Below are 57,671 nucleotides of genomic sequence, written 5' to 3' on the forward strand. Positions count from 1 at the left end.
CGTTCACCATTCGGCCCGCCAACTCATCAGCCGGAACGATCTTTTCTCTGCGGATTCCGGGTTCGCCATGAATGCCGACACCGTATTCCATTTCATTGTCCTCAAGAGTAAACGTTGGGGTTCCCTTGGCAGGAACTGTGCAAGAAGTAAACGCAAAGCCAATACTTTTCGTATGGTCTATCGCTTTTTGGGCGGCTTCCTTCACTTGATCCAAAGCCATACCCGCCTCAGCCGCTGCGCCTGCTATTTTGTGGACTAGGACCGTTCCCGCTACGCCCCTTCTTCCAACGGTATAGAGACTGTCCTCTACCGCAATATCATCATCCACTTTCACAAAATCGACTACAATGCCGTCTTCACCTGCAAGGTGAGCCGCATTTTTGAAATTCATAATATCGCCGCTGTAGTTCTTGATGATTAATAGCGTTCCTTTATTGGATGCTGAGGACCGGATCGCTTGGTACACTTGAATTTGGGAAGGTGAAGCAAACACATCGCCAGCGACAGCCACATCCAGCATACCTTTGCCGACAAATCCGGCATGCGCCGGTTCATGTCCGCTGCCACCGCCGCTGATCAGCGTTACTTTTTCCTGGTTAAGTTCTTTTTTCTTAATGATCTTAAATTTGCTGTTAAACTCCAGGTTCGGATGTGCCAAAACTAAGCCGTTACACATCTCTCTTACTAATGTTTCGGGTTTATTAATAATTTTTTTCATCTTATGCCCCCTTGCTTGCTTTATATTTCCGACCAAGCTGATCGGCTACCATAATGGCTGCTGCCACCGCTTCCTCTGTGATTGGGAATGGCATCGAATGAATGGATTCTTCCGGGATACAAGCTTTTTTCGCTACAGTCAGCAATTCTTCATACGTTACGCTGTCGACTCCAAGATCAGGAAGGCATATTGGAAGACCTACCGCTGAACTGAACGCCAATACTTCATCCAACTCTTCTTTATCCGCATTTTCGAGGACCAGCTGAGCAATGGTTGTAAAAGCTACTTTTTCACCATGGTAATAATGATGAGTTCCTTCAAGTGAAGTCAATCCATTGTGAATGGCGTGAGCCGCAGCTAAGCCTCCACTTTCAAAACCGAGTCCTGATAAAAGGATGTTTGCCTCGATAATATTCTCAAGCGCAGGTGTAACCATATTGCTATCACAAGCTACTTTAGCCTGTAAACCATCCTTCAATAAGGTTTCATAGCAAAACTTGGCCAGTGCCAGCGCGGTATTGGTTCCTTTCGCCTCACCACATACTCCTTCTCGAACACCACACGGTAATCCGGCATTAACGTTCGAGTACGATCTTGCAGTAGCTCTGGCTTCAAAATAGGTCGAGAGCGCATCTCCCATACCAGCCACCAGAAATCTTGTAGGAGCATTGGCAATAACGGTTGTATCAATCATTACCACACTAGGACTTTGTTTAAAATATGCATAGTCATCAAATTCCCCATCCGGTGTATAAAGAACTGCGGAATGACTCGTTGGTGCATCGGTTGCTGCGATCGTTGGAACGATGATTAAGGCTTCGCCTTCGGCTACACATTTCGCTGTATCAATCGCTTTTCCTCCGCCTAATCCAATCGTACAGGAACAGGCCTTTTCTTTCGCCAGCTCTTGCAGTCTCTTCACTTCTTCGCGGGAGCACTCCCCTTGGAAGTTGCCTTCAACCAATGTGATATTGAATTTATCTATAGTAGATTTCAGTTTATCTTTGACCCGGTTCACATCATCTGGATGAGCAATGAGCAAAGCTGAATCCCCGAATGTCTTAACGAAATACCCCAAATTTAACAGTTCATCTTCTCCTTGCACATACTTCGTTGGGCTAATAAACGCTTTTCTCATCATAAATTCCTCCCTTGCTATCATTGCTTTCATTATAGTCTTTCCACAAATTTTAATCATTGAACTATACCCCTGTATTTAAGCGCTTTCAGATTGTGTTTTTTTGTCATATAGCTGACAAATCGTATAATCTTGTCCTCTAGACAGGTTGTCATAGTATAATTGAATAGATTTGTTCAGTACTATTGCACAAGCGCAGCAATATATAGGGAGTGAGCCATAATGAAAAATTCATTGTTTCAGTTAGATAAACTTATTGATTTGGAGAAGTGGCATACGTTACAGGACTCCCTTGCGCTGGTCACCAAAATGGCCATTATTACCGTCGACTATAAAGGGGTTCCTGTTACGAAACATAGCTACTGTCAATCCTTTTGCCAGTCCGTCAGAAAAGATCCCTCACTGTCTCCATACTGTCAGAAATGTGATGCCAGAGGTGGTTTGGAAGCTGTACGGCTCAATAAACCGTATATTTATATGTGCCATTTCAATATTATCGATATTGCCATTCCGATCATTGTCGATAATCAATACATTGGCGCGATCATGGCAGGGCAAATCAAGCTGCGTGATACCGATCAGCCTCAGCCACTTGAACAAATCGTAACTCGTCCGTCCAATTCGGAAACGAATAAAAAGTTCAAAACGTTGAAGCAGGACTATCTTTCTCTGCCTACCTTGTCATACGAAGAAGTGACAACCATCGCCGATATGTTATTTCATCTGTGCAACTATATTGTGGAAGAAGCGATAACCAAGAGCTCAACCATCGATATGTACAAGAAGGCTTTAACCCTGGACATCGATAACCCGTCTCAAGATTCCATCAGTCCTTCGGATCGTACGTACCGGAACATACAAGCGATTCAACACGAGCTTTCCAGTACATTAATTGAGAATAAAATAAAAAAGACGACCTCGAATGAATTCCGTTCTTCCAATAAGCTGCTACAGCCGGCATTTGACTATATTTATCATCATAAAAATAAAAATATAACATTAGGTGAGATGGCCAAGCTGTGTCACATTAGTCCAAGCTATTTCAGCCGAATCTTTGTAAAAGAAACCGGTGAAAATTTCTCCGTCTTCATTTCACGTCTAAAAATTGAATGGGCTAAACAGCTTCTGGAAACAACAGATCTATCCATTAATCAGATTGGTGATGAATTGGGATTTTGTGATGCCGGATATTTTATTAAAACCTTTAAGAAATTCGAAGCTTTAACACCTGCCGTTTACCGAACGGTTTATCAAGGAAATCATGTGGAGTAAAAATCCGCACCAAAAAAGACGCTCTCGATGGGAGCGTCTTTTTAATTTAGAACAAATGTTCGTTTTTTGGAGCACTTAAATTAAATCGGGGTATTTTCGACTTTCATATTATTAGTATAAATCAACGATCATTATAAGTCTATATTTTCCCAGGAAAATATTCTATAGTTTGGAATACCCGGCCGGAGAAATGATTAAAAGAGGGGTTCTTATGCAAATTCGTTTATGGGATAACAATTTAAAAGTTCGGTTAATCGGTGAAGCGCTGTTCAATATGCTGTTTTGGATGTACTTTCCCTTTATAGCGGTATATTTTGGTGCTGCATTAGGTAACCACATTGCCGGAATCTTGATGATGGTTCCCCCGATATTCAGCATCATTGGTAACCTGCTTGGGGGAGCTTTAGCGGACCGATTAGGACGGCGTCCTGTCATGCTGCTTGGAGCTTCGCTTCAGACAGTGATGTTTGTACTGTTTGCGATGTCTCCTTCTCATTGGATTGATTATGCTGCATTTATCGGCATTGGACTAGGGGGGACAATCTATAAACCCGCTAGCTCGGCTATGGTTGCTGACCTGGTTCCTGCACAAGATCGCAGGCAGGTCTTCGCAACGTTTACAACAGCCAATAACATTGGTGCTGTTCTCGGGCCTGCGCTGGGGGCTATTTTCTTCTTCCAGTACCGGCATGAACTCTTGTGGACCTGTGCTTTCGTCTTGTTGATGTACTTCATCGCCATTTATATCATGGTTCATGAAACATTACCACAGTCAGCCAAAAGAATGGAACATTCGAAATCAATGTCCCATGTATTCAAGGAACAATGGAAAGGATATGGCATCATTTTTCGAGATAAAGTGTTTCTCGTGTATATTTTGGCAGGTATTTTTTCGCTCGTGACCATTATGCAATTGGATCTCTATTTGGCGGTGTACGTGATCAATTATGTCCCGTCTCAGGCCCTATTCACTTGGAATGGTGATTCATTTATGCTTACAAGCAAAGAAATATTTGGGTGGTTGCTGGGGTTAAATGGGCTCTTATTTGTTCTATTTATCCTTCCTGTTACGAAATGGTTTCGAAATTGGAGGGAGCGCAACGTATTCATCCTTTCGTCGCTGTTGTCCGGGGTAGGCACATTCGCACTAGGACTAAACACGAATATTTGGTTCTTATTTTTCGTTACGATTATTTTTACATTTGGCGAAATTGTACGTTCCCCGGTGACAGAGAGCTTTATTAGTCGTTATGCCCCAGAGCATGCTAGAGGGCAGTACATGGGAGCAAACAGTTTACAGTTTACGATCGGAAGGTTTTTAGCGCCTATGACCGTTTTTCTGTCTACTTGGGTTCCACCTATGGGGATTTTTAGCATCATACTCGTTTTTGCATTAATTAGTGTTGTTCTATACATTCAGTTATTTAAGATTTATGTGGAGCGCCCAACCGTTCATTCAAATCCATGATGTGCGTTACCTGATTTATCCCATTTTCTCAAGACATATACAGGGCTTGGTCGGCTTTTTTCAATATGGTTGTATGTATCCAGCGGAGTAAAAGTATCGATGCCAATACACACCGTAATGTTAACGGCTGTCCAAGCCAAAGTGGGCTACAACATCATCACCCGTTATATCGAAATCGCTTCATAATTTATGTGATTGTTTTGGAGTGACCATTCTGAATCGTAGCTGCCACGGCAAATCATGAAAAACCCTTCACCTGTAATCATGTGGAACTTGATAATTTCATCTAATTTGATGGGTAAGTACGGGGTGCTGTTCTCACATAGGGTTAAGCTCCATTTTGATCCATTGCTAATCAAAGTATGCCCTAACAAAGATTGATCGAAGGCTTCCACACCTGTTGATATATCCGCTCTGAACTCAATTATTTCATAATTCAAGTATTTTCCCACATCATTCATTTGATCTTCCACGTAACCCCAAGCCCATACAGAACCGTCCGCTTTCATAGCTTGGCTTTGCATATTCCCTGTAAACACTTCGGAGAATACATCACCCGCATTCGTCATCGGCTTGGCAAAGTTCCAGATCATTTCATCCTTATAGTATTCAGTCATATAATCCATCAACGTGTAAAAATGATCCGTGCGTACCACTTCACCCAAGTTGAAACTTACTTCATTCCCCCACGACAGCAGAATCTCCTCTACTATGCTCTCCAAATGAATGGTCTCGTCAAATCCCAAAGCGCCATTCCAATTCGCTCCCCAGCCCCAGATCCGTCCGTCTTTATCCAGAGCAAGGCTATGATACTGACCAGCTGATATCGATTGAATATCGTTTAACACTCCGTCTGCTGTCGTTACTTGTATCGGATTATGCTGTGATTCCCCATTGTTGTGGTATCCGATACCCAGTTGGCCTTCCTCATTATCTCCCCAAGCCCAGACATGACCCTGATCATCCAATGCCAGGCTAAAAGCAGCTCCTGCCGAGATGCCTACAATATTTACATCCTGAGGAAATGCAACACGTGTTGCTGTCTTCATATGATCTGTATCATTCATACATCCAATGCCTAACTGACCTGCTCTGTGATCTCCCCAAGCCCAAACCTGACCTCGATCATCCAAAGCAAGATTATGAAAGTCCCCTGCGGCAATGGCCTTAATGTTGGATAAGAATCTTCCTTCTTCACTTGTTACCACAAGGTGGGCAGCCTGCTCTGTAACCATCGTTGTATTCCCTAGTTGATTGTCTTGGTTGCAGCCCATAGCCATTACCGTTCCATCACTCATAAGAGCAAGGAAGTGGTCATCTGAAGAACTGACTTCTATCATATTCAGCTCTGTAGCTGAACCTGCTTTAGAGGTAGCCATTACCGGAAACAAACCGATCACAGATGTCTTGTTAAGAACCATTTTCCATCTATTCTGGATTGGGTGCATTTTTCATATCACTCCTTTTAAATTAAATTGTTGCTATTAATATAGTTCAATGCTCAAAAGCGATATAGTGAGTGTTGTCATTAGTGTTGTCATATGACAACATGATATGAGCAGAATTCATCTGTAATCTTATGTCGTTAGATTATGGTGGCAGAGTAGCTTTTATACCACGCTGGACCGTTTTATTACTAAAGAGATAACATTCTGGAAATAAAAAAATATCGGTCATAAGACCGATATTTTCATATATATAACACTCTGGACTATGTTTGAGTTAATAGGACTTTATATCTTTTTTACGAACTCTGATTTTAGTTTCATAGCCCCAAACCCATCGATCTTACAATCAATATCATGATCCCCATCAACCAGACGTATATTTTTAACCTTCGTACCGATCTTCAAGACAGATGAACTTCCTTTTACTTTAAGGTCTTTGATGACTGTTACAGAATCACCATCGTTCAAAACGTTTCCATTAGCATCTTTGACGACTTTGGTATCTTCACTGTTTTCGGCTTCCAGGCCCCATTCATGAGCACATTCCGGGCAAACAAAAAGATTTCCATCTTCATAAGTGTATTCTGAATTACATTTTGGACAATTTGGCAAATTAGACATTGTTTTAGGTTCTCCATTTCTTTGTTGTTCGTATTTCATACTATTCTGCCATAGACCTGCCTACATTTACAAATAAATATATCCCAACTGTAAGCCATACCTTGTCCATGACCAGTTTGTGATGGATCTGGATTCTTCCGATTTTGTCGCTTACGGTGAACAGCACAGAGCGAATTGCAATCATCACTATCAGGCTAGGAAGATTTTCCTGCTTCATTTGATCCTCACTCCCCCCTATATTTGAGAACATCCTGACCTGATGCCGTTACCCGGCTGTTTGAACATTAGCCGGGTGCGGCATTTTATTGTTCATATAGGTTGACAACGATAATCATTATCAATAATGTGAAAATAGACGAGAGTCCTCATGCCCACCTTTCCACATTCCAGCGGCAGATTTTTGAGAGGGACCCGAGTCATGAAGAGTTTTTGAATTACCGAACAAACTACTATTGAAATGAGGTATGCAATGTGAAAATCGACGTTAATCAGTTAGCAGAGCATTTTGCACACACTCCTTTTCAAGTAGAAGGAGTATATCGATATGCTAGAAATCCAGGTGTGCCTTACGCTGACTATACAGATTCTTTTCCTGGATTTGTGTTTCCACTTACAGGGAAGATACAATTTAAATTTAATGGCACGCCTTATATCTTTTCGCCAGGAAAAGTTATGCATGGGGGTGCAAAAATGAAACTAGATCAAAAAATGTTTGGCAAAACTAACTGGGAATATATTCTCGTTTTATATCGGATATGTAACTCAGAACTAGAAGAGTCAAGCTTTTCTCATCAGCATTTTGAATTATCAACAGGACAATCTCCTCGTCTTATCGAATTAATTATGCGTCTTTGGCAGGTGTATAATCAGCGTGGAGGCATTTCGATGTTTCAGACCGAAATGCTGTTTCGCGAAGTACTGAATGAAGCCTTATTATGTGTTGTTAATAGGCAAAATAGCTATGAATCACATACTTTATTCGAGCGGGTATCTAATTATATTCATGAATACTATTATCAAAGCCTTACAATAGCATCGCTTGCAGAACAAAATAACGTTAATCGAAATCGACTTTCTTACGTATTTAAAAGACATGCAGGTATGGGACCAGCAGAATATTTATTAAAATATCGTATAAACATGGCGCAAGAAATGCTATTTACAAGTGAAGCGCCTGTACAACAAATTGCGCAAACTGTTGGAATTGCTGACCCCTTTTATTTTAGTAGAGTGTTCAAGAAACAATTTGGTATTTCTCCTACTGAATATCGAGAGAAGTTCATCAATAATCCATGCTAATTTCAACATGCATCCATTCTAATCTAAAAATTACTTTACTATACTAATGGTTAACCAAAGAAACCATTATGTTGGAGGAATTTCATGTGCAAAAGATTAAAGGACTGCTAATCTCAATGCTATTATTAGCAGGCATACTAGCAGGTTGTAATGAAACACCTGCTGAAAATAAAGGATCAACTACAGAAGGCGCATCTACATCAGCAGTTAATGTAGATGCTACTGATTGGCCAAGAACATTTAAGGATGCCTTAGGTAAAGAAATTGTTATCGAGAAAAAACCAAAAAAAATGGCCTCGCTATGGTATTTTTATCCTGAAATATTAGTTGCATTAGGTGAGGTGCCTACTGCTTCTACTGAAAAAGAGTATCTATCTTCTTTATCTTATTTAAAAGGAAAGCTGGATTCAGCTGAAGAATTAGGAGATAAAGTGTCTCCCAATATTGAAAAAATTCTATCTATTACGCCTGATTATATTTTAGCAACAGAACATCATGAAGCATTGTATGATTCACTAGAAAAAGTTGCGCCAGTCATTACGTTAAATTCCAAGGACATCTATGAAAATTGGCAATATGGACTCCGTACAGTAGCCGAGATTATTGGAAAAGAAGACGAAGCGGAAAAAGTAATTGATAAAATGATGAAAGAAATCACAACTGGGCGTGAAGCATTAAAGTCGATTCAAGGAGAGTCAGTAGCACTTATATTGTCTTGGGATGGAAAAACTTTTAATGTTCTAGGTGAAGGAAATCCTGTCTATACACTTGCGTTTGATAAAGAAAATGGACTGGGGCTTACACCGGATAATACATATATAGGTACTAATAATGAGTTTACTACGTTTGAAGGAATTTCAACTGTTCAAGCAGACCATATTTTCCTTATAGGTGACATTACAAAAAAGGAGGAATTAATGAATGGCTTAAAACAAAGTAAAGTATGGAATGCGATGAATGCCGTAAAGAAAGGAAATGTCCATTTAATGGATACTTCCGCTATTACTGGTGGACCATTAGCTATCGAATACGCTTTGCAAAATATAACAATTGCCTTACGTAAGCTCTAAAAAGTCAAGAAAAACTCCATCGAAATCACTCTTGTGCAACATCCGAATGACAATTAGATACTGGTTAGCTCTTGCCTGTTCTCTGTGACGGTATAATGAAGGTCAAAAAAATAAGGAGGGATTAATATCCATTATCAAGCGATTAATCTAAATGAGAAGCTATCTGAACTTAACGATCTTTGGTCTCTGAAAGTCATTGGTGAAATGAATGACTATCAATTTAAACTCATTAAGATTGCCGGGGAGTTTGAATGGCATAGTCATGAAGAGACCGATAAGGTATTTATGGTGATCGAAGGGGAGATGATCATTGATTTTCGTGATGGTCAGGTTAAAATCTCCAAGGGTGAGATGATTGTTCTCCCGAAGGGAATCGAGATGAAGCCTTCCGCCGAAAAGGAATGCCATATCATGTTGGTGGAGCCTAGAAGCGCAGTAAACACTGAACGGTACTGAGTCCGAATTAACAGCAGCCAATGATACTTGGATCTAGTGATTGTGACTAGTACTCTCTCAACTTTAAATGTATAAATGGGTTCCTACATGAACCAAAAGGTGTTATAATCATTTATAACACCTTTTGGTGTTACATCAACCAAGGAGGCACACAATGGACAATCGAGAAATACCGGAAATACGAAAAACCATTACACTCAACGCACCTATCGAAAAAGTATGGAAGGCTGTTGCAACGTCAGAAGGTATTGCCTCATGGTGGATGGGGAATACGTTTGAACCTATTGTAGGATATGAATTCATACTTCATGCGGGCCAATTCGGAGATTCACCTTGTAAAGTGACCGAAATTAACCCTCCGAATCGTGTCGGGTTTGACTGGGATAAAGATTGGCATCTTGCTTTTGAATTAAAGGCGTTAGAAGACGAAAAGACAGAGTTCACTCTGATTCATTCAGGTTGGGATTCAGAAAAAGTCACAGCGTTTGGACAACCACACTCAGTCATTCGTGAAGTTATGAACGGCGGATGGGAAAGCATTGTCAACGAAAGCCTTGTTAAATACGTAGAGGCTTAAGATTATTGGAAGCATCCGCGTCAAAACATGATGTATTCCAAGCAATAGCAGACCCTACCCGCCGTAGGTTGTTGAAATTGCTTGCTGATGAAGAAATGCCGATTACCGCATTGACCGCTTGTTTTCCAATCACCCGTACCGCTGTCAATAAACATCTGAAAGTGCTGAATGAAGCAGGCCTTGTCAGTAGTCAGAAGGTAGGACGGGAAACACGGTATAGGCTTCAGCCAGAACCTCTGGCTGAAATAAAGCAATGGCTCGCCTTTTTTGATGAGTATTGGGATGATAAGCTGTCTGCTCTGAAAGAATTCGTAGAGAGCGATCTTGAATAGTGAAGGCCCGTATTAGCCGTGTATCGAGCTAATCGGGCCTCTTTAGATGTCTCTGCACCCTTCCAGACGTCCATTGGCGGCACATACCTGATCACCTATTGAAGGGGTTTTCCTTTACGTTACGCTGTTATGTGTCACTATTATCAGTTTGGCTTGGGCTTGTATGCCACGCCATCAATTTGAACCTTAAGTCCATTTGGGCCGCCACAATGTGCAAACTCGGTAGAAATGGTTTTTCTAGCCGGAAAGTTACCTTTAAATCTACGTTTGAAAACCTCTTCCATTACAGGTATATCCCAGACATCCCGAAGCAAAATATCCACCTTAACTATAGAGTCCAATGTCAGGTTCGCCCTCTGTAGTCTGTCACTCATATGATCAAGGGCTCCTTCAACCTGCTGCTCAATCGATTGACCAACATTACCAACGCAAAAGCTGAGAAAAATGAAATCACCCGCTTCAACATAACCAGAGTATGCATTTTCTTCATTCACATCATATCTTTTGATTTCACCCAATTACGTCATCTCCTTCATATTCCATTTTCATAGATTAAGCTCAGTATAAAGGAGGATATCAGACAACATTATGTCGTCATTCAACAATATTTTTGTAAAATGTCCTTAGCATATGTAATCAATGTGTGTTTTAATTTCTCAGGTTCCAAAACGGTTACCTTATTGCCATATCCGAGCAAGGTTCCAAACCATCCTCTCTCATTTTCCGGAACACTGAATTCAACCATTAACTCGTTATTACCGGTTTCTGTTATACGTGAATTAGGAAAACTTTCTTCGATCGAAATCCTGATGTCAGACTGGCATGCCAGTTTAATATTCATATACGGCCGGGTATCTTGCTTTTCGGCTAAAAGTTCTTCTGCATTATCATGTACATTGGAAAAGTCCTGACATGTTAATTTCAAATCTCGAATTCTTGAAAGACGGAACATACGGTATTCCTGCTTCTCACAGCAAAACCCTAACAAGTACCATGAATACCACTTATACGTGACCGCTACGGGTTCAACAAGTCTTCGTGATTTTAAATGTTCAGCGTTTGTGTATTGAAATTCAATTACAACTCTTTTACGAATTGCTGTTTCTATATTGGTCAAATAATCTCTTACATCAAACCCCTCACGCAGCACACTAAAATCAAGATGAATACTTTGTTGAACAAGCTCATCCTTCGGTGAAAGTGACAGCAGCTTTTCAAATGTAGCTTCGATCTGTCTACTTTCATATGCTGAACATAATCCTTTTAAGGCTGTTATGATGAGAACATAATCATCTGTACTAAAGACCTGCCTGTTCATTTTATAGCTGTTAATAATGCTATACCCGCCATGTGCACCCTGTGTTGAAGTCACTGGAATACCAGCCATGCTCAGTGTTTCGATATCCCGTTGAATTGTACGAGAGGATACCTCAAATTTTTCCGCCAGTGACCGTCCACTAACCGTTTCACGATTTAAAAGGTAGATCAAGATTCCAAGCAACCTATCTATTTTCAAAAATAACCACCCTCTTCGTTATGAGGCTCTGTTACCCTAGTCTGTGCTTTAGTTTCAATAAAAATTATAACATTTTGTTGTACCACTGCTTATGATACGGTTCACCCAATCATGTTGATCGGCCTCTGCTTTGAAAAAGGATTTTGTTTCATTCACTCAACTTTTTATACCCTAACTTAATCTTTAGGAGAAGGGAAAAGCTGTTTCTCTAGACTCACACGATGTTTATACGCTAATATTAAGCCCTACTATTCATATCATTGGAATCGAAGGAACTTGTCTTGCTTATGGTCAAGATGTGAATGATTAAAAGTATGGTTCATAAGGGGTTATAAAGACATGGTCAGTGAAAACAAACAGTCCGCTTTTGCTATTTGGATCAGCTTAATCAGCAACATTATACTAACAACCGTCAAGTTGGCTGTCGGACTCATATTCAACAGTCCTGTATTAATTGCAGATGGTGTACATAATGCAGGTGATATCGTGGCTACAGGAGCTGCACTAAGTTCTATGCGTGTTTCAAAACTGCCTCCCGATGAGGATCATCCTTATGGACATGGTAAAGCAGAGGTTATAAGTGCAGGTATTGTTGCTATTATTTTAGTGATGGCTGGGATTTATATGGGTTACCATTCCGTGACGGTTCTATTTGAACCCCCTCAAAAAGCAAGCGTCATCGCGCTAATCGCCGCGGGGTTTTCATTGGTGTTGAAACAAATCCTGTACGTTTATACCATGTCAGTTGGTAAGAAGAACAACAGTAATGGTTTGATCGCTACGGCCTATGACCATCTTGCCGATGTATATGCATCGATCGCAGCAGTCATCGGAATTGGCTTGGCTTTAATCGGTGATTATTATCAAATGACACTGTTGTCTTACGGAGATCCGATTGCGGGTATTATCGTTGCTTATTTTGTGTTGAGATTGGCTATTCATATGGGGAAGTCATCCGTGGGTGTTTTGATGGAGAAAAATGTTGACTCTGAAAAAATGAATGCATTGATCAACCTGGTTCGTGAGGTACCAGATGTTAAACGGATTGACCGAATCCGTGCTAGAGATCATGGACATTACATTATTGTTGATGTGAGAGTAAGCATTCCTGCTCAGTTAAGTGTCCAAGAAGGACATGATATTTCAAGACAAATCAAACACTCGATTATTGAACACCACCCTGAAGTCGAAGAAGTATTGGTTCATTTGAACCCTTGGTACGAGGACAATACAAATCCGCTTTGAAAAAGAATGCAAAAAAGCCACTCTTAGGAGTGGCTTTTTCCAACCAATTTACATTTCTTTTTGGTATCTATTCGTAAAGTACTCGGTCAATACATTGTACAAAAGAAACACACCTAAAGTTACCATGATCACCCATAAACTCGCGTCGATCACAATCAATAAGCAAGCAATCCCCAATACAAGCCACCGGATCATATCCCCCGCTTTAGCTTTTGCCTTGTAGCGCATGGATGAGCTCCGCTTATCTTTGTATTCCGTTCGGCTTTGCTTCGTCACCGCAGGATTACGCTGCTCAAAATATTTTGTAAACAAGTTGACTGTACTTATTACAAATAGTGAAGCACCAGCGCCAATGAGTATATCCGATATTGCTTTGAGGTCACTTCCCATAAACATAAAGGTTAATAAGAATAGAGCGACTCCAAGTATTAAAGTCCCTATATAAAACGATGTTTTCTTGAACATTATTGTTCCTCCTCATAATTAAATATATCTAAGGAACCTAAGGTTACTTTAAACATCCAATATACAACATTTCCCTTAATTTATAAAGAATCTCCACAAAAGCAATACAAAAAGGACACCCTCGGGGGTGCCCTTCAAGCCTGAATCTGCGTTCTTCCGCCTTTATTTTAATCAAACTGCCAGCAGCTCAAGCTCAAATTGCCGTACTGATAGCTGCGGTGAAGTAGTTGGGCTTTCCGGTCCTTATCACCAGCTCCCATTGCAATTAAAAACGGGATAAAGTGTTCATTGGACGGCACGGCTTCTCTGGCATAAGGTGCTAGCTCACTATAGTTAAACAGGGAAGCAGTATCCCACGTTTCCAGCTTGCTCTGCAGCCAGCTATCGAACGCTTCTGCCCAAGCGTCTATGCCATCCGACCGCCAATTCAATCCCATTAGATTGTGTACGGTCCCTCCACTGCCAATAATCAAAACATCCTGTTCTCTAAGTGATGACAAAGCCTTACCGATTTCATACTGCTGTTCATTGGTTAGATAACGGTTAACGGAGAGGGCTACTACCGGAATATCCGCATTGGGATAGATCAGCTTGAGAACGGCCCAAGCGCCGTGATCGAGCCCTCTTTTCTCATCCAACGTGCTCTCAATCCCATGTTTGGTGAACAATGCTTGAATCTGGTCGCTTAGGGATCGATCGCCTTTGGCCGGATACGTTATCCGGTAAAGCTCATCCTGAAATCCGCCAAAATCATATATGGTGCTGTACTCGTCTACCGTGCTCACGGTTTGGACGGACTCTTCCCAATGAGCGGAAAATAGTACAATCGCTTTTGGTTTCGTTATTTGGTCCGCAAAATTTTTCAATAAATCAGTGTAGGCATGTTCCTCAAGAACAAGAGAAGGCGCACCATGCGCGATAAAATAAGATGGCATCATAAAACCGTTCACTCCTTATCGTTATAAACTCTTTAAACTCCGGCATCCCGTTCAATCCATCTTACAAAGTCACGTTGATTCTCCTCCGAGACGCCATGAGCGGCTGGATAGGTATTGAAAGTCAGATGCGGTGTCCGTGGTTGAAAATAAGCCGCTGTCTCATGCCCAATAGAAATAGGAAATATCGGATCTAACTCCCCATGAGAGAGAAATACCGATACGTCTCTAACCGATTGCAGTAGATACTCTTTCTTTACAAAGTCAGGTACATATCCGTTTAACGCGACAATTCCTTTCAGCTGATCCCCCATCGTAAGCGCAAGTGTCATCGATAAGATCGCGCCTTGGCTAAAGCCGAGCACATAACGCCTGCTCACATCGACTGGGTATTTATCCGACGCATAATGGATGAATTTTTCCAGCTGCTGAACCGCTTGATCAAACATCTCCCGAACCGGATTTCCTAAACCTTTTAACTCATAAAATTGGTACCCTGGACCAAACGCATGATTCCCTCGAATATGGATCAAAATAAAATCGGCGGCCAATGGAGCAACTAAGCCAGACATATCTTCCTCATTAGATCCCTTCCCATGCAGTGTAAAGATGGTTGGGTATGTTTTGTCCGGATCCATATGACGTGGCAGTTGAATGTCATATTGGTAAGCTGGTGTCATCACTTTATCTCCTTATTTTTGGATTGCGGCACTGCGCTTGTTACGAATAAAATGATCAACCGAAAGAGGTGTAGGATTCGCTACTAACAAATGCAAGGAGATCAGCATCAAAGCAATTTCAAGCTCGTACCCAGGCGACTGATCGTTTCCAAGCAGTCCTGCAGACAGCTTAACCGTAACGATCGCGCCAATCATGATGAGGATAAGCAGAGCTGAGACAGAGCGGGTAAACAATCCGACAATAAGCATAATACCCCCGACCAGTTCAATAATTGCGGCAACATACGCCATAAATCCAGGAATGCCCATCGAGCTAAACCACGCGTCCACATTGCCTAACCCCATTTGAAACTTACTTACTCCGTGGACAAGAAATATAATTCCCAGCACCACGCGCATAATAGTAGATACCCCTGTCATTTTCATCATTCTTTATCTCTCCAATCTAAAATATTAGTAATAATAAAATATATTTCATATGAGTAATTTATATCATAGGACTATGGTGTGTCAACAATAAATTTGTTAATATAAATATATATTCTGTATTACAAATATTTTGAGGGCGAGTGAAGACAATGGACATCGGCTCCAACATACGAGCAATCCGAAAACGCAAAAACATTACTATCGCTCAAATTTGCGAAGAAACAGGCTTATCCCAAGGCTTCTTAAGCCAGGTCGAAACGAATAAAACCTCACCATCTATCGCGACGTTAGAAAATATTGCACAAGCATTGAAGGTACCTCTGGCCTACTTATTGCTGAAAAAAGAAGAACGTATGGGCATTGTTCGAAAAGAGGAACGAAGAATCACGACAAGCGGAATCGAGAATCTAAAGGTAGAGCATCTGAGCTCTACTAAAAATGTTAGGATGATGCTCGTTGAATTTCCTCCCGGAGCTTCAACTGGTGAAGTTCCGCATGCTCATGAGGGTGAAGAAGTACATGTGGTCATTAAAGGGAAGATCTACGCCGAGCAAGGGGAAGATCACGCTGAGTTTGGGGAGGGAGATTCATTCTCCTGGAACGCCTGCACACCCCACTTGGTGAAAAATATCGGTGATGAACAAGCGATTGTATTAATTTCCGTCTACACGGAAACAGATCATCAAGGGGATTTGCTGTAAATAAGCATTACCTTTTCTTGATTCAATTAAAAAGGAGAGGCACACGGCCTCTCTTTCTTTATTGATATTCACTTGACTTTAGCTAGTTTGTGATTACAGGTTGATTCTATCCTGCTTAGTTCCAAATGACTTGTTCCCCAATTGAAAAGGATATCAATTACAGGACGAATGGATTCACCATAGGTAGTTAAAGAATATTCAACTTTGGGTGGAACAATCGGATACACATGTCTAACAATAATTCCATCCTCCTCAAGATCACGAAGTTGCTGAGTTAGTACTTTCGGAGAGACACTGGGAATATATCGCTGCAGCTCCGAAAATCGCTTAGTGCCATTGAGCAGATAATACAAAATAAACGGTTTCCATTTCCCCCCAAGCACTTCAATCGACACTTCAATCGGGCATTTATCCGATACCATTACGCTTCCTCCTTACCTCAAAGTAACTCTATAACCATATTGTAACTTATTGCCATACATAACCATTACAACTATAATTTTCAATAAGCTGCAGCTTTATTATACCAATTATAGAGCACTCATGTACAAGGAAAACGACGAGGGAATCGGCCAATCCCTTCTGATTTTTCCAATCGACTAATACAAATAAGGAGTGTTATTTTAATGCGTAAAATGATGGTTCTCTTACTCACTACTTGTATTACCTTCACTTCAGCATCCGTGGCACTGGGTTCTGCGGAGTCCAAACCGAAAGACGATTTAATCCAACTAAGTGATGAGTTCACCAATAAAGATTCTCTATCGAATTGGAAGCTGCATCATGAAGTCGAAGGATGGCCAAGCCAAGTTGAAGTACTGGATATTAATAAGAGCAAACCTGGTGCACTTCATTTAATTCCAAAGACCGGTACATGGTACGGAGACTTCCGAGGCGTGTATGCATTCAAAGAAATTAATGGTGACTTTATCGTTACAACACGCTTGAAAGTGTCCGGCAAACAATCAGAACGCCCTACGGGAATTTTTGAACTCGCTGGTCTCCTTGTAAGACAGCCCAAAAACACAACAGCTTCTAATTGGAAACCAGAACAGGAAAATTGGATTTATCTCAATTACGGTACCCCAGATACAGCTAATGAATTGGTGTTAGATAGCAAAATTAACCTAAAAAGCCAGTTTACTTATACAATAACTCCTGTAGCAACCGATTGGATTCAGCTCAAGATCGCAAAAGTTGGACCGTGGTTCTTCCAGTTCTATAAATTTGACCATGATGACAACTGGACCCTTCATCGACGCGTGAACCTCCCAGAACTACCAAAGACTCTTCAGGTAGGGATTAACGCTCATGGCAACACTGTCAAATCATTTAGTACTGATGCTAAAACATTTAACGAAACCGTATATAATAGTAAAGAAGACCATGCTGATCTGGATGTGGAATTTGACTTCGTACGCTTTCAGCGGCCCGTCGTGACAGATGAGTTAAAGGCTAAGATCCTAAAGGGAGAAGCACTGGATCGAGAAATCATAGATGTCCTCACCCATTAAAAATAATCGTTCAATCTCTCATCCTTGTTTTCAAGGATGATTTTTTTTGCATTTTCCACAAACTCCGCTTAAATTTAATAGCGCTAAATTTTGCAATCCATTATTATGATCGCCATCAGTCAGAGCAAAGCACCCGCCGCTGGTTCTTTTAGTTCTGCAACGTTTTTACGGCTTTGTATTCCATGATATGATAGATAAACATTCCTTTACATACATTCAGGCGGTGAAAGATATGATCATAAGAGAAATTCAAGAGCAGGACAATAAAGCTATCGAGGACGTCATTAGAACTTGTTTAAAAGAATATGGCGGAGATCGAGCGGGCTTGGCGTGGGAAGATCCACTGCTGGGCTCTTTATCAGAAGTCTATAGAGGAAACAAATCCAGGTACTGGGTTGCCGAACATCATGGTAGGATTGTAGGCGGCTGCGGCATCGGCCCAATGGACAAGCTTGAAGATGTCTGTGAGCTGCAGAAGATGTACTGCCTGCAAGAGGCAAGGGGAACCGGAATCGCACACAAGCTCATGAATACGGCACTAGAGTTTGCACAAACATGTTATGAACAGTGTTACCTCGAAACCTTAAGCAATATGGAAGCTGCAAACCGCTTTTACCAGAAATACAACTTCGTAAAGCTTAGCAAGCCCCTTGGTGACACCGGGCATTTTTCATGCGATATATGGTACCTTAAAGATCTTCAACGAAGCTAGGTAACAGTAAAAACCCCTCAAGTCCTTAAGTGACTTGAGGGGTTTAATCGTGTATCCACATTTTCTACTATGCCTTTACTTCTCTGTAATCTTCATCATGCAACCCAAGCTGTTTGTTTCGTTCTTTAAACCGGATATTATGTGAAGAAACATATGCCGCTTTCGGTGCATCTGGGTCGATATGTAACTTAGCACTATTTAATGCGAGAACTCCATCTGTGAAGGCCCCAGCAATATATCTCACCTTGCTCTCATGATCAATGAAGTCTCCTGCGCCATAAATACCAGGGATATTCGTTTCCCTTTTGGCATTCACAACCGCTACATCATCTTCCATCTCCAATCCCCATTCGGTTAATGCGCCGTAATCACACTTCAACCCATGATTGACAATAACGGCATCCACAGAGATTCTCTCCACTTCGCCTGTTTCCGAATGAGAAATGGTTACTTGATCGATCATATCTTCATTACCATGCAGCTGTACAACTTCATAAGGTGTACGTACATCCACAGAAGATTCTTTCATCTTAATGACATTCTTTTCAAGTCCGCCAAAGTCGTTGCGTCGATGCACGACGGTTACACTTGCAGCGATGGGTTCTAATTCATTTGCCCAATCAACCGCTGAGTTTCCTCCGCCAGAAATCAGCACATGCTTGTCACGAAATACGTCAAGCTCTTGTACCGTGTAGTGTGAATTTGTGACCTCATAACGGTCTGCTCCTTCGATTTCCAGCTTCTGCATGGTTAGAACACCATACCCGATTGCTAAGATAACCGTTTTTGTATGATGCTTCTCACCTGTTGCCGTCGTTAACATAAAGGTTCCATCCTGCAATTTCTCTAGCCCTTCGACCTTCTGGTTCAATACGATAGTTGGATCAAAAGTTCTTGCTTGCTCTTCTAATCGAGCGATTAATTGTTCACATAGAATTGGCGTAACTCCACCTACATCCCATATCATCTTCTCTGGATAAATGAGCATTCTTCCCCCAAGCTCGGGTCCATACTCAATAATTTTGGTTTTTAAATCACGCATTCCACTATAAAAAGCGGTATACAACCCGGCAGGTCCCCCACCAACAATCGTTACATCAAATAACTCTAATTCCTCCGTCATTTCTGTCCCCCTGTTAACAGTGCTGCCATTTCTTCTGCTTGTAACAGTGCTGATAATGGATCACTCGTAAAATATTTTTTCATATCTAGTTCATATACACGCTTATTCTTCACAGCATCGAGCGAATTCCAAACGCTTGGCAATTCGAGTTCGCTCCCCTCACCATTTCTAACCATAAAGACATAATCACCAGCGTAGTCGCCTACCTTTTCCCACGATACATCAAGTCTGATTTCTCCCTTATCAATGATGTCGCTCTTTACTCGAGGTTGCGGAGTAACACCCAAAATCTGATACAGGGCATCTCCACCACGCTCTCCCGACTCACCGACAACAATGGTAGATTTCGTAGTAGCCACATCAATAATGGAGAAGGTAGCGTCTTCTGGAATCACTCCTTTTATTTTTTCCTTAGCGGCTTCGACTCGTTTATCAAAAGAACTAAGCCATTCTTCAGCTTCTTTTTGTCGATTCAGTATTTCACCCATTGCCGTAATTTCCTCATGAATATTGTCATATTTTGCAGTATCATACACGACGGTCGGGGCTACTTTACTATATTGTTCAACCATTTTAGGATCCCAAGTAATAATTAAATCAGGATTTAATGCAAGCATTTTTTCTACAGACACTTGTCCATCACCCCCGATATCTTGGGTCTGATCTGTTACGTACGGCTCAAGAAACCGTCCATACTCCAAAATCGTCTTTGAAGCACCAACTGGTTCTACTCCTAGTGCTAGCACATGGCCCAGATCCCAGTCGACAATAACACGCTCAGGATGGGTAGGAACCTCAACATCACCTGTTACCGTGGAAATGATTCGTGTCTTATTCGCTTCTTTTTCTGTTTGCTGATCATCAGTTTTCTGCTCAGCTGTTTTCTGTTCAGCTGGCTGCTCTGATGTTTGTTCTTCTTTCACTTCATTTGTACTTGTACTGTTGGCGCCTTCGCTTGAGCAAGCGGCAAGAAAGAGCAACATGCACAACATGAGCAGCCAAGATCCTGATCTTTTTATATTCCGTTTAAACATGTATGCTCAATCCTTTATTTAGTTTTCTATTGGGCCGACCAGTTTAATAAGCTGCTGCTAATGCTTTTATGTTTGTTTGTTTCTTTTCCGATCCATCTGCTAATTCGTATGGCAAGCAAAGCGGGCCGCCTGTGCGTGGGTCTGTGATAATATCTGCTTCGATCGCAAATACCTCGCGCAGCACTTCAGGGGTAACCACCTTTACTGGTGCTCCAGAACTCACTACAGCTCCTGATTTGATCGCCACCATATGATGGGCAAATCTAGCCGCATGATTCAAATCGTGAACGACCATTATAATCGTCCTCTGTTCTTCTCTATTCAGCTTTTGCAGCAATTTCAGTACTTCAAGCTGATGGGCCATATCCAAAAAAGTCGTCGGTTCATCAAGAAACAAAATGCTTGTCTGCTGGGCGAGTGCCATGGCTATCCATGCCCGCTGACGCTGTCCTCCTGATAACTGGTCAACCGCCCGATCATAAAATTCCATCATTCCAGTTACTTTTATCGCCCAGTGAATGATTTTCCGATCTTCCTTGGTCATGGTGCCTAGTCCCTTTTGATGCGGATAGCGACCATAGCCGACTAGCTCGTATACGGTTAAACCATCTGGTGCGGTCGGATTTTGCGGCAGAATAGCTAATTCCTTGGCCACTTCTTTAGTTGATTTTGTATGAATCATCTGCCCGTCAAGCATCACTCCCCCATCCATAGGTTTCATGATGCGTGCCATCGTCTTCAAAATAGTTGACTTGCCAGAACCATTCGCTCCTACCAAGGCAGTGATTTTCCCATTCGGTATAGACAAATTCAGCTTATCGACGATTGTTTGATCCCCATATCCGATGGTTAAGTCTTGGGTTGATAAACGATCAGCCATTATCTATTTCCTCCTATCATCTAATCTTCTTCTACATGTGGAATTGGGCATGGTGTAGTCTGCTGTATGTGCCTCCTGCTTCAAGCAGTTCCTTATGTGATCCCTGCTCTTGAATACCTTCTTCTGTTATGACTAGAATGCGATCTGCATTTTTTATCGTAGCGAGGCGATGCGCAATCACGAGCGTAGTCCGTCCCTGAGACAGTTCATTTAACGCTTTCTGAATCGCTGCCTCCGTTTCCGTATCCAGCGCAGATGTCGCTTCATCCAGAATAAGAATTGGCGGGTTTTTCAGGAACATCCGAGCAATCGAAAGCCGCTGCTTCTGTCCTCCGGATAACTTGACGCCACGTTCACCAATTAATGTATTCAACCCGTCTGGAAGTCCGAGGATCAAATCTTCCATCTGTGCCCGTCTCGCAGCATCCCATATTTCCTCTTCTGTCGCATCAAGCTTTCCATAGGCAATGTTTTCTCGAATCGATCCATCAAATAGAAATACATCCTGCTGTACGATCCCTATTTGCTGGCGCAAAGATTGAATAGCCATATTTTTAATATCAATGCCGTCAATCCTAATGCTGCCTGAGTCAATATCGTAAAACCTTGGCAGCAAACTGCAGATCGTTGTCTTTCCAGCTCCCGATGGACCGACAAGTGCTACTGTTTCTCCTTTTTTGACCGTAAAATTAATATGGTTAAGCACTTTTCCTTTGCCTTCATAACCGAACGTGACATCGTTATACTCAATATCACCCTCTAGATGTTGAACCTTGATTGCATCTGGCACATCTTCTTCATCCGGTGCGGTGTTAAGCAGATCCAAATAACGGCGGAAACCAGCGATTCCTTTCGGATAAGTTTCAATGACCGAATTAATCTGTTGAATCGGATTAAGAAAGATATTGGATAAGAGTACAAAAGCCATAAATTCACCAAACGTCATTTGTCCCTCGATGACAAACCACGTACCACATCCTAGTACAAAAAGCGATATAACCTTCATCAGCAAATGGCTGATTGATGAGTTCCAGGCCATCACCTTATAAGTAATAAGCTTCGTTGTGCGGAAACGCCCGTTGTTTACAGCAAATTGATCAATTTCATGATCTTCGTTAGCAAATGCTTTTACAACACGAATTCCGCTCACATTATTTTCAACTCTGGCATTAAAATCAGCGATGTCGGCAAACATTTGGCTGAATGCCCGCGACATTTTCCTGCTGAAATAAATGGAAAGACAAATCAAGAACGGAATAATAATGAATGTCAGAACGGCAAGCTTCCAATTAATCGACAGCATTAAGCCAAAGGTTCCAGCCAGGGTCATCACCGCAATAAACAAATCTTCCGGGCCATGGTGGGCAATTTCCCCAATATCCATTAAATCATTGGTCATCCGTGAAACGAGATGGCCTGTTTTGTTATTATCAAAAAATCGAAAAGACAGCTTCTGGACATGGTTGAACAATTTTTTCCGCATATCTGTCTCAATATTAATCCCCAGCATATGTCCCCAATAGGTAACAACATAATGCAGGACAGAACTAAGCACATATATCCCAAGTAAGCCGACACACGCCCATATAATGAAATTCCAGTTGCCGCTTGGCAATAAGTCATCAATCACTCTATTTATTGCTAGAGGAAAAACAAGCTCCAATAAAGCAGCTAAAATAGCGCAAGTAAAATCTGCAATAAACAACCATTTATATGGCTGATAATAAGAAAAAAATCGCCTTAGCATATGGAGTAAGATCTCCCTTCTTATGGATCGTCACGCTTTTGAACGGGCAAGTAGATATAAGAAATACGGCGCTCCTATCACAGCAACAACAATACCTGCTGGAATTTCTGATGGTTGTATAATCCAGCGCCCAATGGTATCCGCAACCAGAACGAGCAGCGCCCCTGCCAGAGCAGATCCTGGAAGCAGGAATTGATGCTGCGGACCGATCAGACGGCGAACAAGATGGGGGGCAATCAATCCGACAAACCCGATGCCACCGCTGACAGATACAGAAGAGCCTGCTAATCCAACCGCTGCTGCGAGAAGAATCAAGCGTTCTTTTTCCACAGAAGCTCCTAGTCCGATCGTCATCTGATCGCCCAGGCTTAATACATTCAACACGCGAGCTTTATAACATACAAATGGCAATAGAATAATAACAAACGGAAGCAGGGAACCAACGAATTTCCAGTTTGAACCCCAAATGCTTCCCGCCATCCATGTTGCAACAAATTGATATTGCTCTGGAGTGAAACGTATAGTCAGCACAATCGTAGCGGCACTAATACCTGCAGCCACAGCAATACCCGTTAATAAGAGTCTGGTAGGTGACAAGCCCTCTCCTTTTTTGAGCGATAGGACATAAATTAACGCAGCGACAAAGCCAGCTCCCAACCAGGCCAATATCGGCAGGAGCATCACAGAACCAACCGTTTCTGTTGGGAAAAAAGCAACGTAAAGCATGACAGCGAGCCCTGCTCCCGCATTAATTCCGAGAATTCCGGGGTCTGCCAGTGCATTTCGGGAAAGCCCCTGCATGACGCAGCCAGAAACCGCAAGTGAAGCTCCGACAAGAACAGAAATGATAATACGCGGAAGCCTGAACTCAAACAAAATCAGCTCTTGCTTATCCGTACCCCCACCAAATAACGTTTTGATTAATTCTATAGGTGTTAATCGGATATGACCTGTATTCACACTGATAATAAAGGCAACAGCAATTAAAACCATAAAGACAGTCAATGTCGTTATGCTCCGTTTTCTTTTCCTGGATTCGGCAGGTGATAAATCAGATAATTCCACTTATAATCCTCTCCTTTCTTTACGAGCAAGGTAGAGGAAGAACGGTACCCCAATTAAAGCAATTAATGCACCGACCGGTGTTTCATAAGGCGGATTAATCATCCTGGCGATTAAATCGGCCCACAGAAGTAGTAGACCTCCAAGGACTGCAGAGCATGGAATAATGTAGCGGTAATCGACCCCAACTAAATATCGGGTTACATGTGGAACGATAAGCCCGACAAATCCGACTGCACCAACAACAGAAACGGCCGATCCAGCTAATATCAGCACCAGAATCGTTGCCATAAGCTTAACCAGTTTTGTTTTTTGTCCTAACCCGGAGGCAATCTCCTCACCAAGACTAAGCAGCGTAATCGATCGGGAAAGCATGATGGCACCAAGAATCGCGGCTCCAACCCACGGAATCATAATCTTCAACTGCTCCCATTTCGTCCCGGCTACTCCGCCCGCATACCAAAAGGCAAGATCCTGCCCGATCCGAAAATATAAAGCAATCCCTTCACTTAAGGCACTGAACAACGCACTGACTGCTGCACCAGCAAGTATGAGACGCAGCGGTGTCAAACCACCCTTAGCCATGGAACCAACGCCAAACACAAGTCCCGCTCCGACTGCGGCTCCGATAAATGAAAATAGAATTAAATACGTATACGGGAGCCCTGGAAAAAAGGCGAAGCACAGCGCCATCACCAATACGGCACCTGAATTCAAACCGAGCAGCCCCGAATCAGCGAGCGGATTTCTTGTCATGCCCTGCATAATGGCACCTGCAACCGCAAAGCTTGCACCTATCATCGCTGCCCCTAGTACTCTTGGCATCCGCAATTCCCTGATAATCTGATGATCATTGAGATCCGGATTAAAATGAAAAACAGAATCCCATACGACAGACAATTTAATATCAGCTGCTCCAAAAGAGATAGAAAGAGCAATACTAAATAGGAGTACGACAATTCCACCTATCATAATGATCGTTGCGGCTATCGGACGTGAACGGAGCTTAGGTTCCACTGCTTCAATCCCCGTTCCATCTACCTTCACTGCAGTCATTCCCATCATCCATTCACCTTTACTTTAATTTATCTATTTTTAATTGAAATTGATTATCATTTTCAATTAAAAAAAGAGCATAGAAATCCCCTTAAACTAGATACGAGTAAACTACTTCTTTTTAAGCCCTTCCAGCATATCGGCAAATTCCTCCGCTTGATTGGCCACAGAAATGGGATCATACGGCCAAAAGCGTTCTGGTTTTGGGAATAACACCTGCTTATTTTTGACTGCCTTAAGGTTGTTCCAAATGGGGCTCTTGGTATTTAAACTTCCCCCTTTTGACTCATCTACAAAAATATAATCCCCTGCATATTCCTCAAGCACTTCATAGGAGATTACAAGGTATTCATCCGGATTGTTAATGACCTCTTTAGCAATTGCATCCGTCGGTGTTAGTTGCAAATATTGAAATAATGCTTCTCCACCCCGGTACAAACTATCTCCATATACATAAATATCTTTCTCAAACGCACCGATCAGTGATACGGTCTGATCCCCGACGACTGCCTGAGCTCTTTCTCTAGCCGCTGCCATCCTGGTGTCAAACTGAGTTTCCCATTCCTTCGCTTGCTCTTCTTTTCCAATGAGCTTTCCGACTTCTTGTACTTCCTCTTTGACATTCTTAAACGTTAAGTATGGATATACAACGGTTGGTGCAATTTTTGATAACTTCTCATAATTGCCCGCATCATGATTTTGCGTAATGATTAAGTCTGGTTGAAGCTCAAGAATCTTCTCATAATCTGTTCCTTCACCAATATTCTCTACTCCTTCAACTAAATCTTGAATGTGAGGATTATCAATATCCCTTGCCCCTGCCCCAATCGGCTTCACATCCAAGGCCAGAAGTGTAGCTAATAATCCAGCTTGAGTCACGATCCGTTGCGGATTTGCAGGGATGGTCACCTCACCATTAACTGTTTGTACTACCCGCGTTTCTTCAGCAGCAACAGCCTTAGTGTCGACTGATTTATTCTCTGAACTCTGACTAACCTCTTTGCTGCTACCGCAAGCTGTCAGTACAACAAGACAAATAACAGACAGTAGTACCAAACTCTTCTTGTATATATTTATAATTATCCTCACTCTCCTGATAATCCAAATGATAATGATAACCATTTTCAATTGTAGCAAGAGCTTTTATCAAAGGACATAGACAATGATAACTAATTCAATATGGACAAATGTCAGATCTAGGATCTATTCAAGATACATTTCACTTGAATATCCAGTTGTTTCTCTAAAGCTACACCTTCACTGGCCCAAAAATCTTCAAGGCGTAAGAGATAGATTTGCCCGTTTTTTGCTGCGGGCAGCTGACGCCAATGTTCAGTTTCAACAATTCTTGACGCTTGCATGGCGGTATGGATGACAACAAACATATGGTCCGCTGCATACGTAGAAATTTCATCTTCAGAAATGATAAGATGCTTATTGGGCCCGAGCACTTCCTTTTGAATCCGCTTGGCAGGAGTCAGCTTCAACATGGTATACAGATTGTAAGCTCCTCTTGCTGTCGATCTCCATATTCCTACCTTCCCATTATCCCTTAACTCATATAGCCCGACCGTCTCTTCCTCTTGTAATGCTCCTTTCAGCATTTTCCGGGCACTTTCCGCTTTCTCCTCAAATGCCTGAATCCACTCATTACTTTGCGCTTCTCTTCCTACGATCCGTCCGATAATCTTTACTTCTTCCAACCGGTCATGTGTATCCCAATCCAGCATCATGACGGGTGCTATGGACTCCATCTCCTCGATGATCTTTTGATTCGGATATAAATAAGTAGGGGCAATAATTAAATCCGGCTTGAGATCACGCCATTGCTCAATCGTAGGCAGTCTATCCGGAGCTAGTTGGATCGATGAGCTTACTTCCTCTCTTAACAGCTCAGGGACATTCGAATATGATGAGAGAACTGCGGTCGGCTTTATTCCTGTCGCCAGCAATGCACCTGTAAACTGAAAGGTAAAGATTCGCTCAAATTCTCTTCCTTTCCTGAATTCACTTGGCGACATTCCATTCTGCTTACGGAATTTCCTGCTCAAATAAAGGCCATCCTGATAACCTACTTTACGCGCAACCTCCCCAATCGTCAGCGTATGTTCAAGCAAAAAAAACTTAGCCTTATCCATACGAATTTGGGACAAATAATCAGAAAAGCTCCAACCTGTTTCCTTTTTAAACCGTTCAGAAAAATAATTTGGGTGATAACCAAAGTATTTGGCTACTGCGTCCCTAGACAAGGCTTGATGAGAATGTAAAGAAATATATTGCAGGATGGAATGAAACGACGAGCCAAATGTACGCCGCCCCAATGAAAGGTATTCATCCTCAATTTTTGCAATCAAATCATTTAGCAAATAGATAGCTTTTGAATTTTCAGCTTCTTCCGCAGCTGTTTTGATTAGCTGAGCAGCTATATTTTTCACCTCTGCTGAAACCTGACTGTAGAACAAACCACTGTGCGGAAATAAATCCGATACATGTTGATAGCGCAGTTCTTTTTCTGACACTCCAATCAGCTCATATATTAAAAAAAAGAACACATTATAAATAAGTTCTGTTCCTCCTATATTTCGGATCTTCACCTTTTCCTGAGGGTTCATGACCAACACCGAGCTGCTCTCAAGGTTAAACATTTGGTCTCCACTCTGAATCTCAGCCGCTCCAGATAAAATAATAAAAAGAACTGTCAGTTCTGTTTCGTACTCCGCTTCCTCCTTGACATCGGTACATATATGACTGCCCTTTTTTAAGCTATACACTCTGTTCTGTCGTAACATCTTATCCTCCTTCAAAGGCAAGATTCCCCCGTTTTCCCTAATTGATTATCATTCTCAATGAATTCTATATTTTTCTTGGTATTTTCGCAATCATCTTCATCAATAGAACGTTTGTGTGCTGAAAAAAGCAAAGACAAAAAACACCAGAAATAACCTACTTATTTAAAATAGATTATTTCTGGCGCTCATTGCAGTTTAACGAATGATTTACTTACTATCTACCTTCTGCTATATAAGTCCGGGTCTGCCGGGATATGCGTCGTAGACGGACCGGACACGTCATCGCATGCTGATGCACATGTTTTGGCCATGGAGCAGCCGGCGCATTTTCCTTTCTTCGTCTTTTTCACATAAGAGAGCAGTGTCCATCCGGCATAACCGAAGATCAGCACACCGATCAAGATGCTTGCCAGCATGGTTGTCACTTCCTTTCTCTACAAGCTTTTAATGAAAGCCCAGAGCCCTTCCGACCGTAACAATCACCAGAGAAATGCCGTAGGCAATCACCAGCGAATAAAGGATGGAAAACCAGGTCCAGCGCGCAGACATCGTTTCCTTCCGAATGACCCCAACCGTAGCGAGACAAGGTACGTACAGCAGGATAAACGCCATAAAGGAATAGGCCTGAAGCGCCGTGAAATGTCCGGCCAGCAGCCCCTGCAGAGTTGCTGTATCCGGAGCGGAATAAATGATGTTCATCGTCGACACAACCACTTCCTTCGCCAAAAACCCCGTGATCAGTGCTGCGCCGGCTTGCCAGGTACCAAAGCCAAGCGGTGTCAGCAAATAGCCTATCGCTCCGCCGATCTTCGCCAAAAAGCTTTCGTTCATCGGTACATCGAACCCGCCCGGACCCGCATAACTTAGCAGCCAGATGATTACCGATCCACCGAAAATGAATGTTCCCGCTTTCCGTACAAAGCCTTTTCCCTTCTCCCAGGTGCTGCGAGACAGCGTCTTCCACTGTGGAATCCGGTAAGGCGGCAGCTCCACGACAAACATGGACTCCTGCTGCTTCAAAATAGTTGAAGAGAACAGCTTCGCGAGCAGCAGCGCTATTACAATACCCATCACATACAGGGACAGGACAATCAACGCCTGATTGGACTTGAAAAAGATACCGACAAAGAGGCTATACACCGACAATCTGGCCGAGCAAGACATAAGCGGTGACAGAATAATCGTCAGCAGTCTTTCCTTCGGCTGTTCAATGGTCCGGGCCGCCATAATACCCGGTACGTTACAGCCAAAACCGATGATCAAAGGAATGAATGCTTTGCCATTCAAGCCGACCGCTTCCATCAGCCGGTCCATGACCGAAGCAATCCGTGCCATATAACCGGAATCCTCGATAAAGGAAATAATCAAGAACAAGATAAAGATTTGAGGCACAAATACGAGGACTCCACCGACACCGGCAAAAATCCCATCAAATATGATCGCTTTAATAAAAGATGTAGCTCCAACACCATTCAGCAGCCACTCCGTTCCATTCCTCAGTGGACCGTTAATGAATCCGTCGACTAGGTCGGATAGCGGGCTGCCTATCCATTCGAACGTCAGCTTGAACGTCAGGTACATAAACACCAGAAAAATCGGGATGCCTAAATACTTGTTCGTAACGACCCGATCAATCCGCTCCGACAGATTACTGCGTCTTTCTGTCCGCGTCAGACACTGTGCGAGAATCTCTTTTATATGATCGCTTCGCTTATTGCGGATGTACTGGGACAGCTTCTTTCCACCGTACGCTTCCATAACGGACTGCTCCGTGGACTGATAGAACTGATCCAGCCATTGGGAGTCGATTACCTTCTCCAGCGCGGCGCGTACAACCGAGTTCCCCTCCAGAAACTGTACAGCCATCCAGCGCGGGGAGACGATATGATCCGGCATCCTGGCAGTCAGCTCAGCACACGCCTTTTCTAGTAGCTCTCCATAGGAAAGCATGTACGGTTTTTCACAAGCATTTCTAGACGACTCTCCCGTAAGCATGTGAAGCAGTACATCACAGCCCTTCCCGCTTCGGGCAACTACTGGAACGACGGGTGTCTTCAGCAGCTCGGATAATCGTTCAATGTCTATCTCAAACCCCTGCTGCTTCGCCACATCCACCATGTTCAAAGCGATGACAACGGGCTTGCCGTATTCCAGTAGCTGCAATGTCAGGTTTAGGTTTCGCTCAATTTGAGAGGCATCCACCACGTTTAGAATGGAATCAAACGATTCGTTTAGCAAGAAACGGGAGGCGACCTCCTCGTCATGTGATAAAGGATTAAGAGAATAGAGACCCGGCAGATCGATAAGCTGACCTTTTCCTGCCTTCAGTTGTCCAACCTTCTTCTCGACTGTAACTCCGGCCCAGTTGCCCACATATTCATAGGAGCCGGTCAAAATGTTAAACAGCGAGCTTTTTCCGGTATTCGGGTTGCCTGCCAGAACAATCTCGCTCATACGGCTTCCACAACAATCTGAAGAGCTTCCTTGCGGCGAATGGCAATCCACTGCCCATCAGCCTCTAGCGTAATAGGACCTCCAAATGGCAGCCTCTGTTTAATGCAAACCTGACACCCCTCGACGATCCCCAGATCATTAAGCCTTCTACAGACCAGCTGATTGCTGCAGCCCAACTCCACAATCGTAACCGGTGCATTGATGTTTATATCCGCTAGTTTCACTTCAAACACCTCGATGAGAATTATTATCAATTACTTTGGATTATAGGGCAACAACTCTCATATGGCAATGGTTTTATATTGTAATTATTACATATAAATAATGAATGCTGAAAAGGGTTTCGGGGACTCCAGCATTGTCATTGATAGCGGCCGTACTTTGGCTGAAATTTTCGCCGGTAATTAAGAGTAAACAAGATAAAATCGCCAATATCCGAGGATGTTGGCGATTTTTTAATATTGTATTCAATTTAAAAAAGGCTGATATATGGTTATCGCTTACGCGTATCGTTCGTGGACTCCTGCGCTCCTATTTACAATCTCCACCCCGTGCTCTCTATAAAAGTCCAATACGTCAGCTTCACTCATCCCGGTGGTAAGTGCGTTCTCTGGAAAATAGACCCCTGAATTCCATCCACGGTCCGCTTGGGCACGCAACAGATTCTCTGCCTGGATAACCGCCCCTAACGCCGTTAAATGAGTCTGCCCCGATGGATCGGTTATACTTATGCTCCGTTCTTCGAGTATCCCCGATTCATTATAGCCTTTAATTTGGATGACCAAGTGATGTGCACTCCCGCTGCCGGGATTATAAAGGATGCCCTTCCTCAAGCCGCGAAACCTATCTTCGCTGATCCTTTTCCAAATGCCTGTTTTTACGAGCGAGACGAGCCCATAGGTTGATACCTTGCTATCGAAGGCGATACGGAAGCTGGCTGAAGTCACATGCGTGGAGCTTGGCAGCGTCATATGATCAGGTGTATCCAGTCGATAGCATTTCGTTTCATACTCGTTCGCGAATCGAACTCTGACTGGATCTGTCATCGGGTAGACAATTTGTTTAGCCTGATTATTGATGATCTCAAACGGAATGGACAGACGGTCCATGTACGCTGTAGAATCGGGGCCTGCCTTATCCTTAAGCGAGTAGAGCGCATGAATATTTACCGTAACCTCCCTAAGAGAATTGGAGAATACCGTTGCAAGCAAAGACGCTGTTCCACCCATCCAACCTGACGCCAATACAACAGGAGACTGAAGCTCCAATGCTTGCAATCGTTGAATAGACTGCTGAAAACGCTCCGTCCAACGCGTAATATCAACCAACGGAATCTTTCTTTTCATAGCAGATAAGAGGAGCCGATCATCGGGATCATTGACCGAATTGATGATCAATGTAGGGTTATGATCCAGTTCTGCCAATGGATCAGCAGCGGTATTATTCACGCTCACGATTCGAACTCTATTAGACTCAAAGGGCAAAGGATGATTTTGATTTCTCCCTCCAAGCCAAATCTCCAGATCGGGATGCCGATCGTGCAGGATTTGAGCTGCTTGGCTGCCCACCACACCGTAACCCCCAACGATCAGAACTATATTTTTCAAGCCTTGCTTACTATTCATAAATAAATCCTCCTTGTCAATATGTTTATATGTTTAATCATTTCGACATACAAGGGTGAAAAAAGGGGGACATTCGCTGTCCCTGTTATACATGCATCTGACTATGTTAGGCATTCCTCTTCCACGAACAAGACAAGCTGCTTCAAGAGCTCAATAGCGTCTTGGAAATCAAGCCTGTAATACAATTCTGTGCCTTTCTTCTGCGCCTGAAGCAGTCCTGCCTGCCTCAGTACTTTGAGATGATGGGATACCGTCGGACGCGACATCGGAATATGCTCCGCGATCTGCGTCACATTTAAGCTCTCCTTGTCTATCAGCAAGCCTATAATTTGCTGGCGTACCGGATCACCCATTCCGTTAAAGTAAGGCTGCAATTGCCCAAGCAGCTGTATCGTCTTCTCAGTACAGTTTGGTGTGTTCATAGTTCACTCCGTCGATATGTTTAATTATTTAAACGCATTGTATAATATTTTTCCATACTTTGCAATAGCATAGGTTCAAATCCCGTTAGTCGTTAGATCTCTATTACTGTATCGCTGACTAGGAAGCCCCCAACCATATGCATGTTCGGGGGCAGAAGTCCTCTCAGCTTGTGTCGGAACTAGTTACCTTTTCTCTATAGAAAAAGAATGGAAGCGAGTCTCGAAACCGCCATTTGGAGTCGGGCTGCAGCAATAGATGCCTACTTTAGCCGGATTTGGATGCCGGTCTTCGTGCAAATGAGCGATCCGGATCTGCTCCCACTCATCTGGGTTACCCTGCGTCTTAGCCGAGATCGTATAATCGCCGAGCTTACGCTCGACTCGGAATGCCAAAGGTTTCGTGACATTCGCGTTCTCGTAATTTCGGGTGGACCAATCCGAATATCCATGATTGGTGACGACGGCCCCCAAGTGTGATGGACCGTCCGGTATATATTCAAGTGATGTCTTCAACCAACATGTTTCCGACACCATGACGAACAGTCCCGCCTGGTCATAGGTTGATACGGGCTGCATACTTAGTGATACTTCTGCCGTGAAGTCCGTCTCAATCGACTCGTAAAAGACATGTCCGTTCATCACTTCGAATCCGTAATGGGTCTTCAGCCAAAAATCCGTTTCGGATTGTGTATGGACGAGCAAGGATCTATCTTTCACGCTCCAATGTTGCGGCTCATTCATTACGGTAAGCTTACCGACAAAATCAGGAATATAAGATACATTCATCATGGGAATAACAGCCTCCAATTCAGTCATTTCGTTTAAATCATACATGTTGCAATGTGTTCCATATCCTCAACATTACTACGCTTCCGAAGACATCGCAATGAAGAGTTGGACCTTCATTTTTTGATTGACTAATTAATCAAAGGTGATTACGATTACCTTATAAATAACATTTTCGTCAAGGAGGAGTTACACCATGTCTCCAAGAGTGGATGAACAGAATCAGCAAATTCGTGATATACGTAAACAGCAACTACTGGCAGCCGGGGCGAAGGTGTTTGGAGAACGGGGCTATGCGGGTACGAAAGTAAGCGATATTGTGGGTGAAGCTCAACTAAGCCACGGTTTGATTTATCATTATTTTTCTTCCAAAGAAGATATTTATGTTGAGTTAGCAAAGACTGCATTTATTACCTCCTATGAAACAATTCATCAAGCTGTGCACAGCAACGGAAGCCCTTATGAACGTCTAAAGGCAATGACGGAAGGGATTTTTGCTCACACTCGGGAGAGCGGTTATTTCTTTCTGATCGCGCTGCAAACCAATACGTCCAAGACAGTCCCGGAAGAGGCATCAGCGATTTCAAAAGAATATTCAGCCAAGAGCCTGAAATTGCTTAAGCATCTGTTCCAGCAAGGCCAGGAGCAAGGTGAGTTCATCAAGGTAGATCCATCGGAGCAAGCTCTTATGTACTCTTCATTGCTGAACGGTGTTGTGTTTACCCAATTAACCTATCCGTTGTTGGAAGACTTTCCGCAGGTAGATCAGATCTTGAGAATTTTCATCGATACATCATCTTTAAAGGAGTGAGTTGATGGATACGAAGGATTTATCTATATTTAGAAGCGTTAGTGCGAGAGCGCACTTTACAGCCGCTTATGACCAAGCGCTGAGTGAGTGGCCTGTTTCTTACGAATCCTGCTTGGTTACAACTGACTTCGGAAGTACCCATATGATCAAATGCGGTAATAAGGCGAATCCACCTCTGCTGCTCATTCACGGAATGACCGCAACCTCGCTCATGTGGAGTGCAAACATTGCTGAATGGTCCAAAAATTATTATGTTCATTGCATTGATGTCCCTGGAGACTTTGGCAGAAGTACACTCCTAAAGCCGCTTTCAAGCAAAGAAGCAGCAGCGCAATGGCTGTTGGAGCTAGTCCGTGAACTGCAATTGGGCGCGTTTCATTTATTGGGGCATTCCATGGGCGGTTTTTTGTCTTTGAATTTTACGGTAGCGCATCCATCGCATGTACATTCGCTTGGGCTGCTGGCACCTGCGGGCTCCTTTGCGCCGCTTTCAAGGATGTTCTATTTAAAGATGTTTCCTCCTGTGATGTTCCCAAAACCGTGGCTTATTGATCGCGCATTCAAGTGGTGCATGTCTAAGCATAATAACCTGGGGCTACTTCCCGAGTCCTATAGATCACTGCTTGCAGCGAGCTACCAGAGCTGCGTCCCTCGGCTCGGGCTGCTTCCTACCGTATTTACTGAAGAAGAACTGTCACAGCTCCCAGTCCCTACCTTATTCACGGTCGGGGAAGACGAAGTCATTTACCGCCATTCCATCAAGACAGTTCAAGCGAAGGCGAGCATCATTCCAGATGTCACAATAGCAACCATCCCGAAGGCAGGGCATCTCTTAAGTGTTGAACAGAAACAACAGATTAACGAGCTTGTCATTGATTTTCTTGGAAACCATCCTATAAGCTCCAACAAACATTAGATATGACTAAGCATGATTGAGAAGGGATCTATCGTTATGGATAAACTATCGATCGGCCGCATGGCCGAATTGAATCATACCTCTGTGCAAACGCTACGCTATTATGCCAAGCTGGGGCTGTTAGAGCCTGAGCATGTTGATGAAAACACGGGTTACCGTTACTACGGAATCAAGCAATGCGCCAGACTGGATATGATCAACTATATGAAATATTTGGGCATGTCGTTGGACAATATTAAAGCTTGGTTCGACAGCGAAAATGTTGAATCTATCCCCGAGATGCTGCGGCAGCAAGCGGTTCTCATTGAGCACAAAATGAAGGAACTGGATCAGATGAAAAAGGCGGTCCAAGTCAGCATTAAAAATTATGACACGTATATGAGCGCTCCGGGGAACGGACATATCGTTCTGCAGCGGATTCCGGAGCGCAAAATTTATTGCTACGACAGTAAAGTCAACATTTATGAGAATACGCTTGAAACGTACGAATATATACTGCGGGAGCTGCGTGCTCAGGCGATCGTCAACCATTTGCCAATGGCGTACTTTTGCAATGTCGGCTCTATTATCCGGCAAGAAGCGATTGAACGGGGCCATTTTGTATCGACGGAAGTGTTTTTGTTCGTAGATCCCGATTTTGAAATGCAGGCAGGCGTGGAGATCATCCCGGAACACGACTATTTGTGCATATATTGCGATAGTTTCTTTCATGAGCAAGAGTATGCGGGCAAATTATTCGATTATGTACATGAGCACGGTTACGAGGTGATTGGGGATTACATTTGTGAAGTGGTGGTGGAATTACCGGTATTTCATCATGACGAGCGGAATATGTTTATGAAATTGCAAGTTCCGATCAAAAGAAGTTGACTCTATAGTTACTATAGAGTTTATGATAAGGACATAAGGAGCTCCCAGCATCATTAACATTATAGTTTGTGAAAATAATAACAATGTAGGAGGTTGTCCATATGAAAGAAAGAATTAGAGTCATTCAATACGGCTGCGGTAAAATGGGTCAGGTTTTCCTCAGATATCTGTATGAAAAAGGTGCAGAAATCGTAGGCGCGATCGATATGAATCCGAACGTCGTTGGTAAAGATGCAGGTGAGGTAGCAGGTTTGGGCGTGAAATTGAATGTTCCTATCCGCTCCGACGCTGAGCAAGTATTTAAAGAATGCGACGCACAAGTGTGCATCATTTCCACGACAAGCTTAATGACAGATATGTATGACGCTTTTGAATTGGCGGCTCGTCACGGCGTGAACGCAATTAGTACGTGTGAAGAAGCGTTCTATCCTTGGACAACCTCCCCTGCGCTGACCAACCGTCTGGACCGGCTTGCTAAAGACAACAATTGCACCTTAACCGGTTCGGGATATCAGGATGTGTTCTGGGGTAATTTGATTACAGTATTGGCGGGCGCAACGCATCAGATTACTAGAATTGAAGGCATGTCCAGCTACAATGTCGAAGAGTACGGCATCGCGCTTGCAGAGGTTCACGGAGCAGGCTTAACGATTAAGGAATTCGAAGAGAAGATTGCCAGTAACAATGATCTTCCGTCCTTTATGAGAAACGCCAATGAATGGTTGTGCTCACAGTTCGGATGGACCATTAAATCGATGGATCAAAAATTGATTCCGATGACGCATGATCAAGATCTTCATTCCACTACACTTGGCAAAACAATCCCTGCTGGCGATGCCACTGGCATGTCCGCAGTCGTTACAACCGTCACCCATCAAGGACCGGTCATCGTGACAGAGTGTATCGGCAAAGTGTATGCCGAGGACGAAGTGGACCACAACGATTGGGTCATTAAAGGCGAACCAAAAACAGAGGTCAACATCGCTTGCCCGGCAACGGTAGAGCTTACATGCGCAACGGTGGTCAACCGTATCCCTGAGTTGCTTCAGGCTCCGGCTGGCTTCCACACAACCGAGAAAATGGCTCCAGCTCAGTACCGCACATACCCTCTTCATTATTACGTTAAATAAATGAAAGTTTCTCTAAAGGCGACGGCTCGCAGCTGTCGCCTTTTCTGCATCCCCCCTTCCTACACCATGTAAAGATACATTTTGGAACAACCATTTGGCAGAGGCATGCAATTCGTTCATAATAGTTACGTACCTAAAGAACGACGTCATGTCATTAAAATAGAAACCTGTTCATTAACAAACATTGTGCAAAAAAAACAGCAAAGGGGTAAGAAATGCATGACAGAAATAGTAGATTGGAAAAATGGTGCTCGCGGGCATAAATTTATAGCTTCTTTTAGTGGTGGAAAGGATAGTACCCTAGCTCTATATAAAGCAATGAAGGTTGGAGAAGCCGTTGGTCTCATCGTCATGTTAGAGGAGGGAGGACAACGTTCCAGATCCCACGGAATGCCGCCGGAATTAATACAAGCCCAAGCTGAATCCATAGGGTTACCTGTATATACTGCTGCTGCGAGCTGGGATGATTATGAAACCATCTATATGAGCCTTTTAGAAAAAGCTAAAGATCAGGGAGCCGAAGTGTTAGTAACGGGAGACTTGGATATGCCTGCCCATGGATGTTGGCATGACAAAGTTACGAAAAATGCGGGATTAAAGCTTGGGATGCCTCTATGGGAGATGGATCACCGAGAAGCTGTGGATGAGTTTATCAATCTGGGGTTTGTAACGGTTCTTGTAACTGTAAATCTGTCACTAGGCATGCGGGAAGACGATTTAGGGCGGACTTTGACTCATGAATATGTAAAAGAGCTTGAAGCCCGTGGTATTGACCCTTGTGGAGAAGGCGGAGAGTTCCATACGACCGTAATTGATGGACCTATCTTTAAACATCCTATTCCCGTACGTACATGTGAAATCTTGAAGGATGGGAATTATGCCTTCTTGCCTTTAGAGTTAGATAAGTAGGTGGACACGGATACCTGATGCGGAAATATCTAATCACAAGGAGGGTACTGACGTAGAGTGCCCTCCTTGGGATTAGACCATTTTATAATTAAGTCACCTCATTAAATCATCTCCATTCACTTCCTCAACCACTTCGTACCAATTCTCGTTTATCGTACAGGGAGCAGGTGCAGTACATGATAGATTTGAATAAATTAGCCGAGATATTTGCTAGTCGTTCCTGTGATATAGAAGGTGTCTACCGTTTAGTCATCCAGCCGAAAAGTATGTTGCGTGACTTTAGGACCGTAAAGCATGGATTTCTTTTTATCATTCGTGGAGAAGCTAGAATGTGTGTGAACGGAACTGCTTACGAATTACTTCCAGGATCAGTATTTCATGCGGCTCCAGGCATGCAACTGGACTCCCAAGTTATAGGACAATCAGAGTTCGAGTACTATTCACTTTTTTATCGATTGGACAAGATAGGTGATGAAAATAGAGGTCATGAATGCGACTCTCATTTTAAGCTTGAACCGGGAACAAATCCGAGAGTGATAGAATTACTGATCCTGCTCCATCAGAATGCCCATACACTTGGGGGGATTGGGAAACTTCGTGTCAAGGAATTATTCTTAAGCATCGTGTATCAAGTTCTGGTGGGTTGCAGGTATAGGGAAAGCGGCAGTTTTCCAAGTAAAAGAGTGATAGAAGAGGCTATTGCATACATTAACGGGCATTACATGAATCCGTTGACACTCGATGAGTTAGCTAACTTGCATGCCATGAGTCCCAAACGCTTCTCATACTTCTTTCACAAATATACGGGTTTCCGTCCCATCGACTATGTCATTCATTATCGTATGGAAAGAGCGAGTGAATTACTTAAAGCAGGTCAATTTCCCATCCGCGATATTGCTGTCAGTGTCGGTTATGCCAATCCGCTATATTTCAGTAGAGTATTTAAAAACAAATTCGGTGTGTCTCCCTCTGCATACGCACATAACTTAGAACACCATAAATAATCACACAGCAAGCCTGGATTAGATAATCCTACATATAGCATTCGCGATTTGTGTATTTGCATTTTTTATAGTCCTTGCTACACTCTATATTGATAATGAGAATCATTATTAACGTTTTCGGGGGTCGCATTATGATCACCGGGGCGCTTGTTGCCATGGAGAGGCGTCTGTGCTGGATGTTAAATCGGTTGGAGCTTCGCCTTCTTGAGCATGCACTGATCGGAATACTTCCTAGGCGCAAAATTATTTTTCTATAGAGGAGGGTTGGTAGAGTTGACTACAAATAGACAATTATGTATTGGATTATCCTTATCTGCAACTTGGATGAAAGGAGTCGGTTGGCGGCGCCCAGACAGCGGTGTGGAAAAGATGGGGTCAATTGACTATTACATTGATTTGGCAAAGATGGCGGAGAAGGCAAAGCTCGATTTTCTTTTCAGGGCCGATTATCTTTATGTTAGCCCGCAGATGCTGGGCGATTCCGCTAATTTTGGCAGTCCCGACCCTACAATGATTTTTGCGGCAATTGCTCGTGAAACCGAGCGGATTGGATTGGTTACAACGGTTTCCACCACGTTCAATCCGCCGTATGTTGTCGCAAGGCAGCTTCAGTCGTTGCACTGGCTCAGCAACGGGCGCGCTGGCTGGAATATCGTAACTTCGATTGAAGGCGCAGAAAATTTCGGTGATTCGCCTATGCCTTCACCGCAAGAAAGATATGCGAAAGCAATGGAATTTACTGATGTCGTACGCAAGCTCTGGGAAAGTTTTCCGAATGAAGTCATTGTGATTGACCGCGAGTCAGGCATTTTTTCTGATAAGGATAAGGTTTCCTCAATTAATCATTCAGGTGATTTTTTCAGTGTCCAGGGACCGCTTACTTTGCCTGCCCATACATCGGGATCCATTCCTTTATTTCAAGCAGGCGCGTCAGATACAGGACGAAATTTTGCCTCTTCAATAGCGGATGCTATTTTTGCGGCGATGCCAGACCTTGAATCCGGAGTGGAATTGCGAAATGATCTGAGAAGAAGAGCCAAGGAACATGGACGCCATCCGAACGCCATCAAAGTTTTACCTGGATTATATTTTTTCTTGGCTGAAACTCGCGAGGAAGCGCATAAATTACATAAGTCTGCACATGCGCATTTGAGTGTGGAGCGCAGACATGCATCGCTCAAGTCAGTGCTGGGCCTTGATTTAAGCAGCTTTGCTTTGGATCATCGCGTAACTGCCGATATGCTTCCCGATCCGAATCAGCCAGTCCGTAGCCGGACACATGCTGAGCTGTTGCGCCGGTATATTACAAACCACCAGCCTACAGTAGAAGAGGTGTTGGCAAGGCCCGAGGTCGTCGGATCTGCTCACTGGGTTTCCGTTGGAACGGTTGAGGACGTATTGAACGATATTATTGAGCGGTTTGAGGCTGGGGCTATTGACGGATTTATAGCTCTTCCGGGCGGTTCAGAAGAATCTATGAAAATATTTTTTGAAAAACTGATGCCGCAGTTGGTTGAAAGAGGCTTGTTCAGAAGCGAATATGCAGGTTCGACTCTGAGGGCACATTTGGGTATTTAACACCTGATACTTATCAAAACATAGGACAGCCCTTCTAAGCTAAAAGCTTGGAGGTGCTGCCCCGTTTGTTTAAAAAGGAAGCCGCTGTTATCATCATAAAATTTTGATTCGTAACTGGCTCTTTGGACTAAAACTTCATTCGAAGATTGAAATCTTATTGTATTTTCTCTGATTGTTGACACTCCCACCCCTAAGGGGGCAAGCCTGCTGACGCAGTTGGAATTCTTGAGTAGTTAACGCCCTCAATCCATTTCTGTTTTGGACAACTCTCAAGTTTAGGGCGTGTCATCGCCCCTCCTAAGACAGTGCGTATAGCATCTTAGGCTGATTGACTGTTACCGCCAACCACAGTTGCGTAGCGAATATTCATCGCCCCAACGATATCACGATGATTCTCGAATCCACATGGGCACTTGTATCTTCTATCTTGTGCCTTGTTTCTTTCCGGACATTTTGGACATGATTGACTCGTATTTGCAGGATTAACGTACTCTACTTTGATCCCCACCAAGTTTGCTTTGTATTCTATGAAGGTCGATAGACGATAGAAAGACCATGTATGTAGATTCTTTTCGTTTTTACGACTTGTTCTTGTCGTCTGCCTTATATTCGTTAGTTGCTCTAAGCGAATGACAGAAATCTTATTCTCAACTGCAAAATTAACGATTTCACGACTGATCTTGTGGTCTTTGTCTTTCATCCATCGTTGTTCTTTATCGTCTAAATTGCGAATAGCATTCACTTTCTTCTGTTTCCCAAGTATTTTACGAACACTACGAAACTTCCGTTTCCTATATTTGTTTTCTCGTCCGTTACCAAAAAAACGAACTTTATCATCTTCTGTGATAGCTACCGCAGGGACTTTCAGTCCTAAATCAACGCCTAAAACTCGTATACCCGTTTTTTCAGTTGTCGGCATCGTGACAGATATTTGCGCTACCCACTTACCTGAGTTTTGTGTGATACGGAGCGTGCCAAGTTTATGCTTTAATAAATCAAAATTCCGATTATCTTTGTTGATAAACAATGCACGAATTTTAACACGATTGGATTTTCCTTCTACCATAAGTGGAATAGAAATGTGCGTGAAATCAAAAGAATAGTTTTGGTTGTTCCATACACAAACTGGTTTCTTTAGAATCGGAACAATTGTGTATTTACTTTTCTTTACTTTGGTGGAAAATACACTTTTCGCATCTTTAATCGCTTGATTTTTTACCGCACTTGGTAGATTAGCAGGAACGTCTCTCGTCGTCTTTTTCGTACTTTTCTTTTCTTCAACCATCTCAGCTATGAGCATATTCACGACCCCAATGTACTCGTTACTACTTTGTTTCAATCGTTGGATTTGTTCTGTTGTGGGAAGTAGCTTTACCTTAACTGTTATGGTCTGTGCCATATACGTCACCCCCTTGTCTTTTGTTCTTCAACATAACGCTTAATCATCTCGCTTGATACATTTCCAGCAGTAGAAACAAAATATGAACGTGTCCACAAACTCGGCAAATGCATGAGGTGTGGAAACTCTTCACGTAGCTTTCTAGAGGTATGCCCTTTCACTTTCGCCATAATATCGGCAGGACTTAATATTGGTAGTGCACTGAGGAACATGTGAGTGTGGTCTTTATCGCACTCAAGGGCGACAATCTCAATTTTTAGTTCCGCACACACTTCATGTACTAATTCTTTGAAGCGTTGCTCTACCTCTGCTTTGAGAAAAATCTTTCTTCTGTATCGTGGGCAGAACACAAAATGATAATTCAGTAGAGATACGGTTGTGTTGGTTCTTCTGTATTCGTTCATGTCTATATAGTATCAATTGAACAGATATACTGCAACAGAGAAAGGGCATAGACTTTTCGGATACTTAAAGCACCACAAACCTTTCGGCTAGTAGCACTCCGTATCCGACCTCACTTTCATCCCACACCTAAAGAAGTGGGCTTTCCCATTCAGGAAATGCTGTAATCATCTACTATTATATTAATAACATGATAGGATTCTTCTGCGATTGCTGTGTTAGAATTTTTGTTACCATTGTATGTGATCAAAGCCTTCCAAAGCGCCCATCCCCTTGCTCTATTCCAAGTTCCTTCATCCATATTTAATACATGCTTGAATATCTTTCGACTATCATTATCAAAGAATGTCCATGCCATTGCAGCATCGCAAGCAGGATCTCCTACACCCAATATTCCGAAATCAATGACCGCAGAAAGTTTTCCATCCTTAACCAATATATTTCCTGGCGCTATATCACCATGAACCCAGACAGGATCTGACTCCCATTTAGAATCTAATGCCAGTTCCCAAATTTCTTTCAATACGTGTTCATTAAAAGTATCTTTATTATTCTCAATTGCATATCTAGACTCCTCATCATATACAACTATATTTCCGCCTCTGTGGAAATTGTGCGCCCCAGCCAACGGACCTCCACTCGCATCAATCGATTGTAATTCAATTAAAAACGTCCCCAAGTCCCTCGCCAATTGATTGAGATCATTCATATTGTTTTGAGACAATGTCTCTCCCTCTAGCCACTTATTGATCGACCAAGGCCATGGGTATTCTTCATTCGGATTACCTTTAGCTAATGGTGTAGAAATGGGTAAAGAAAGTTTTTGGCGTAGTATGGGTAGCCATATTTGTTCTTTTTCCACTTGAGGGACATAGGATTCTGCACTTGGTAACCTGACACTCATATGCTCACCTAAATGAAAAGTTCTATTGTCATGCCCACTAAATTGTACAGGTCTAACCTCTAAACCAGACCATTCGGGAAATTGTTCATTTATTAATCTTACAACTAAATCGACGTTAATCATATTCATGAAATACCTCTTCTAATTATTATTTATCAATCAACAAAAATATAGTCAGTGTCGCGTTTGCTTGAAAATAGATGCATGAGAATGGCCCCTTCTTTTTTATGTGCTCGCCCACACATCTTTAGCGTAACGCCCTTCAGCTTGAAGCTGATCCAGCCAATCTTGTGCTTTCTGAAGCCCTACTCCATATGCAGTTTGATACGCTTGTTGTAAAGTAGACTCCACATCTGGTGCCATTTTACTGCCATCCCGCACACATCAGCCACGAGGTTCATGTCCGGAAAGAATCAGACTCGTATAACCGGGAACTTGCTGCCTGCTTTGAAACCGTGAAACAGTGTCTCTAATACTAGCGATGCAGCTGATTTTTTGGCAATAGTGCCTTCTTGAACCTGCTGCCAGGTGACAAAGAACAGCCAATACATCACATTCAGAATCCATTCGCTGCTCATATCCTGGCGGAAATAACCTTTATGCTGCAACAATTGGATCGCGTGCCGTAACGGTTCTTTCAGCTTCTCCTCGGCTGCAACCATCTCCGAGCTGTAATTCAGCGAGGCTTCATTAGCTAGAAAATAAACTTTGTCTCCTAGTGGGATCAGCGCCTCGACCAATTCTGGAATAAAGTTTTCGATTTGTTCCTCGTTGAGCGGAATTTGGCTGATCGTCTCTCCTACGACCTGCACAGCTCTTAACCCTAGCTGCAACATCAGCTGCTCTCTACTCTCAATGTACCGATGCAGGGTGGCAATACCGATGCCGGCGTAGGCGGCAATGTCATTCAAGGATGCTGTAGGCTTCTCGACTAAAATCTCCGTGGCCGCATCTAGAATGGCATTAAGCTTTGCTTCCTTTGTCGCTGATCTGGTGTTTTTCATCGTTATGTCCTTCTTTCTTAATAATTACTTTCATCGATTCAACTCATCAGGAAACTGGTGCAAAGCGCCCTTCGCCATATTTTAAACCTCCTAAAAGGTTTCCCCGTTCTAAAAACGCGGCTCCCTTTATCGATACACAAATACTATCATATGATAGTATTTTAAGTTATTTGTCAGATGATTTCAGCTTTTAAGGGGTACTGGGAAAATATATGCTATAATGTCCTCTATTCAAGGCAATCATGTTTAGGGGTGATAGGAATGTTAGAGCGTTCCATGGAAAATGTAATGGAATCAGTGAAGGAAAGGAAGTGGTGTAAAGAAGAGCTTTTGCTTCATGAGTAGCTCTTCTCATTAAAAAAAGAAAAGAGGACTATTACAATGAACAAATATCAAAATATAAGCAATGATGGATTTAAACTGAATTATTGTGTCAAGGGAACCGGAAAACCCATATTGGTGATCGGTAGCAGCGTGTATTATCCACATCTATTTTCGGAACATTTATATGATACATTTCAGTTTATTTTCCTTGATCATAGAGGATTTGTGAGACCGCCCCGAACTCTAGAACCAAAAGATTATATATTAGATAAAATATTAGATGATATAGAGATAGCAAGGCAGGCTCTTGGATTAACCAATTTCATCATATTAGGTCATTCAGGACATGCTTTTATGGCATTGGAATATGCTAAGAAATATCCTGACCATGTCCAAAAAGTTGTCTTATTAAATTCAGCACCTACAAATAGCGAGGAAAGACAGCGTCAAAGTGTTGCATTTTTTAATGAGACGGCAAGTCCAGAAAGAAAGAAACAGTTTGAGAAGGACATTGCTCTGTTAGAAAGTGACATCATGAAAGACCCTGAACGGCGATTCGTTCATATGTGTATTCGGATGGGAGCCCAAAGTTTGTATGACTATACATTCGATGCAGCTTACATGTGGGAAGATGTATATACGAATATGCCAATTATCGATCATCTGTGGGGAGAAGCATTCGGAGAGCTGAACCTTATACAATCACTGGCTGGTTTCAATAAACCCATATTTATTGGTTTAGGCAGATATGATTATTTGGTAGCGCCTGTTTCACTTTGGGGTTCTGTTGATGACACGTATGAGAGCGTGAAGAAAGTGATCTTTGAGTATAGCGGTCACAATCCTATGTTTGAAGAACCTCAATCCTTCGACAAGGAACTCATCAAGTGGATTGGTGAGAGCAAATAAGATTTCATTCATAAGAGTTAACAAAAAGGGGCTCTCCCTAAGTCAATTTATAATCGACTTTTTGGGGAGCCCCTTTCAACAATCTATCTAAATTCGAATATCCACATGCTTATAGCCTGTACGCTTGTCGTCCGAATCCTCTTCCTTGTTGTTTGGATTAACGTCGGACGCATGATTTACGTCTTCGCCTTTCTCCTCATTAGCTCTTTCACGGATCGCTTCTGATTCTCGCTTAACATCCTCGGTCGATTCTGTGATCTTGTCATGTACATCTCCAAGCGTTTCACCTAAATTCTTATCCAGTACTTTCACACGGCTCTCAATCTCAGAGGCCCTATCACTCTTACTGGATGAAACAAAGCCCCTGCCGGCATCCAGACTCATTTCCTTGTTTAAGACACGTAGTTCTCGCTCAAAACCCTTCTTTGTCAAATTCATAGCTTGAGCCTTAGTGTAAGTCAGATCAGCTAAGACCAGGCTAGTCATTCCCGCCGACTGCCCCTTTTCTGGATCAGCATTGACAGCTTCTTGTTTCGGAGCCTCTTCATTTTTCTTCTGCGTAAGTTTATCCGTTTGCTTCTGCTTAATCTGAGAATCGATCTCTTGCATCTGACTCTTCAGATCCTTAATCCGAAGCTGCTTCTCCTTCACGTCCATATTACTTTCTGTGGCCTTCTGGATTTGCTCTTGGAGTCGAGTCTTCATCTTTATTAACTGCTGGATCTCACGATCCATACTATTACCTAACGAGCTGATTGGACTATTCGATGTATAATTAGTGCTGTTATTTGAAGTCGCTGAGGAAATATTCATGGTATTACCTCCGTAAATATTTTATGACCTACTCTATTTATCGGCATGCTCTCGCTTATACTGCATAGAATAACCGTTTTTCATAAACAATTTGTGATACAAACTTTATATACGCAAGTAGGGGGTGTCCCAAAAGGTTCGTTGACCTGGGACACCCCCTAATGGGCTATGGATGTTCTTTGCGATATAGCTCGCGGCTCTTATAACCCGCCTGAAGAATCATCTTCATTTCATCGCGGCGTTTTGCTTTTGTTGCCTCTTGTTTAGCGCTATATACATAACGGGCCCAATCCTTACGGTACCCGGGGGTAAGCGATTGGTATAAGGCAAGCAACTCTGGAGTATCCTCCAAATCCTTCTCGACACTTGGAATCAAAGCAATATAATCATCTACACATTGACTTGATTTTGATGAAGTCTGGCCCTTGCCCTTAGCGTCCTCTTTTAAACCGACAACGGTAAAGACATTATCCAGTCCGACCATGCGCGCAAATTTAATATTGCTTGTCCCGATATACCCTTTCTCATCGCTACCTAGGCCCGCCAACAAATCATCGCGATGAATAAACGTGGGGTATACTTTATTTCCCTTTTTAGGATATGCCGCAAAGAGATATCCATTTTTATTAAGATGCTGCTGTTCAATTACACGGCCAACAAGTTCCTTTAATGACTCTATATCTAACACAAAAGCAAATATGAGATCATATGCATGCTCCTTGAGCATCGTATCATAGCCTGTCAGTTCTGCAAAATAATCTGTTCCTTCAGGCTGATTCAATATCGCCACCTGCTCGTACTTTTGTAAGCTCAGCTTCTCTACGATTGATTTAGACAATTGTGCTTCATCCCTTTTTGATAATATATTTGAATGATGATTACGTTGTCTGGACCAAATCCCTTAATAGGAACTCTTCTACTACCTTGGCCACGCCATCGTTCATGTTCGTATCCGTAACATAGTCGGCCAATTGTTTAATTTCCTCCGGTGCATTGCCCATGGCTACCCCAAGGCCTGCAAATTCGAGCATCGCAACATCGTTATACCCATCGCCCATCGCAATGACTTCAGATCGCTCGATCCCAAGCTGCTGAATTAGATGATTCAAGCTCGTCCCTTTGTTCACGCCATCTTCCGTAAATTCCAGAAAGAAAGGCTTAGAGCGCATGACGTTTAGTTGCCCTGCCAGTCTCACTTTTAATTTCTTCTCGACTAGAACCAACTTATCTGGCTCTGCCACCATCAGCACCTTAACAACAGGTACTTGAACTGCCTCCACGAAGCTAGACACCTCTACAACCTTCATCCCTGTAATTTGCGATTCGATCAAGGTATATTCGTTCGCCGCTACCGTCACAATATCATCGCCTACATAAGTTAGAGCGGATACACCTTCTTCTATGCTCATTTCATATAGGGCATGAGCCATCTGAGGCGTTAATGTACTGCTGAACGCCTCTTCTTGCGACCTCCAGTTAATGATCTTCGCTCCGTTGAACGACAGAATATAGCTTCCAAATCGTTCTAGGTCCAGCCCTTCTGCCAGTGCTTTCATGGCATAGGTTGGCCGTCCTGATGCTAAAACCACCTTAACCCCAGCTTCTTGAGCAGCCATCAGCGCTTGTTTGTTACGAGAAGAGATCGTCCCGTCATCACGAAGCAGTGTATCGTCTAAATCCAACACAATCATTTTATATGTCATATTGCAACATCCCTTTACTTATCTAATAGAGTAGTTATTTCTACTATATCATTTCTCGATAGCGGTAAGGTACGCTAGTTCGCTCGTTCCTCATATTTGAACTCTATTGCTTGCCAATACTCCTCCATAAAATTTACCTTTTTTAAACGGTCTAGAATATCGTCTTTTGGGAAAAATACACTTCAGTGTTAAAAAGTAATGATGATGAAAACACATTAACTGGAGGTCATAAATTTGAATATTACATCAGGAAGAAAGGTCGTTTTAATTGGAACAGGGGCCGTTGGTTCAAGCTATGCGTTTACTTTAGTGAATCAAAGTTTATGTGATGAAATAGTCCTTGTTGATTTAAATGAAGAGAAGGCAAAAGGTGATGTCATGGATTTAAATCATGGAATTGTTTATACACCTTCTCCGATAAAAATAAAATTTGGTACGTACGAGGATTGTAGAGATGCGGCTATTGTTGTGATTAGTGCTGGAGCAGCACAAAAACCTGGGGAAACAAGACTTGATTTAGTCAACAAAAATGTGAATATTTTTAAATCAATTGTAAAAAGTATTATGGATTCTGGCTTTAATGGAATATTTTTAGTAGCTACGAATCCTGTAGATATTTTAGCTTATGCAACATGGCGGTTTTCTGGCTTACCTAAAGAAAAAGTTATTGGTTCAGGTACCATTTTAGATAGTGCAAGATTTCGCTATTTATTAGGTGAAGAACTCGATGTAGCTCCCACAAGTGTTCATGCTTATATCATTGGTGAGCACGGAGATTCAGCAGTTCCAGTATGGAGTTCGGCAAATATTTCAGGAAAATTTATTGAGAATCATTTTACAGATAAAAGAAAAGACGAAATATTTATACAAGTTCGTGATGCAGCTTATCAAATTATTGAGTCTAAAGGTGCAACATACTATGGGATCGCCATGGGGTTAGCGAGAATAACGAAAGCAATATTACAAAATGAAGATGTAGTATTACCGGTTGGATCACTATTAGAAGGTGAGTACGGTCACACTGACGTCTATATTGGTGTCCCAACAATCATAAATCGCTCAGGAAGAAAAGACATCGTTGAGATTTTATTAAGTGATATTGAAAAAGAAAAGTTCGCAAAATCGGTTAAAACATTAAAAGAAATTGGGAGCGGCTTATTTTAAAGTGAAAAATATACAAAAGGGAGCAGTCTAACATGTTAGTAGAAACCTTTAACCCGTTTAATAATCTGTTGATCTCCTCACTTGTTGGAGCTATTCCCATTATCTCATTTCTTTTATGTTTGACCGTATTTAAAATGAAAGGGATTCATGCAGCCTTACTAAACTTGGTTGTTACCTTTTTGATTTCGGTGTTGTTATTTGATTTACCATTTGGTGAATCCATTGGCAGTGTGATACAAGGTGCAATTCAAGGAGTCTGGCCAATTGGTTACATTATTATCATGGCAGTTTGGTTATATAAGACCTCTGTAAAATCCGGAAAATTTGACATATTACGTGCAAGTATTGCCGGTATTTCACAAGATCAGCGTCTTCAGCTTTTACTCATTGGTTTTTGTTTCAATAATGCCTTTCTTGAAGGTGCTGCGGGTTTTGGTGTACCCATCGCAATTTGCGCCGTTCTATTAGTTTCCTTAGGATTCAAACCACTGCAAGCTGCCATGCTATGCCTAATCTCTAATGGCGCTTCTGGGGCATTTGGTGCAATCGGAATTCCTGTTGGCATAATAGGCACCTTAAATTTAGAGGGTAATGTTACTTCCATGGATGTATCCATGATGACGGCATTTACGTTACCTATAATTAATTTTACAATTCCGTTTTTACTCATTTTGTTAATTGATGGGTTCAAAGGGATTAAAGAAGTTCTGCCAGCCATTTTAGTGGTATCTACCACCTATACAGCATCTCAAGCTATTGTTACATTACTGATGGGACCTGAATTAGCTGATATCATCCCCTCATTATTAGCTCTAGGGATACTGGCGTTATTTTCAAGAAAATGGAAACCTAAACATATTTTTTCACTACATGATCAAGCGGTTCAAACGGAAAAACATTCTGTAGGTAATATTATTAAGGCTTGGTCTCCATTTTACTTATTAAGTATATTTGTTTTAATATGGAGTCTGCCTGCATTTAAGGGTCTGTTTGCAGAAGGCGGGGCTCTAGATTTCACTACATTAACCTTTAAAATACCAGGGTCTACGCTAACCTCAAAAGTTGATCTAATAAGTGCAACAGGTACAGCCATCTTATTGGCAGTCCTAATCACAATAATAACTACAAAATCTATCGGTTTCTCAAAAGGATTTACGCTCTTTAAAAAAACAGTTACAGAATTTTGGATTCCTATTGTAATGATATGTGCAATTCTAGGCATAGCTAAATTAATGACTTATGGTGGATTAACAAGTGCAATAGGTGAAGAGATTGCAGCAACCGGAAATTTCTTTCCATTACTATCGCCAATCTTAGGTTGGATAGGAGTATTTATGACGGGGTCTGTCGTGAACAATAATACATTGTTTGCGCCAATTCAAGCAACAGCAGCTAATATCATTGGAACAGATCCAGCATTATTAGTTGCTGCTAATACTGCAGGAGGCACTATGGCAAAACTAATTTCCCCACAATCCATTGCAATTGCAACAGCTGCTGTTGGCGAAACAGGTAAAGAATCTGTTTTAACAAAAATGGTTTTAAAATATAGCATAGGTTTCTTAACCTTTGTATGTATTTGGACATTTGTATTATCGTTGTTATTGTAGCTTACTTTTTCATGAAAAGACGAAAGACGTGACGTGCTTGATCGTAATCAGTGATCAAGCACGTACACGTCTTTCGCTTACTATTCCTAACTCTTATTCTTCTTTCTTAACCTTTTTCGCTTATCTCCTAAGTGTCTCTATTTGGTACCAAGAACCGCATCAAGTTGTGTTTTTACTTGCTCTTTCGTTAGTGTACCATCTTGTGCTTGATCAAAAATCGCTTGTACTTTTTCTTTGGTAGCATCATCGAGGTTATCTGGCTTACTTACTTTGTTTGTTTCTACTTTGATGTCCTTAGCTCCACTGAAATCAATCTCCCAATCGATACCAAGAGCTTGAAGTTGTGTTTTCACTTGCTCTTTAGTAAGTGTACCTGCTTGTGATTGGTTCAAAATCGCTTTTACCTTTTCTAGAGTAGCGTCATCGAGGTTATCTGGCTTACTTACTTTGTTTGTTTCACCTTTGATGCCCTTAGCTCCACTAAAATCAATCTCCCAATCGATACCAAGAGCTTGAAGTTGTGTTTTCACTTGCTCTTTAGTGAGTGTACCTGCTTGCGATTGGTTCAAAATCGCTTTTACTTTTTCTTTGGTAGCGTCATCGAGGTTATCTGGCTTAGTTACTTTGTTTGTTTCTACTTTGATGCCCTTAGCTCCACTAAAATCAATCTCCCAATCGATACCAAGAGCTTGAAGTTGTGTTTTCACTTGCTCTTTAGTGAGTGTACCTGCTTGCGATTGGTTCAAAATCGCTTTTACCTTTTCTTTGGTAGCGTCATTGAAGTTAACAGGTTTACTTACTTCTCCTTGCATTACCTGTAGTCCATTTCCAATAGTTTGTGTTGTTGGTGCTTCAGCAGCGAATACAGACCCATAAGAGGCGAGAGCAAAAACAGCACCTAAAGCAGTAGTAGCCAATTTCTTTTTCATAGTAATCAATCTCCTTCGTAAATGTATTTTTCTTGACGACTTCATTGTAATGCCATTATCTGGAGTTAGAATGGAGATCAGGTAGAGTTTTGGTGGGAATTTTTCTCTTTTATTTATTAGAAACGGCATTCATAACCCGTTGCGTTCGGCGCTGACCGCTATCTATCTATGTATTTATACCGAATGTTTCTCCACATAAACTACAGATAACGCGGTTATAATACTACACGAGGTGATATATTGAAGAACTTTCATATTCTTGTGGTAGAAGATGACCTAGACATTCAGGAATTAATTAAACAATTTTTAATGACACAACAGTATAGTGTTGAGGTTGCATCAGATGGAATAGAGGGAATGAAACTATTTAATAAGCAATCTTTTGATTTAATTCTTTTGGATGTAATGATGCCAAACCTTAACGGATTTGAAGTTGCTAAAATGATTCGAAATCAGTCAAATGTACCTATCATTTTGCTAACCGCATTAGAAGAAGAACAGGATCAATTGAAGGGCTTTGATCTTGGAATCGATGATTATATTACGAAGCCTTTTTCTTTTCATATATTGATTAAACGGGTCGAGGCTGTACTGAGAAGAAGCAATGATCTAAGTACGAGTAATCATTTAGTTTTCAAAGAAATGCAAGTCGATTGCGATGCATATAAAGTTTATGTAAATGAGGTTGAAATCCCATTAACGACAAAGGAATTCGAAATTGTACAACTACTGCTTCAAAATGAGAAAAAAGTACTCACAAGGGAAAGCATTGTCGAAAAAGTTTGGGGATACGATTATTACGGAGAAACACGAATTATTGATACACATATTAAAAACATACGAAAAAAATTAGATATCCCCTACATTAAAACAGTGAAGGGAATTGGTTATAAAATTGATGAATAAGTTACTAAAAACGATGAAGTTGAAGCGAATTACCTATAAACTTTTCCTGACTACGTCTCTCATTTTGTTAGCCTTTGCAGTCCTAATTTATTTAACTTTATACTTCTTTCTCCCTTCATTTTATGAGCAGCATAAAACAAATCAGCTTCAAATAGGAATGGAAGAAATAATTGATAAATCTAAGAATCTCACTTTTCAAAATGCTATACCACTTCTTGAAGAATACGCACAAAAAAATAACGCAATGATCTACCTTGAAAATAAAGAAGGAACCATTATTTATTCTCCTTTTTTTTCTGCTATGCAAATGAATTTTCAAATATCACCGGATGTAAAATTTGATGCAACAAGGCCACCGGGGAATTCAAATTCATATAATGTTTCCGCGCCCATTCAATTCCGAGATGGTAACTTAACGCTCGTCGTGTCCGCAACATTCCAACCTATTAGTGAAGCTACACAAGTCTTGGCACTTTTTCTCCCCTATATCAGCATCATTGTCGTTGTTATTGGTATAGGAAGTGCTTACTTATATTCGAGGTTTATTACAAAACCACTCCTTTACATTAATCAAGGAGCACAAAAGATGGCGAACTTGGATTTTTCCGAAAAAATTGAGGTTCGTTCCAATGATGAATTAGGGGAGTTATCCAACAGCTTGAATGAGATGTCAGTTAATTTACAACAAACGATGCTTGATTTACAAAAAGCGAATCAACAATTAAAAAGCGATATTGAAAAAGAAAGAGAGATAGAAACAAAACGCAGGGAATTTTTTGCGATTGTCGCACATGAATTAAAGACGCCTCTTACGGTTATGAAAGGATACTTAGAAGGGATGATCTACAATATTGGTCCGTATCAAAATCGCGACCAATATTTAAAGAAAAATCACCAAATTATTGAAAGTATGGAACAACTGGTTCGTGAGATTCTAAGCATGTCAAGACTAGAACAACATACGTTTAAACTCCAATTGGAAGAAGTAAATCTCTCGAAATTAATGGATGCTATCACAAAAGATCTCGGATTTTTTGCTTCTCAAAAAGACATTCAAATCATAAAACAGTTTGGTTCTCACCTTTCCGTGTATGCAGATCGTGTTCTTTTAGAAAAAGCCTGTAAAAATATTATTCATAATGCGATTATGTATTCACCTCATGGCGAGAAAGTATATATAGAGCTAACTCAGGATCCAAAACAACACCACATCCAAATTAAAGTCATCAATACAGGTGTGGAAATTAAAGAAGTGGAAATACAACATATATTCGAACCATTTTATCGAATCGAAAAATCAAGAAATCGAAATACAGGGGGAAGTGGCTTAGGTTTATATATTGTAAAACAAATTTTTGAAGCCCTTTCTATTACGTATTCTATGAATAATACAGAACAAGGAGTACAATTCACAGTTACTATTCCATTATCCATAAAATAAACAACAAAGTCTCGATCTCATTTCAATTAGGAGGAAATGAGATCGAGACTTCATTAATATAATCATTTAGTTTCACGAGTCTGAACTAAGGCCCTGTCTTGCCGCTTACAGACCCATCTTGATCTTGATAAGGAGGAGATATTTCCTCTTGATTTTGCATCATTCTATCTTCTTGATATACATCTGTTTCTTCTGGATTCAAGTCTGAGTTATTCCTTGAATTCAACACATATAGAAAAGCACCGACTAAAATACCAATCGTCACTACTACTAAACCAATGGGAGCTACTATTCTTTTCCACATTTTTCTCATTCCCTTACAACTTTTTGATTACTAAATTTCTTTTTTCGAGATACACCGCTGTATCTGATTGTCTAGCCACCTCTTGTGAATGAGTGACTACAATGATACATTTATTTTCTTTATGAGCAAGTTCTTTAAATAACTCGATAATATCCATGGAAGTTACTTGATCTAGATTCCCAGTGGGTTCATCGGCAATTAATAAATCCACATTACAAGATAATGCACGAGCAATCGCCACACGCTGTTGCTGACCACCGCTAAGCTGTAATACCTTTCTTTTGGCTTCTACTTCGGTCAACCCTACCTTTTCTAACAACTCAAGCGCTCTTCCTTTTTTGTCTTTCACATCGACTCCTGTAATCTCCATTGCCGTAACTACATTTTGAAGAGCGGTCATATACGTAATGAGATTATAGGATTGAAAAATAATGGAGACATGTTGGTTTCGATAGGAATCCAGCCCTATCTTCCGTATATCTGTTCCTTTGTATAATACAGACCCGCCTCTTGGGATATCTAATCCGCTTGCTAAACTAAGGGTCGTTGTTTTTCCGGATCCGGATGGTCCTAAAATGGTATAAAATTGTCCGGTTTGAAACGAAAAGTTTACATTATCTAGTATAGTGATCTTTTTATTATTGCTTTTATAATGGTAATTCAAATTTTCGAACTGCAAAATAGTTTCCATGTGGATCCCCCTACTCATCTTTTAGTAAAATATCTTTTGGATTCAATCGAAGAATCGATAATGCTGGAAGAATGGTTGATAAGACTGCGATTAATAGACCTAATCCACCTAACTTCAACAAATCTTGGGAGCTCACACTTATATCAATATTATCAATAGGATCCACATCTTGACCATGGTCATCATTCATTCCAAACATGAATCCTGGATTATTTGCTCCCTGCTGCTCCTCTTCAGAAGAAATAACTTCTTTCTGCAATAAACTGTCTCCCATTTTTTGAGATACTGTCCCACCTGTAAAGATAGAGAAGCTAAATGCCAAAGCAGCTATACACAACACTTCAACTAAAAGTTGTCCGATTAACTTCCCTTTTTTCTCGCCGATCGCAAGTAGAATTCCCAATTCTTTCCGACGTTCTTTTATGGTCAACATAATGATAAGTCCTAAGATTATAGATCCTGTAATTGAGACCAGGTATATAATCCATTTTGAAGTTGATGCTACGTTCTCAATAGGTCCTACCATTTTTTTGTATAATGCATCATGAGCATCTAGTTTAAATAGGTCAAAATCAATGTCTGTTTCTTCACCCTCTGCTTTAAAAGCATCGATATCATGTGGATCCTTTAAATAGTAAATAGCCTGGTCAATTGGTGTACCCTTCATATCCTTATTTTCCGAAAATTCTTTTAACGATTCGTACGAGACATATACTTTGTTCGATGGATGAAACAGAGGCGGTGCCGATTCCATGTTGGCATCTACCGTGGAAGTTTCGTAAATCCCTAAAATTTCGAACTCTATTGTCGATGTATCATCTGTTGATGTGATCTTTAACTTATCACCAACTTGTAGATCGTTTTGTTCAGCTAACTGTTTTTCAATCAGGGCTACTTTCTTATCTTTGTCTTCTGCTGTTATTTGACGCCCCTCAATCATTTTATTCGTTTCTTCTGTAAATTCTTTCAATAAATCAGAACTTCTCACACCGTGAATGAATGTATTTGGCATTTTCATATTCCCTTGGTCTCCACCACCTATGGATCCCCCAATCGCTTCTCCCTCGTTATCACCATTAATGGGAGTATAGCCATTCGCTACGCCTTGACTATCTTTTAAATAGTTATAATCTTTTACATAAGGTGATTCTGCTAACTTATCTGCTTCCTCTGTAGACACTTCTGGGCGGTGTATTCTTTCATTAGGATTTTCACTTCTCTGTTTTTGAACGTATTTTTGAAATTTTTCCCCATCTAAACCTAACGTCACGTCGACTCCTAACTCTTTTCTGGCGAGATCATTCGCTGTTTTTGTAACATTTTGAATGGCGAATCCCGCTAACACTAAATTGGTAAGAACTAAAAATACAGCAAATAGGATAAGAGATTTTCCCTTTCTTGCTTGTATACTTAAAAAAGCCCGTTTGATAAAATTCATAATTACTAACCTCCTCTGATATCTCTAATTTAAAGGACTAATCTGGAGTCTATATGGAGATATCGAGGATTTTATCTAGAGATATAGGGGACTTTGTGTGGACTGGCTCTGATTATTGTGTTGGCGCAATGTTGCAGTCTTTAATACGGTTGGATATCAATCTAAAAGCAAAAATGAGGGCACCCATTATCCATTTGGGTGCCCTCATAAAGTATTAGCCAAACCGTTTCTCATCGCTAGTCGTATGGTAAGCGCCACTTGTTAAAGAGCGTGAAACAGCTGCTCCCCTTTTGTCTTGATGTATCTATACATCACACTGCATACCGCCAATATAATTATTCCAATACCTAACAAGATGAGATTGCCATTTACATGGGATAGAAGAAGCGATACAGCAAATAAAATCACTAGACTGATGAATCCTATCAACATGGACACTAAGACCGATGCACTTTGTTTTATGACCGTAACTTCGCTAGTCCACTCCAAGTTAGGAAGTTTCAAGTTGACAATAACACCCAACATCGCTGAATAACAGGCAAATATCAATGGGATAACAAGCAATAGTAAGCTTTCAATCCATCCCGTGCGCAACGATATCATGAGGATCACACAACTGACAATCGAGATAGGCATTGTGATGGTGAGATTCACCGCAACTTTGCTAAGCAGTATGGTCTTTTTCGGTACGGGTGAGCTTTTTAGTATCCATAAATTGTTGCCTTCAAGAGAAATGGAACTTGAAGTGGTGCAGCTTAAAATTACGAAAAAAGAAACGACTAGTGGAGCCAGTTTGCTCAGGTAATCGGACAATTGTGGGATTTCTATCAGTTGCCCAAGTTTCTCCGAGCTCATAAATAATAAAGTAATCGACATCACGAGTAAAAAAATCATGCCAATACTCGTATTCAGCACATATAAGGAAGAACTAATATATC

The 57,671-nt window shown here is 41.8% G+C and carries 61 protein-coding genes and 1 pseudogene (2 of these 62 cut by a window edge); 23 read left to right on the forward strand and 39 right to left on the reverse strand.

Features of this window, described 5'->3' with window-relative positions:
* Positions 1–718, reverse strand: the 5' portion of a protein-coding gene (gene dhaK, locus MNQ98_RS28615; RefSeq protein ID WP_241931210.1) for a dihydroxyacetone kinase subunit DhaK. It extends 1,043 nt beyond the left edge of the window; only the first 718 of its 1,761 coding nucleotides appear in the window; its start codon is at positions 716–718; its stop codon lies off the left edge, out of view.
* 1 nt (position 719) lies between these two features.
* Positions 720–1,856, reverse strand: coding sequence for a glycerol dehydrogenase (locus MNQ98_RS28620; protein ID WP_241934070.1), 1,137 nt, complete (start codon positions 1,854–1,856; stop codon positions 720–722).
* 222 nt (positions 1,857–2,078) lie between these two features.
* Between MNQ98_RS28620 and MNQ98_RS28625 the strand changes: the two genes are divergently transcribed.
* Together MNQ98_RS28625 and MNQ98_RS28630 are read left to right on the forward strand one after the other, a co-directional pair.
* Positions 2,079–3,128 (forward strand): PocR ligand-binding domain-containing protein, encoded by a 1,050-nt coding sequence (locus MNQ98_RS28625; RefSeq protein WP_241931211.1) that lies wholly within the window; start codon positions 2,079–2,081, stop codon positions 3,126–3,128.
* A 211-nt stretch (positions 3,129–3,339) separates the two neighbouring features.
* On the forward strand, positions 3,340–4,596 hold the full coding sequence (locus MNQ98_RS28630) for an MFS transporter (protein WP_241931212.1): 1,257 nt from the start codon (positions 3,340–3,342) through the stop codon (positions 4,594–4,596).
* A 164-nt stretch (positions 4,597–4,760) separates the two neighbouring features.
* Here MNQ98_RS28630 and MNQ98_RS28635 read toward each other — a convergent pair whose 3' ends face one another.
* From MNQ98_RS28635 to MNQ98_RS28645, 3 genes are all read right to left on the reverse strand, one after another.
* Entirely contained in the window at positions 4,761–6,044 is a 1,284-nt protein-coding gene (locus tag MNQ98_RS28635; RefSeq protein ID WP_241931213.1) for an RCC1 domain-containing protein, read from the reverse strand.
* Positions 6,045–6,329: 285 nt separating this feature from the next.
* Positions 6,330–6,665 carry a zinc ribbon domain-containing protein YjdM gene (locus tag MNQ98_RS28640; protein ID WP_208920015.1) on the reverse strand — a complete coding sequence of 112 codons (336 nt, stop codon included), beginning with the start codon at positions 6,663–6,665 and terminating at the stop codon, positions 6,330–6,332.
* A 40-nt stretch (positions 6,666–6,705) separates the two neighbouring features.
* The gene (locus tag MNQ98_RS28645; RefSeq protein ID WP_241931214.1) at positions 6,706–6,882 is read right to left on the reverse strand and encodes a hypothetical protein; all 177 of its coding nucleotides are present in this window, start codon (positions 6,880–6,882) and stop codon (positions 6,706–6,708) included.
* Positions 6,883–7,136: 254 nt separating this feature from the next.
* Here MNQ98_RS28645 and MNQ98_RS28650 point away from each other — a divergent pair, with 254 nt between their 5' ends.
* The 5 genes and pseudogenes from MNQ98_RS28650 to MNQ98_RS28670 all read left to right on the forward strand — a co-directional run bounded on the left by MNQ98_RS28650 (position 7,137) and on the right by MNQ98_RS28670 (position 10,399).
* On the forward strand, positions 7,137–7,964 hold the full coding sequence (locus MNQ98_RS28650) for a helix-turn-helix transcriptional regulator (RefSeq protein WP_241931215.1): 828 nt from the start codon (positions 7,137–7,139) through the stop codon (positions 7,962–7,964).
* Between the two features lie 86 nt (positions 7,965–8,050).
* A complete protein-coding gene (locus tag MNQ98_RS28655; RefSeq protein ID WP_241931216.1) occupies positions 8,051–9,034 on the forward strand; it encodes an ABC transporter substrate-binding protein in 984 nt (327 codons plus the stop codon).
* Between the two features lie 126 nt (positions 9,035–9,160).
* A pseudogene (locus MNQ98_RS28660) lies at positions 9,161–9,527 on the forward strand (cupin domain-containing protein).
* A gap of 117 nt (positions 9,528–9,644) precedes the next feature.
* Positions 9,645–10,067, forward strand: a complete 423-nt coding sequence (locus MNQ98_RS28665) for an SRPBCC family protein (RefSeq protein ID WP_241931217.1) — start codon at positions 9,645–9,647, stop codon at positions 10,065–10,067.
* Positions 10,068–10,072: 5 nt separating this feature from the next.
* Positions 10,073–10,399, forward strand: a complete 327-nt coding sequence (locus MNQ98_RS28670; RefSeq protein WP_241931218.1) for an ArsR/SmtB family transcription factor — start codon at positions 10,073–10,075, stop codon at positions 10,397–10,399.
* 143 nt (positions 10,400–10,542) lie between these two features.
* On the opposite strand, the gene MNQ98_RS28675 is transcribed toward MNQ98_RS28670, so the two are convergent.
* Complete coding sequence (locus tag MNQ98_RS28675; protein WP_241931219.1) at positions 10,543–10,917, reverse strand: RidA family protein; 375 nt, start codon at positions 10,915–10,917, stop codon at positions 10,543–10,545.
* Positions 10,918–10,997: 80 nt separating this feature from the next.
* Positions 10,998–11,915, reverse strand: a complete 918-nt coding sequence (locus MNQ98_RS28680; protein ID WP_241931220.1) for a helix-turn-helix transcriptional regulator — start codon at positions 11,913–11,915, stop codon at positions 10,998–11,000.
* Positions 11,916–12,254: 339 nt separating this feature from the next.
* Between MNQ98_RS28680 and MNQ98_RS28685 the strand changes: the two genes are divergently transcribed.
* The gene (locus MNQ98_RS28685) at positions 12,255–13,160 is read left to right on the forward strand and encodes a cation diffusion facilitator family transporter (protein ID WP_241931221.1); all 906 of its coding nucleotides are present in this window, start codon (positions 12,255–12,257) and stop codon (positions 13,158–13,160) included.
* A 48-nt stretch (positions 13,161–13,208) separates the two neighbouring features.
* Here the strand turns inward: MNQ98_RS28685 and MNQ98_RS28690 are convergent, their stop codons facing one another.
* The 4 genes from MNQ98_RS28690 to MNQ98_RS28705 all read right to left on the reverse strand — a co-directional run bounded on the left by MNQ98_RS28690 (position 13,209) and on the right by MNQ98_RS28705 (position 15,669).
* Positions 13,209–13,625: a hypothetical protein gene (locus MNQ98_RS28690; protein ID WP_241931222.1), complete on the reverse strand. Its 417-nt coding sequence runs from the start codon at positions 13,623–13,625 to the stop codon at positions 13,209–13,211.
* Between the two features lie 167 nt (positions 13,626–13,792).
* Positions 13,793–14,563 (reverse strand): DODA-type extradiol aromatic ring-opening family dioxygenase, encoded by a 771-nt coding sequence (locus MNQ98_RS28695; RefSeq protein WP_241931223.1) that lies wholly within the window; start codon positions 14,561–14,563, stop codon positions 13,793–13,795.
* A 32-nt stretch (positions 14,564–14,595) separates the two neighbouring features.
* The gene (locus tag MNQ98_RS28700; RefSeq protein WP_241931224.1) at positions 14,596–15,240 is read right to left on the reverse strand and encodes an alpha/beta hydrolase; all 645 of its coding nucleotides are present in this window, start codon (positions 15,238–15,240) and stop codon (positions 14,596–14,598) included.
* Positions 15,241–15,252: 12 nt separating this feature from the next.
* Positions 15,253–15,669 carry a DoxX family protein gene (locus tag MNQ98_RS28705; RefSeq protein WP_241931225.1) on the reverse strand — a complete coding sequence of 139 codons (417 nt, stop codon included), beginning with the start codon at positions 15,667–15,669 and terminating at the stop codon, positions 15,253–15,255.
* A gap of 149 nt (positions 15,670–15,818) precedes the next feature.
* On the opposite strand from MNQ98_RS28705, the gene MNQ98_RS28710 reads away from it, so the two are divergent.
* A complete protein-coding gene (locus MNQ98_RS28710; protein ID WP_241934071.1) occupies positions 15,819–16,370 on the forward strand; it encodes a helix-turn-helix domain-containing protein in 552 nt (183 codons plus the stop codon).
* Positions 16,371–16,438: 68 nt separating this feature from the next.
* On the opposite strand, the gene MNQ98_RS28715 is transcribed toward MNQ98_RS28710, so the two are convergent.
* On the reverse strand, positions 16,439–16,792 hold the full coding sequence (locus MNQ98_RS28715) for a winged helix-turn-helix transcriptional regulator (protein ID WP_208917091.1): 354 nt from the start codon (positions 16,790–16,792) through the stop codon (positions 16,439–16,441).
* Between the two features lie 204 nt (positions 16,793–16,996).
* Between MNQ98_RS28715 and MNQ98_RS28720 the strand changes: the two genes are divergently transcribed.
* Together MNQ98_RS28720 and MNQ98_RS28725 are read left to right on the forward strand one after the other, a co-directional pair.
* Positions 16,997–17,884: a hypothetical protein gene (locus MNQ98_RS28720; RefSeq protein ID WP_241931226.1), complete on the forward strand. Its 888-nt coding sequence runs from the start codon at positions 16,997–16,999 to the stop codon at positions 17,882–17,884.
* Positions 17,885–18,116: 232 nt separating this feature from the next.
* Complete coding sequence (locus MNQ98_RS28725; protein WP_241931227.1) at positions 18,117–18,596, forward strand: GNAT family N-acetyltransferase; 480 nt, start codon at positions 18,117–18,119, stop codon at positions 18,594–18,596.
* Between the two features lie 67 nt (positions 18,597–18,663).
* Here MNQ98_RS28725 and MNQ98_RS28730 read toward each other — a convergent pair whose 3' ends face one another.
* From MNQ98_RS28730 to MNQ98_RS28795, 14 genes are all read right to left on the reverse strand, one after another.
* Complete coding sequence (locus tag MNQ98_RS28730) at positions 18,664–19,719, reverse strand: NAD(P)/FAD-dependent oxidoreductase (protein ID WP_241931228.1); 1,056 nt, start codon at positions 19,717–19,719, stop codon at positions 18,664–18,666.
* Positions 19,716–20,753 carry an ABC transporter substrate-binding protein gene (locus MNQ98_RS28735; RefSeq protein ID WP_241931229.1) on the reverse strand — a complete coding sequence of 346 codons (1,038 nt, stop codon included), beginning with the start codon at positions 20,751–20,753 and terminating at the stop codon, positions 19,716–19,718. Before MNQ98_RS28735 ends, MNQ98_RS28730 begins: the two co-directional genes overlap by 4 nt.
* A gap of 43 nt (positions 20,754–20,796) precedes the next feature.
* Complete coding sequence (locus MNQ98_RS28740) at positions 20,797–21,633, reverse strand: ABC transporter ATP-binding protein (protein ID WP_241931230.1); 837 nt, start codon at positions 21,631–21,633, stop codon at positions 20,797–20,799.
* Between the two features lie 31 nt (positions 21,634–21,664).
* Positions 21,665–23,380 carry an ABC transporter ATP-binding protein gene (locus tag MNQ98_RS28745; protein WP_241931231.1) on the reverse strand — a complete coding sequence of 572 codons (1,716 nt, stop codon included), beginning with the start codon at positions 23,378–23,380 and terminating at the stop codon, positions 21,665–21,667.
* A 30-nt stretch (positions 23,381–23,410) separates the two neighbouring features.
* Positions 23,411–24,445, reverse strand: a complete 1,035-nt coding sequence (locus MNQ98_RS28750; RefSeq protein WP_241931232.1) for a FecCD family ABC transporter permease — start codon at positions 24,443–24,445, stop codon at positions 23,411–23,413.
* Positions 24,446–25,504 carry a FecCD family ABC transporter permease gene (locus MNQ98_RS28755; RefSeq protein ID WP_241934072.1) on the reverse strand — a complete coding sequence of 353 codons (1,059 nt, stop codon included), beginning with the start codon at positions 25,502–25,504 and terminating at the stop codon, positions 24,446–24,448.
* A 105-nt stretch (positions 25,505–25,609) separates the two neighbouring features.
* Positions 25,610–26,587, reverse strand: coding sequence for an ABC transporter substrate-binding protein (locus tag MNQ98_RS28760; protein ID WP_241931233.1), 978 nt, complete (start codon positions 26,585–26,587; stop codon positions 25,610–25,612).
* Between the two features lie 107 nt (positions 26,588–26,694).
* On the reverse strand, positions 26,695–28,287 hold the full coding sequence (locus MNQ98_RS28765; RefSeq protein ID WP_241931234.1) for an ABC transporter substrate-binding protein: 1,593 nt from the start codon (positions 28,285–28,287) through the stop codon (positions 26,695–26,697).
* 218 nt (positions 28,288–28,505) lie between these two features.
* A complete protein-coding gene (locus MNQ98_RS28770; protein ID WP_241931235.1) occupies positions 28,506–28,703 on the reverse strand; it encodes a FeoB-associated Cys-rich membrane protein in 198 nt (65 codons plus the stop codon).
* 28 nt (positions 28,704–28,731) lie between these two features.
* Positions 28,732–30,741: a ferrous iron transport protein B gene (gene feoB, locus MNQ98_RS28775; protein WP_241931236.1), complete on the reverse strand. Its 2,010-nt coding sequence runs from the start codon at positions 30,739–30,741 to the stop codon at positions 28,732–28,734.
* The gene (locus tag MNQ98_RS28780; protein WP_208920011.1) at positions 30,738–30,965 is read right to left on the reverse strand and encodes a FeoA family protein; all 228 of its coding nucleotides are present in this window, start codon (positions 30,963–30,965) and stop codon (positions 30,738–30,740) included. Before MNQ98_RS28780 ends, feoB begins: the two co-directional genes overlap by 4 nt.
* A gap of 276 nt (positions 30,966–31,241) precedes the next feature.
* On the reverse strand, positions 31,242–32,366 hold the full coding sequence (locus MNQ98_RS28785; RefSeq protein ID WP_241931237.1) for a saccharopine dehydrogenase family protein: 1,125 nt from the start codon (positions 32,364–32,366) through the stop codon (positions 31,242–31,244).
* 101 nt (positions 32,367–32,467) lie between these two features.
* Positions 32,468–32,788 (reverse strand): ArsR/SmtB family transcription factor, encoded by a 321-nt coding sequence (locus MNQ98_RS28790; RefSeq protein ID WP_241931238.1) that lies wholly within the window; start codon positions 32,786–32,788, stop codon positions 32,468–32,470.
* Between the two features lie 183 nt (positions 32,789–32,971).
* Entirely contained in the window at positions 32,972–33,574 is a 603-nt protein-coding gene (locus MNQ98_RS28795; RefSeq protein WP_241934073.1) for a DUF1349 domain-containing protein, read from the reverse strand.
* Positions 33,575–33,770: 196 nt separating this feature from the next.
* Between MNQ98_RS28795 and MNQ98_RS28800 the strand changes: the two genes are divergently transcribed.
* The 7 genes from MNQ98_RS28800 (at position 33,771) to MNQ98_RS28830 (ending at position 40,792) form a co-directional block, all read left to right on the forward strand.
* Positions 33,771–34,385: a TetR/AcrR family transcriptional regulator gene (locus tag MNQ98_RS28800; protein ID WP_241931239.1), complete on the forward strand. Its 615-nt coding sequence runs from the start codon at positions 33,771–33,773 to the stop codon at positions 34,383–34,385.
* A 4-nt stretch (positions 34,386–34,389) separates the two neighbouring features.
* Entirely contained in the window at positions 34,390–35,301 is a 912-nt protein-coding gene (locus MNQ98_RS28805; protein WP_241931240.1) for an alpha/beta fold hydrolase, read from the forward strand.
* Positions 35,302–35,337: 36 nt separating this feature from the next.
* Positions 35,338–36,171 (forward strand): MerR family transcriptional regulator, encoded by an 834-nt coding sequence (locus MNQ98_RS28810; protein ID WP_241931241.1) that lies wholly within the window; start codon positions 35,338–35,340, stop codon positions 36,169–36,171.
* Positions 36,172–36,272: 101 nt separating this feature from the next.
* A complete protein-coding gene (locus tag MNQ98_RS28815; RefSeq protein WP_241931242.1) occupies positions 36,273–37,301 on the forward strand; it encodes an NAD(P)H-dependent amine dehydrogenase family protein in 1,029 nt (342 codons plus the stop codon).
* Positions 37,302–37,520: 219 nt separating this feature from the next.
* Entirely contained in the window at positions 37,521–38,210 is a 690-nt protein-coding gene (locus MNQ98_RS28820) for a Dph6-related ATP pyrophosphatase (protein WP_241931243.1), read from the forward strand.
* Positions 38,211–38,386: 176 nt separating this feature from the next.
* Positions 38,387–39,214, forward strand: coding sequence for an AraC family transcriptional regulator (locus tag MNQ98_RS28825; RefSeq protein ID WP_241931244.1), 828 nt, complete (start codon positions 38,387–38,389; stop codon positions 39,212–39,214).
* Positions 39,215–39,487: 273 nt separating this feature from the next.
* Positions 39,488–40,792: an NtaA/DmoA family FMN-dependent monooxygenase gene (locus MNQ98_RS28830; RefSeq protein WP_241931245.1), complete on the forward strand. Its 1,305-nt coding sequence runs from the start codon at positions 39,488–39,490 to the stop codon at positions 40,790–40,792.
* A gap of 319 nt (positions 40,793–41,111) precedes the next feature.
* Here MNQ98_RS28830 and MNQ98_RS28835 read toward each other — a convergent pair whose 3' ends face one another.
* From MNQ98_RS28835 to MNQ98_RS28855, 5 genes are all read right to left on the reverse strand, one after another.
* Positions 41,112–42,191, reverse strand: a complete 1,080-nt coding sequence (locus MNQ98_RS28835; protein ID WP_241931246.1) for a transposase — start codon at positions 42,189–42,191, stop codon at positions 41,112–41,114.
* A gap of 5 nt (positions 42,192–42,196) precedes the next feature.
* Positions 42,197–42,595, reverse strand: coding sequence for an IS200/IS605 family transposase (tnpA, locus tag MNQ98_RS28840; RefSeq protein ID WP_241931247.1), 399 nt, complete (start codon positions 42,593–42,595; stop codon positions 42,197–42,199).
* A gap of 149 nt (positions 42,596–42,744) precedes the next feature.
* Positions 42,745–43,626: an aminoglycoside phosphotransferase family protein gene (locus MNQ98_RS28845; RefSeq protein ID WP_241931248.1), complete on the reverse strand. Its 882-nt coding sequence runs from the start codon at positions 43,624–43,626 to the stop codon at positions 42,745–42,747.
* A 96-nt stretch (positions 43,627–43,722) separates the two neighbouring features.
* Positions 43,723–43,860 carry a hypothetical protein gene (locus MNQ98_RS28850; protein ID WP_241931249.1) on the reverse strand — a complete coding sequence of 46 codons (138 nt, stop codon included), beginning with the start codon at positions 43,858–43,860 and terminating at the stop codon, positions 43,723–43,725.
* A 50-nt stretch (positions 43,861–43,910) separates the two neighbouring features.
* The gene (locus MNQ98_RS28855; protein ID WP_241931250.1) at positions 43,911–44,501 is read right to left on the reverse strand and encodes a TetR/AcrR family transcriptional regulator; all 591 of its coding nucleotides are present in this window, start codon (positions 44,499–44,501) and stop codon (positions 43,911–43,913) included.
* Positions 44,502–44,882: 381 nt separating this feature from the next.
* Between MNQ98_RS28855 and MNQ98_RS28860 the strand changes: the two genes are divergently transcribed.
* Entirely contained in the window at positions 44,883–45,734 is an 852-nt protein-coding gene (locus tag MNQ98_RS28860; protein WP_241931251.1) for an alpha/beta fold hydrolase, read from the forward strand.
* Positions 45,735–45,821: 87 nt separating this feature from the next.
* Here the strand turns inward: MNQ98_RS28860 and MNQ98_RS28865 are convergent, their stop codons facing one another.
* From MNQ98_RS28865 to MNQ98_RS28875, 3 genes are all read right to left on the reverse strand, one after another.
* Complete coding sequence (locus MNQ98_RS28865) at positions 45,822–46,547, reverse strand: FlxA-like family protein (protein ID WP_241931252.1); 726 nt, start codon at positions 46,545–46,547, stop codon at positions 45,822–45,824.
* A gap of 166 nt (positions 46,548–46,713) precedes the next feature.
* The gene (locus MNQ98_RS28870; RefSeq protein WP_241931253.1) at positions 46,714–47,385 is read right to left on the reverse strand and encodes a YdeI/OmpD-associated family protein; all 672 of its coding nucleotides are present in this window, start codon (positions 47,383–47,385) and stop codon (positions 46,714–46,716) included.
* Positions 47,386–47,425: 40 nt separating this feature from the next.
* Complete coding sequence (locus MNQ98_RS28875) at positions 47,426–48,250, reverse strand: Cof-type HAD-IIB family hydrolase (protein ID WP_241931254.1); 825 nt, start codon at positions 48,248–48,250, stop codon at positions 47,426–47,428.
* Positions 48,251–48,484: 234 nt separating this feature from the next.
* Here MNQ98_RS28875 and MNQ98_RS28880 point away from each other — a divergent pair, with 234 nt between their 5' ends.
* On the forward strand, positions 48,485–49,414 hold the full coding sequence (locus MNQ98_RS28880) for an L-lactate dehydrogenase (RefSeq protein WP_241931255.1): 930 nt from the start codon (positions 48,485–48,487) through the stop codon (positions 49,412–49,414).
* A 32-nt stretch (positions 49,415–49,446) separates the two neighbouring features.
* Positions 49,447–51,024 (forward strand): L-lactate permease, encoded by a 1,578-nt coding sequence (locus tag MNQ98_RS28885; protein WP_241931256.1) that lies wholly within the window; start codon positions 49,447–49,449, stop codon positions 51,022–51,024.
* A 137-nt stretch (positions 51,025–51,161) separates the two neighbouring features.
* On the opposite strand, the gene MNQ98_RS28890 is transcribed toward MNQ98_RS28885, so the two are convergent.
* Entirely contained in the window at positions 51,162–51,953 is a 792-nt protein-coding gene (locus MNQ98_RS28890) for a hypothetical protein (protein WP_241931257.1), read from the reverse strand.
* Positions 51,954–52,193: 240 nt separating this feature from the next.
* Between MNQ98_RS28890 and MNQ98_RS28895 the strand changes: the two genes are divergently transcribed.
* Entirely contained in the window at positions 52,194–52,859 is a 666-nt protein-coding gene (locus MNQ98_RS28895) for a response regulator transcription factor (RefSeq protein ID WP_241931258.1), read from the forward strand.
* Complete coding sequence (locus MNQ98_RS28900; RefSeq protein ID WP_241931259.1) at positions 52,852–54,300, forward strand: sensor histidine kinase; 1,449 nt, start codon at positions 52,852–52,854, stop codon at positions 54,298–54,300. Before MNQ98_RS28895 ends, MNQ98_RS28900 begins: the two co-directional genes overlap by 8 nt.
* A gap of 85 nt (positions 54,301–54,385) precedes the next feature.
* On the opposite strand, the gene MNQ98_RS28905 is transcribed toward MNQ98_RS28900, so the two are convergent.
* From MNQ98_RS28905 to MNQ98_RS28920, 4 genes are all read right to left on the reverse strand, one after another.
* Positions 54,386–54,604, reverse strand: coding sequence for a hypothetical protein (locus tag MNQ98_RS28905; protein ID WP_241931260.1), 219 nt, complete (start codon positions 54,602–54,604; stop codon positions 54,386–54,388).
* A 13-nt stretch (positions 54,605–54,617) separates the two neighbouring features.
* A complete protein-coding gene (locus MNQ98_RS28910) occupies positions 54,618–55,295 on the reverse strand; it encodes an ABC transporter ATP-binding protein (protein ID WP_208917042.1) in 678 nt (225 codons plus the stop codon).
* Between the two features lie 10 nt (positions 55,296–55,305).
* Positions 55,306–56,733: an ABC transporter permease gene (locus MNQ98_RS28915; protein ID WP_241931261.1), complete on the reverse strand. Its 1,428-nt coding sequence runs from the start codon at positions 56,731–56,733 to the stop codon at positions 55,306–55,308.
* 261 nt (positions 56,734–56,994) lie between these two features.
* Positions 56,995–57,671, reverse strand: partial view of an ABC transporter permease gene (locus MNQ98_RS28920; RefSeq protein WP_241931262.1) — the end only. Its footprint extends 922 nt past the window's final position; only the last 677 of its 1,599 coding nucleotides appear in the window; the start codon falls outside the window, past its right edge; the stop codon is at positions 56,995–56,997.

Source organism: Paenibacillus sp. N3/727 (genome assembly GCF_022637315.1).
GTDB lineage: Bacteria > Bacillota > Bacilli > Paenibacillales > Paenibacillaceae > Paenibacillus_AQ > Paenibacillus_AQ uliginis.

Coding starts and splice junctions, on each gene's coding strand:
- MNQ98_RS28620 (WP_241934070.1), bottom strand. CDS start 1,856: ATGAGAAAAGCGTTTATTAGCCCAACGAAGTATGTGCAAGGAGAAGAT.
- MNQ98_RS28625 (WP_241931211.1), top strand. CDS start 2,079: ATGAAAAATTCATTGTTTCAGTTAGATAAACTTATTGATTTGGAGAAG.
- MNQ98_RS28630 (WP_241931212.1), top strand. CDS start 3,340: ATGCAAATTCGTTTATGGGATAACAATTTAAAAGTTCGGTTAATCGGT.
- MNQ98_RS28635 (WP_241931213.1), bottom strand. CDS start 6,044: ATGCACCCAATCCAGAATAGATGGAAAATGGTTCTTAACAAGACATCT.
- MNQ98_RS28640 (WP_208920015.1), bottom strand. CDS start 6,665: ATGTCTAATTTGCCAAATTGTCCAAAATGTAATTCAGAATACACTTAT.
- MNQ98_RS28645 (WP_241931214.1), bottom strand. CDS start 6,882: ATGAAGCAGGAAAATCTTCCTAGCCTGATAGTGATGATTGCAATTCGC.
- MNQ98_RS28665 (WP_241931217.1), top strand. CDS start 9,645: ATGGACAATCGAGAAATACCGGAAATACGAAAAACCATTACACTCAAC.
- MNQ98_RS28685 (WP_241931221.1), top strand. CDS start 12,255: ATGGTCAGTGAAAACAAACAGTCCGCTTTTGCTATTTGGATCAGCTTA.
- MNQ98_RS28690 (WP_241931222.1), bottom strand. CDS start 13,625: ATGTTCAAGAAAACATCGTTTTATATAGGGACTTTAATACTTGGAGTC.
- MNQ98_RS28695 (WP_241931223.1), bottom strand. CDS start 14,563: ATGATGCCATCTTATTTTATCGCGCATGGTGCGCCTTCTCTTGTTCTT.
- MNQ98_RS28700 (WP_241931224.1), bottom strand. CDS start 15,240: ATGACACCAGCTTACCAATATGACATTCAACTGCCACGTCATATGGAT.
- MNQ98_RS28705 (WP_241931225.1), bottom strand. CDS start 15,669: ATGATGAAAATGACAGGGGTATCTACTATTATGCGCGTGGTGCTGGGA.
- MNQ98_RS28710 (WP_241934071.1), top strand. CDS start 15,819: ATGGACATCGGCTCCAACATACGAGCAATCCGAAAACGCAAAAACATT.
- MNQ98_RS28715 (WP_208917091.1), bottom strand. CDS start 16,792: ATGGTATCGGATAAATGCCCGATTGAAGTGTCGATTGAAGTGCTTGGG.
- MNQ98_RS28720 (WP_241931226.1), top strand. CDS start 16,997: ATGCGTAAAATGATGGTTCTCTTACTCACTACTTGTATTACCTTCACT.
- MNQ98_RS28725 (WP_241931227.1), top strand. CDS start 18,117: ATGATCATAAGAGAAATTCAAGAGCAGGACAATAAAGCTATCGAGGAC.
- MNQ98_RS28730 (WP_241931228.1), bottom strand. CDS start 19,719: ATGACGGAGGAATTAGAGTTATTTGATGTAACGATTGTTGGTGGGGGA.
- MNQ98_RS28735 (WP_241931229.1), bottom strand. CDS start 20,753: ATGTTTAAACGGAATATAAAAAGATCAGGATCTTGGCTGCTCATGTTG.
- MNQ98_RS28740 (WP_241931230.1), bottom strand. CDS start 21,633: ATGGCTGATCGTTTATCAACCCAAGACTTAACCATCGGATATGGGGAT.
- MNQ98_RS28745 (WP_241931231.1), bottom strand. CDS start 23,380: ATGCTAAGGCGATTTTTTTCTTATTATCAGCCATATAAATGGTTGTTT.
- MNQ98_RS28755 (WP_241934072.1), bottom strand. CDS start 25,504: ATGGGAATGACTGCAGTGAAGGTAGATGGAACGGGGATTGAAGCAGTG.
- MNQ98_RS28765 (WP_241931234.1), bottom strand. CDS start 28,287: ATGTTACGACAGAACAGAGTGTATAGCTTAAAAAAGGGCAGTCATATA.
- MNQ98_RS28770 (WP_241931235.1), bottom strand. CDS start 28,703: ATGCTGGCAAGCATCTTGATCGGTGTGCTGATCTTCGGTTATGCCGGA.
- feoB (WP_241931236.1), bottom strand. CDS start 30,741: ATGAGCGAGATTGTTCTGGCAGGCAACCCGAATACCGGAAAAAGCTCG.
- MNQ98_RS28785 (WP_241931237.1), bottom strand. CDS start 32,366: ATGAATAGTAAGCAAGGCTTGAAAAATATAGTTCTGATCGTTGGGGGT.
- MNQ98_RS28790 (WP_241931238.1), bottom strand. CDS start 32,788: ATGAACACACCAAACTGTACTGAGAAGACGATACAGCTGCTTGGGCAA.
- MNQ98_RS28795 (WP_241934073.1), bottom strand. CDS start 33,574: ATGAATGTATCTTATATTCCTGATTTTGTCGGTAAGCTTACCGTAATG.
- MNQ98_RS28800 (WP_241931239.1), top strand. CDS start 33,771: ATGTCTCCAAGAGTGGATGAACAGAATCAGCAAATTCGTGATATACGT.
- MNQ98_RS28805 (WP_241931240.1), top strand. CDS start 34,390: ATGGATACGAAGGATTTATCTATATTTAGAAGCGTTAGTGCGAGAGCG.
- MNQ98_RS28810 (WP_241931241.1), top strand. CDS start 35,338: ATGGATAAACTATCGATCGGCCGCATGGCCGAATTGAATCATACCTCT.
- MNQ98_RS28815 (WP_241931242.1), top strand. CDS start 36,273: ATGAAAGAAAGAATTAGAGTCATTCAATACGGCTGCGGTAAAATGGGT.
- MNQ98_RS28820 (WP_241931243.1), top strand. CDS start 37,521: ATGACAGAAATAGTAGATTGGAAAAATGGTGCTCGCGGGCATAAATTT.
- MNQ98_RS28825 (WP_241931244.1), top strand. CDS start 38,387: ATGATAGATTTGAATAAATTAGCCGAGATATTTGCTAGTCGTTCCTGT.
- MNQ98_RS28835 (WP_241931246.1), bottom strand. CDS start 42,191: ATGGCACAGACCATAACAGTTAAGGTAAAGCTACTTCCCACAACAGAA.
- tnpA (WP_241931247.1), bottom strand. CDS start 42,595: ATGAACGAATACAGAAGAACCAACACAACCGTATCTCTACTGAATTAT.
- MNQ98_RS28845 (WP_241931248.1), bottom strand. CDS start 43,626: ATGAATATGATTAACGTCGATTTAGTTGTAAGATTAATAAATGAACAA.
- MNQ98_RS28850 (WP_241931249.1), bottom strand. CDS start 43,860: ATGGCACCAGATGTGGAGTCTACTTTACAACAAGCGTATCAAACTGCA.
- MNQ98_RS28855 (WP_241931250.1), bottom strand. CDS start 44,501: ATGAAAAACACCAGATCAGCGACAAAGGAAGCAAAGCTTAATGCCATT.
- MNQ98_RS28860 (WP_241931251.1), top strand. CDS start 44,883: ATGAACAAATATCAAAATATAAGCAATGATGGATTTAAACTGAATTAT.
- MNQ98_RS28865 (WP_241931252.1), bottom strand. CDS start 46,547: ATGAATATTTCCTCAGCGACTTCAAATAACAGCACTAATTATACATCG.
- MNQ98_RS28875 (WP_241931254.1), bottom strand. CDS start 48,250: ATGACATATAAAATGATTGTGTTGGATTTAGACGATACACTGCTTCGT.
- MNQ98_RS28885 (WP_241931256.1), top strand. CDS start 49,447: ATGTTAGTAGAAACCTTTAACCCGTTTAATAATCTGTTGATCTCCTCA.
- MNQ98_RS28890 (WP_241931257.1), bottom strand. CDS start 51,953: ATGAAAAAGAAATTGGCTACTACTGCTTTAGGTGCTGTTTTTGCTCTC.
- MNQ98_RS28900 (WP_241931259.1), top strand. CDS start 52,852: ATGAATAAGTTACTAAAAACGATGAAGTTGAAGCGAATTACCTATAAA.
- MNQ98_RS28905 (WP_241931260.1), bottom strand. CDS start 54,604: ATGTGGAAAAGAATAGTAGCTCCCATTGGTTTAGTAGTAGTGACGATT.
- MNQ98_RS28910 (WP_208917042.1), bottom strand. CDS start 55,295: ATGGAAACTATTTTGCAGTTCGAAAATTTGAATTACCATTATAAAAGC.
- MNQ98_RS28915 (WP_241931261.1), bottom strand. CDS start 56,733: ATGAATTTTATCAAACGGGCTTTTTTAAGTATACAAGCAAGAAAGGGA.